Consider the following 57,671-nt stretch of genomic DNA (forward strand, 5'->3'; position numbering starts at 1 on the left):
TTCCCCTCAGCCACAAACGGCTCAAGGCAAGATGGGCCGACCAGGATTTCCTCACCCTCATTACTCATATGCGATAGCCCTACCCCAAGGGGGGAGATTGGCTGATGCCACGCTTCGCGTCCATCCTGCAACGTTGTCGATTAACTCCGAGCATTCATGAAAGCTGATCTCCCCCCTTGTGGGGGAGATGCCCGGCAGGGCAGAGGGGGGTTACTGTCCCGCCAGCATTTCCACTTGATCGTGAAATACTCTTCTCGGGAAAAGGTAGGATTCCCCGCCCGCCTGTGCTAACCCGCGCCCTATTCCTCCCATCCGACGAAGAGACTTGACCCATGGCCGTCACCTCGAAACATATTCCCGCCCCCGATCTTTATCCCGTGCGCCGCGCGCTTCTGTCGGTCTCCGACAAGACCGGACTGGTGGAATTCGCCCGCGCGCTGGCGGCTCACGGCATCGAGCTGATCTCCACCGGCGGCACGGCGAAGGCGATTGCGGCGGCGGGCATCCCTGTGCGCGATGTTTCCGAAATCACCGGCTTCCCCGAGATCATGGATGGCCGCGTCAAGACCCTGCATCCCGCCGTCCATGGCGGCCTTCTCGCCGTGCGTGACGATCCCGAGCACGCCGCGGCGATGGAAGCCCATGGCATTGGCGGCATCGATCTGGTTGTCATCAACCTCTACCCCTTCGAGGAGGTGCGCGAGCAGGGCGCCGACTATTCGACCATTGTGGAGAATATCGACATTGGCGGCCCGGCGATGATCCGCGCCGCCGCCAAGAACCACGCCTATGTCGCCATAGTCACCGATCCGGTGGATTACACGGAAGTGCTGGCCGAGCTCGACATCAACAAGGGCGCGCTGCCCTACGCCTTCCGCCAGAAACTGGCAGCGAATGCCTTCGCGCGTACTTCCGCCTACGATACCGCCATCGCCAAATGGTTCATCCGCGCGACGACGCTGGGAGCCCCAAGCTGGCGCGCGCTTATCGGCACGCTGCATTCCGAAATGCGCTATGGTGAGAACCCGCATCAACATGCGGGCTTCTACCTGACGGGCGACAAGCGCCCCGGTGTCGCCACCGCGACGCAGCTTCAGGGCAAGCAGCTTTCCTATAACAACATCAACGACACCGACGCCGCCTTCGAGCTGGTCGCCGAGTTCGACCCGGCGCGCACCTCCGCCGTCGCCATCATCAAGCACGCCAACCCCTGCGGCGTGGCGGAAGGCGAAACCCTTAAGGACGCCTATCTGAAAGCGCTGGCGTGCGACCCGGTTTCAGCTTTCGGCGGCATCGTCGCGCTCAACCGCACGCTGGATGCGGAAGCGGCGGAAGAGATCGTCAAGGTCTTCACAGAAGTCATCATCGCCCCGGACGCGACGGAGGAAGCCAAGGCCATCGTCGCCGCAAAGAAGAATCTGCGCCTCCTGGTCACCGGAGCCCTGCCCGACCCGCGCGAGCCCGGCTTCGCGGTCAAGACCGTCGCCGGCGGATTTCTCCTGCAAACCCGCGACAATGGCGTGGTCGATGATCTTGACCTGAAGGTGGTGACGAAGCGCGCCCCGACCGAGAAGGAAATGGCGGACCTCAAATTCGCCTTCCGCGTCGCCAAACATGTGAAGTCGAACGCCATTGTCTATGTCAAGGACGGCACGACTGTCGGCATCGGCGCGGGCCAGATGAGCCGGGTGGATTCCTCCCGCATCGCCGCACGCAAGGCACTGGACGCGGCCGAGGCCGCCGGTCATGCCGAGCCTCTGACCAAGGACTCCGTCGTCGCCTCCGACGCCTTTTTCCCCTTCGCCGACGGGCTGATCTCCGCCATCGAGGCGGGCGCCACGGCAGTGATCCAGCCGGGTGGTTCCATGCGCGATGAAGAGGTGATTGCCGCCGCCGATGAGCACGGCATCGCGATGGTGTTTACCGGGATGCGGCATTTCCGGCATTAAGCCTTGTTGTCTTCTGTCGCCGGATAAGGGGTTCCAGCAAGGATCACAAGCCCCGCGACGAAGAACACAATCAGTACCGCCATGCCTAAGCGCGGCGAATGGCTCAAGGCCGTCACGCTCGCCACCAGAAATGGCGCGACGAAGCTCGTCGCCCTTCCGGCCAGCGCATAGATGCCGAAATAGCGTCCCGCTTCCTGAACACTGACGCTGCGGGCAAGATAGGAGCGCGACGAGGCCTGCACCGGGCCGAAGGCAATGCCAATCAGAAGGCCGAACACCAGATAGGCCTTTTCGGCTGCGGTCGCGAACAGCCCGCCGCTATCCTCATTTGAAAACCGCAACGCACCGAACAGTGTGAAATCCTTGCCCGTCGAGACAATACCGATGGTGGCGGCGAGGAGCAGGACGAGCGACAGCATCACCACCCGCTTCGAGCCGAACAGCGTATCGAGCCGGCTCGCGGCGAGGCAGGCGAAAATCGCCACGACATTGAGGATGATGCCGAAAAGCCCGATCTCGGTGATGGACCAGCCGAACATCGCCGCTGCGAACCCGCCGCCAAGCGCCAGCAGCGCGTTGACGCCGTCCTGATAGATCATCCGCGCGATGAGAAAGCGGAAGATATTGGCGCGCTGCCGCACTTCGCTGAGCGTCGCCTTGAGCTCGGTGAGGCCGCGTGTCACCGCTTGGGCGAGCGGCAGGCCTCGGCTCACATCCGGCGTGAACAGGAACATCGGCAGGATGAAGACCAGGTACCAGAGCGCCGAGAGCGGACCGGAAGCTCGCGCATCCTCCCCCTTCGCCGGGTCGAGCCCGAACAGCGGATCGAGCCCGGCAATGGTCTTTCCGGTCTGCGGCGAGGCGGCAAGGCACGTCACCACGAAGATCAGCGCGATCATGCCGCCGAGATAGCCGAGCCCCCAGGCGACATTGGAAATCCGCCCGATCTCGTCCTTCGAGACGAGGCGCGGCATCATGGAATCGTTGAAGACGATGGAAAACTCCGCCGCCACCGCCGCCGCCGAGTAGGCAAGAAGCACTAGAACAAGGCTGGAGCCGGGCGCAGCGAACCAAAGAAGCGAAAGGCTGACGATCTGGATGACGGCGAAGAAGGCGATCCACGGCTTGCGCGCCCCGGTCTCGTCCGCAATCGCGCCCAGCACCGGCGAGAGAATGGCGATGAAGAGTCCGGCAATCGCTACCGTGTAGCCCCACGCGGCCTGCCCCATCGCGGGGTCGGCAACCAACCGCGAGATGACATAGGGACCGAAGATGAAGGTCGTGACGACAGTAAAAAAGGGCTGGGCTGCCCAGTCGAACAGCATCCAGCCCCAAATGCCGCGCCTATCCGCGCGCACGGGCAGTGTTTCGGTGATGGCCATGGCTCCCCCTCTTCCCTCGGTAAAATACTTTGCAACAATAACAAAATACCGCGGGACAGCGCCCCCTCTGCCCTGCCGAGCATCTCCCCGCAAGGGGGAGATTAGCGGTCAGTTCCGCTTTCGCCAATCGCAAAGGTAGGAGAATAGCGAGCCGTCATCGATGAAGGCCTATCTTCCCCCTTGAGGGGAGATGTCCGGCAGGACAGAGGGGGGGGCGCTGCCCCGCCGGCATTTCGATCAGCCCGCCAGGCAATTACCCCGCCAGATCGGACATCAACCCCGCCGCGACCGCAAGGCGGGAAACGGTGAGGTCGCCACCCTCCACCAGCGCGGTCATGCGCTGGCGCGTCGTCATCACATTGGCATTGCCGCTTTCGAGCCAGGCCGCTGCCGGATCCTTCTCCCCACCGAAGCGGCTGAGCGCGGCGACGGCGATGGCGCGCGTGGCTTCGGCGATGGTGTCGTTGGCCCGCGCCAGCGCCATCCCGTCATAATAATCGGTGATGGGAATGGCCCGCGCCGCCTCCTCGATGCGTCCGATACGGAATGCCTCGGTGACTGTGAAGTAAGCCTTCGCCGCCGCGATAAGGTCCGATTTCGCGCGGTTTGCGACGAGCGCGATGTCGGGCACGACGGAAGCGAACTGCAACTGGGCGAGCCGTGTCGCCAGCGCCTCCGGGGCCCCCATAACCACGAAGCCGTCCGTATCCTGGGCGATAACCCCCGTCATGAAATCGGGCATCAGCTTGGGCAGGCGCGGCTCCAGCGCGTGGCGGGCCTGGCGGATTGCTTCCACGAAGTCGCCGAGCGGGACATTGGCGTTGTGGTTGCGCAGCACCCAGGCGGTTGTCTGGTGGAGCATACGCGAGACCTGCTCGTAGAACGCGTTCTGCGTGGCTCCGGGCACCTGATTGTCGAGCTTGTCGATGGCGTCATAGATGTCGCCAAGCTCGAACCCGTCGCGCACCGCCACATAGGCGCGCAGGATTTCCGCCGGCGTCTTGCCGGTCATGTCCTGCAGGCGGCTCACAAAGGTCGGCCCGCCGCGATTGATCGCGTCATTGCCCAGCAGCGTGGCGATGATGTCCCGCCGCAGCCGGTGGCTCGCAATTTCCGCCGCATAGGGCTTGACCATGCGCTTCGGGAAATAGCTGAACAGTTCCGGCTCGAAATAGGGATCGTCGGGCAGGTCGCTCGTCACGATTTCCTGCACCAGCACCAGCTTGGCATAGGCGAGCAGCACCGCCAGTTCGGGCCGGGTGAGAGCCTGCCCGCGCGCCTCGCGTTCTTTCAACGCATGTTCGTCGGGCAGTGTCTCGATGCGACGGTCGAGCAGCCTCTGCCGCTCCGTGTCGGTCATGAACCGTGCCTGATAGGGCAGGTCGGCCAAGCCGCGCCGCTCCGCCAGCGAGAGCGCCAGAGTCTGGAGATAATTGTTGCGCAGAACCAGCGCCGCCACCTCATCGGTCATTGCCGCCAGCAGCTTGTTGCGCGCCGGGCGCTCCAGCTTGCCCGCCCGCATCGCCGCCGCGAGCGCGATCTTGATGTTGACCTCGACGTCCGACGTATTCACGCCTGCCGAATTGTCGATGGCGTCCGTGTTGCACCGCCCGCCGAGAAGCGAGAACTCGATGCGCCCGCGCTGCGTGACGGCGAGGTTCGCGCCCTCGCCGATCACCTTGGCGCGGACATCGCTGCCGGTGATGCGGATCGCGTCATTGGCGCGGTCGCCCACCTGCGCATCGCTCTCCGTGTTGCCGCGCACATAGGTGCCGATGCCGCCGAACCAAAGCAGATCGACCGGCGCTTTCAGGATGGCGCAGATCAGTTCCTGCGGCGTCACATGGGTCTTGGTGATGCCGATGGCCTGCGCCGCCTGCGGCGACAGGGTGATGGTCTTCAGCGAGCGCGAATAGACGCCGCCCCCCTCGGAGATTTTCGAGCGGTCGTAATCCTGCCAGCTCGAGCGCGGCAGGTTGAACAGGCGCTGGCGTTCCTCAATCGTGACCGTCGGATCGGGATTGGGATCGATGAAGATGTCGCGGTGATCGAAGGCGGCGACAAGCTTGGTCTGGCTGGAGAGCAGCATGCCATTGCCGAAGACGTCGCCGGACATGTCGCCCACGCCCGCCACGGTGAAGGGCGTCGTCTGGATGTCGATGTCCATCTCGCGGAAATGCCGCTTCACTGCCTCCCACGCACCGCGCGCGGTGATGCCCATCTTCTTGTGGTCATAGCCGGCGGAACCGCCCGAAGCGAAGGCGTCGTCGAGCCAGAAATCATCCGCCTGGCTGATGGCGTTCGCCGTATCGGAGAAGGTCGCGGTGCCCTTGTCTGCCGCGACGACGAAATAAGGATCGTCGCCATCATGCCTGACCACGCCATGAGGATGCGCCACCCGCTCGCCGACAATGTTGTCGGTGATGGAGAGGAGCGTCGAAATGAAGGTGACATAGGCCTGTCGCCCTGCCTCGAAGATGGCGTTGCGGTCGCCCGAAGGCAGGCGCTTGGGATAGAACCCGCCCTTGGCTCCAACAGGCACGATGACCGCATTCTTCACCTGCTGCGCCTTGACGAGGCCTAGCACCTCGGTGCGGTAATCCTGCGCCCGGTCCGACCAGCGGATGCCGCCACGCGCCACCGGGCCGAAGCGTAAGTGAACGCCTTCCACCTCAGGCCCATAGACAAAAATCTCCCGCCACGGACGCGGATCCGGCAGCCCCTCCACCTCATGCGGATCGAGCTTGAAGGCGAGCGTCTTGCGCGGGCTACCATCGGCCTCCGGCACGAAGGCGTTGGTGCGCAGCGTCGCCTCGATGAGGTTGAGGAAACGGCGCACGATCTGGTCGTCGTCGAGGCTGGGAACGGACTGCAATTCGAGGTCGATCTCGTCGCGGAATTTCTTTTCCGCGCTTGGCCGTTGGTCCTCGCCCACGCGCGCCGGATTGAACCGCAGATCGAACAGGTTGAAGAGATTGCGCGCGATGGCTGGATAACGGTTGAGTGCCGCGGCAATGAAGCCTTGCGAATAGGCGATGCCGGCCTGCTGCAGATAGCGGCCATAGGCGCGCAGGATCGTGATTTCCCGCACCGAGAGCCGCGCCGTCTGCACCAGCGCGTTATAGCCGTCATTGTCGGCGGTTCCGTTCCAAATGGCGCGGAACGCCTCTTCCAGAAGCGCGCCGTCGTCCTTCAGGTCCACCGGAACGGAGAACGCGTTGACAAGCTGCATGTCATGCACATGCACCCGGCCGCCATCCACGCCCGGCAGGTCGAAGGTCTGCTCGCTGATGACGCGGAAGCCCATATTTTCTAGGAGCGGCACACGCTGCGACAGCGCCAGCGCCGCGCCATAGTGATAGATCTTCAGCGACACGGCATCGGGCCCGTCGCTGTGATGCTTGTAGAAATCGACGTAAAGCGGATTGTTCGCCGAAAGCTCTGCGATACGCTCGGCATCGACCAGCGCCTCATCGGGCGTGAATCCTTCCCGGTAGGAATCGGGGAAGCTGGAGGCCAGCGCCACGATGCCGGCGCTTCCGCCGTCGAAGCTCTCCGCCGCTTCCTGCACCGCGTCTTCCCAGGTCCGCACGATGGCGCGGATTTCGGCTTCCAGCGTTTCGCGCGCCACCTGAGGCACGGTGCCCTCATCGCGCCGGACGATGAAATAGATGCGCGTCAGCGTCCCCTCGGGGAAGGAGGGCTGGAATTCGACGCTCTGCCCGTCATAGACGCGCATCAGATATTGGGAAATCTTCTCGCGGACGATGGAATCGTAGCGATCGCGCGGCACATAGACCAGCACCGAGACGAAACGCCCGAACGGGTCGATGCGCGGCAGGGCGCGCACGCGCGGCCGCTCGCCCAGCGCCAGGATGCGCTCGGCATTGGCCACCAACGTGTCGACATCAACCTGGAAAAGCTCGTCGCGCGGATAATCCTCCAGCACGTTGATGAGCGCCTTGCCGGAATGGTCCTGCGGGTTGAAGCCGAGCTGCTTGATGACCGCATCCACCTTGGGGCGCAGAAATGGAATCTTGGTGACCGAGCGCGTATAGGCGGTGGAGGTGAAAAGCCCCACGAACCGCAATTCGCCCGTCACCTCGCCATCCTTGTCGAACAGCTTGATGCCGACATAATCGAGATAGACGCGCCGGTGGACACGCGAGCGGGCATTTGCCTTGGTGACGATGAGCGCCTCCGGCCCATCGAGGAAGGCGAGGATCTCGCTCGTCGCCGTCGTGCCGGCCTCGCCGCGCCGCAGCACGCGCACGGCGGGATCGCTCAATATGCCAAGCTGAGGCTTGTCGGCATAGACGAGTTCGCGTGTCTTGCCCTTGCGGCGATAATCATATTCGCGCATGCCGAGGAAGATGAAATTGTCGTCGCGCAGCCATTCGAGGAACTCGATGGCCTCCGCCACATTCTTCTTCTTTCCGGGTGGATTGGCCTTGTAGGCCTTGATGGCCTGGTCGAGCCGCGCCAGCATCGGCTTCCAGTCGCGCACCGCGGCGCGCACCTGGCCGAGCACGGCTTTCAGCGCGGCGGCCAGTTCCTCCCGCGCCGCCTGGTCCAGCATCGGCAGATGAATCTGCATGACGCTGACGCGGTCCGTACCCTTGGGTTCTGGGCCGGACGCTTCGCCATGAACGCTGATGCCGTTCTTGCCATGCGTCACGTCGAGCACGGGATGCAGCACCAGATAGACCATGCTCACGCGCTCGGCGATTTCGCCCAGGACCGAGTCGAGCAGGAAGGGCATGTTGTCGTTGATGAGCGTAACGATGGTTACCGGCCGTCCGGCGCGCAGCACCTTGTTGACGCCATTGACCGAGACGATGCTGTCGCCCTTGCGATAATCGCACAATTCCGCGAAAGCCAGGCGCGCGGATTCCTCCAGGGCGGTGTTGTCATATTCGGCGAGGTCCTCCGGCGGCGCCCATTCGTAGAACAGGGCCGAGAACTCCTTCAGCGCCTCCTTGTCGCCTCCCTTATCCGTGAGCCCACCGACGTCGCGTTGCTGCCTGGATGACACTTCCAAACTCCCATGGAATGAATCTCTGCGAAAGCCTATCAGATCGGCGTGCGCTTTCGACCCAAAACTGCCCTGAAACAGTGAACTTCCCGTGACAAAGCAACAAAATGAGCCAAAATTTGCCGGGATTGAAAGAAAAAGGCGCCTCCATCGGCGAAATCGCGCCGACACCCCTCATCCGACCGCGCGAAGCAGTCGGATGAGGGGTAATTAGCGCGGCGTCAATCCCTCATAGCTCCACCAGATGATCCGCCAGCTCATTGGGATTATCCCCCGTCGCCGGGAAATGCCTGGCGAGCAGTTTGCCGGATTTTTCGATGGTCGCGACGAAGCCATCCGCCACTTCGGCTCGTGAGGCGTGCTTGGTCAGGAGGGAGACGATGTTGTTCCAGTCCTTCTGCTGCACCTTTGCATTAATGCCCGCATCGGCGATCACCTCGGCATAGCGTTCGGCAAGCGACACGAACAGAAGCACCCCCGTGCGCTGCGATGTGACATGGATGTTGCGCGCCAGGAATTGCTGCACGGCATTCAGATGCGCGCGGCGATAGCGGATGCGGTGCGGCACGAGCGCGAAGCGGATGGCCGGCACGAACCACAAGACGAGGATGACGCAAATGAAGGCCGCGAGAATGGCGAGGCCGAACAGCGGCAGCGACACCTCATACCAGTACCAATGCGCCAGAAGCGCCGCGACGATGGAGGCGATAATCACCCCGCAGGCGGCGACAAACCCGGCGGCGAAGAAATAATCGTCGCTGCGATGCGCCAGCACCGCGTAGATCTCGCCGCTGGTCTTTTCTTCCGCCGTGCGAATGGCCTGCGCGATGCGGGCGCGATCCCCGGCAGTCAGGAACTTATGGTTCGACATACTCTCTCCTACCAGCTTCCCGATGCGCCGCCGCCGCCCGACGAGCCGCCGCCGCCGGAAAATCCACCGCCGTCGAAACCTCCGCCACCGCCGAAGCCGCCTCCACCGAATCCCCCGCCTCCAAGGATCAGGCCGGTGCCGTATCCGGCGAGCGCGCCTCGCGCGGCGCTGCCGCCGGTGGTCGTGCCCAGCCATTGATATCGGCCCGGCCCGATCTTTCGTCCGAAAAGCCGCGCAAGCAGCGAAAAAATCAGGCCGCCAAAGAAGATGAAGAGCCAGAAGGCAACGAAGATCAGCGAAACCCAATCGATGCCGCCGCCCGAGGATTGCGCCTGCGCGTCCTGCTGCGCCTGAGCCTTGATGTCGGCGCCGTCGCCGCCCAGCACCGCCAGAATACCGTCCACGCCCTTCGAAATGCCGCCGGAATAATCGCCCTGCCGGAAGGCGGGGATGATTCCGTTGCGGATGATGACACTCGAAAGCGCGTCCGTCAGCGTGCCTTCCAGCCCGTAGCCCACCTCAATGCGCACCTTGCGGTCATTAGGCGCGACGACGAGGAGAACGCCGTTGTTCTCCTTCTTCTGGCCAAGGGCCCAGCTGCGGAACAGCCGGTTCGAGAAGTCGTCTATGTCGTCGCCACCGAGGCTCGGCACGGTCACGACCGCCACCTGATTGGAGGTCTTCGCCTCAAAATCGGCTAGCTTCTGGTCGAGCGCCGCCCGCGTCTGCGGGTCGATGACGTTGGCGTCATCGACGACGCGCCCTGTCAGAGCGGGAAACTGCGTGTCCGCCGCCGCCAGCGCCGTGAAGGCAAGGAATACCATCACGGCAGCCGTCAGGACATACAGCCATCGCGCGGGACTATGGCGGGCCGGCATTTCTCGGGTTCCTGTCACTACCATTCCGCCCGTCAATTATTGAACTGGACTTTCGGGGCCTGCTGGGCCTGCTCGCTTATGGTGAAGGTCGGCAGGGGCTTCTTGTCGCGGAACCAGATCAGCCGCCACAGCATCGTCGGCAGGGTCTGGAGCGAGGTATTATAGACCCGCACCGCCTCGATATAATCCCGCCGCGCCACCGCGATGCGATTCTCGGTGCCTTCGAGCTGTGATTGCAGGGCGAGGAAATTCTGGTTCGCCTTCAGGTCCGGATAGTTTTCCGCCACCGCCATGAGCCGCCCCAGCGCCCCGGTCAGATTGGCCTGGTTCTGCTCGAACTGCTTGAAAAGCTCGGGATTGCTGAGCGCGTCGGGCGGCAATTGGATCGTCGCCTGTGTCGCCTTGGCGCGCGCCTCGACCACATCGGTGAACGTCTTCTGCTCATGCGTGGCATAGCCCTGCACGGTCGCCACCAGATTGGGGATCAGGTCCGCGCGGCGCTGATATTGGTTGAGCACCTGACTCCATGCGGCCTTGACCTGCTCTTCCTGGGTCGGGATGACATTGAAGCCGCACGCCGACAGCAGCGGCGCCAGCAAGGCCAAGAGCAGCACCGGCAAAAGACGGCGACCGGCGGGCCGCGAAATGGTATCAGCTATCATGCAAATCTCTCCTGATATCGGCTCTCGAATGGTGCCATCCCCAGCACGGTAATACGAGAGTAATCATATCAGGGAAACAAAGAAACAACAAAGAATTGCTGAAAAGAACCGCAATGAAGCAACTAAAACACTTTAAATTCTTGGATGACGGAGGCTGCGATGGAAGAACGGGAGAATAATGACGAGGCGAAAGCGGAAGCCCGCCGCATCCTCAACCGGGTGGAGCGCGAATCGAATGCGGATCACGGCATGGTCGCCCGGGCGAAACGGCACCTTTCCGCCGCCGATGCCGACCAGGCCGATGCCATCGAAGTGTGGGGCACGCGCATCGGACGGGCGCTGAGCCTCATCCTCATTGCCGCCGCGATTCTCTGGCTCCTGACTTATCTTGGCAAAGCGTCTTGAGTAGAGGTCCCTCACCTGTCACCATCAGGACACAGTGACAGCATGAGTCGTATTTGCAATGTCTAATCCGCCTGACGCCAAAGCCGTTCTCGTCATATCGAGCCATGTGGTGCGCGGTTCGGTCGGCAATCGCGCCGCCGTCTTCGCGCTGGAAACGCTGGGCCACCCCGTCTGGGCGGTGCCGACGGTCGTCCTGCCATGGCACCCCGGCCACGGCCCCGCCAAGCGCATCGTACCCTCCCAGGAGGAGTTCGACGCCCTCATCGCCGATCTCGAACGCGCGCCCTGGCTCGATGAAATCGGCGCGGTGCTGACTGGCTATCTCGGGCAGGCGTCGCAGGCTGCAAGCATCGCGCGGCTTGTCGAGACCATCAAGGCCAAGAACCCGCAGGTTCTCTATCTCTGCGACCCTGTTATCGGCGACAAGGAAGGTCTTTACGTTCCCGAGGCGACGGCCATCGCCATTCGCGACCGCTTGATACCGCTTGCCGACATTGCGACGCCCAATCGTTTCGAGCTTGCCTGGCTCACCGGCGTGCCGCTGGAAGACAACAAGACCATCATGGAAGCGGCTCTCGATGCCGGCCCCGCCACCATGCTCGTCACCTCTGCCGTGCCGATGATGACGGGCAGCACCGGCAATCTCCTGCTCACCTCCACCCTGGCGATGATGGCAGAGCACCGCCATGTCGACGGCCCCAGCAACGGCTTGGGCGACCTGACCTCCGCCCTTTTCCTCGCCCGCACCATGGCCGGCCTTCCGCAGGAAAAAATCCTGCAGGCGACGACCGCCGCCGTCTTCGAGGTCCTCGCCCGCGCGGCCAAGCGCGGCGCGGACGAGCTGATGCTGGAGGCTGATGCCGCGAGCCTTTCCAACCCCATGGCGATGGTGCAGACGCGCCGCCTCATGCATCCCACCAAGGGGCTGCGGGCGTGACGGACAAGCGGGAAAAGCCGGGCGCAATTCTCCGGGCGAGACTTGCGCGTCAGCAAAGAACTGGACCGCCGCGCATATTCCATTAATACAGGAGCCACCCAAGGGGCTTGGGTACCCCCGCCTGAAACGATTTGATCTTCCTCCCAACCAGAGCTATGGCACAGGTATGAACGATCTTACCCCAAATGATCTTCCCGCCGGCAACCTCCCCGAGGCGCTTCTCGCCGGCTACCGCAACTTCATGTCCGGGCGTTTCGCCGACGAATCCCTGCGCTACAGGGAACTGGCCGAACGAGGCCAGACGCCGGAAACCATGGTTATCGCCTGCTGCGATTCCCGCTCCGCGCCGGAAACCATCTTCGATACCCACCCCGGCGAGATTTTCGTGCTGCGCAACGTCGCCAATCTCGTCCCCCCCTATGAGCCGGACGGCGAATATCACTCCACCTCCGCCGCGCTCGAATTCGCGGTGCAGAGCCTTGAGGTCAAGCATATCGTGGTGATGGGCCATGGCCGCTGCGGCGGCATCAAGGCCGCGCTCGACCACGAAAGCGCGCCCCTTTCGCCGGGCGATTTCATCGGCAAATGGATGAGCCTCGTCGCCCCCGCCGCCGAAACCGTCTCTGCCAACACGCTGATGACCTCGACCGAGCGCCAGACCGCGCTGGAGCGCATCTCCATCCGCTACTCCATCGCCAATCTGCGCAGCTTCCCCTATATCGCCTCCCGCGAAAAGGAAGGCCGCCTCACCCTGCACGGTGTCTGGTTCGATATTTCGACGGGAGAACTGTGGGTGATGGACCACCAGACGGGCGATTTTGTGCGTCCGCCTGTCGAGTAGTACCCTCCCCTCCCCTGCCGGATGGCGACGTGACGGGTTGAGCACAACCGCCGGCCCCTTGCGTCGCCGCAACCTCGCGCAGCTGTCCGGCTGGATTGAAGGAGTTTTCAACGCTTACCACTCCGCCAACAAATCGCCCTCAAACAATTCCCATCTCTCCCACCTATGCGCTATGTTTCGCGCGGAATCGGTGTGGGAGGATTGGATATGGATAAGGTTGTTGCGGTCGATGTCGGGACCGGCAGCGCGCGGGCGGGTGTTTTTTCGCTGAGCGGCGATCTATTGGCCCGCGCAGAGCATCCGATCCTGATGAACCGCCCGAAGCCCGATTTCGCCGAGCATGATTCCAACGATATCTGGCAGGCTGTCTGTCATGCGGTGAGGACAGCGCTGACCAAGGCTGATATAGCGGCCGATGAAGTGGCGGGCATCAGCTTCGACGCCACCTGCTCGCTGGTGGTGCGCGACCGCGATGGCGATCAGCTCACCGTTTCGCCATCAGGCGAAAACCGCTGGGACACCATCGTCTGGCTCGACCACCGGGCGCTGGCCGAAGCGGACGAGTGCACGGCGACGGGCCATCGCGTCCTCGACTATATCGGCGGCGTCATGTCGCCCGAGATGGAAACGCCGAAGCTGATGTGGCTGAAGCGCAACCTGCCTTCGACCTGGGAGAAGGCGGGATATTTCCTCGACCTTGCGGATTATCTCAGCTGGCGGGCATCCGGCTCGCTGGAGCGCTCGCAATGCACGCTCACCTGCAAATGGGCCTATCTCGCCCATGAGGAACCGGGCTGGAGCCGGGATTTCTTCGAGACGGTCGGTATTGCCGACATGCGGGAGAAGGGCGCGCTGCCGGACAAGGCGAGCCCCATCGGCAAGAATCTCGGCAGGCTCACCGAAAAGGTGGCGGCCGAACTGGGGCTGAGCCCGGCCTGCCAGGTTGGAGTGGGGCTTATCGATGCTCATGCCGGTGCGCTCGGTGTGCTTGGCAGCTATGCCGGGGACATCGCGCAAATCGACCGGCATCTGGCGCTGATCGCGGGGACGTCGAGTTGTGTGATGGCGCTTTCGCAGACGCCGCGCCCGACGCCGGGCGTATGGGGTCCTTATTACGGCGCGGTGCTCGATGGTTGCTGGCTCAACGAGGGTGGGCAATCGGCCACCGGCGCGCTGCTGGACCATATCATCCGCTGGCACGGCGCAGGAGGCGAACCGAACGCGGCCATGCACCAGCGCATCGTCGAGCGGGTACAGGAATTGCGCCGCCAGGAAGGGGCGGATTTCGCCAGGCGGCTGCATGTGCTGCCGGATTTCCACGGCAACCGCTCGCCGCTCGCCGATCCGCATGCGGTGGGCGTGGTCAGCGGGCTGACGCTCGACGCCTCCTTCGACAGCCTCTGCCGGCTGTACTGGCGCACCGCCGTCGGCATCGCGCTCGGCGTCCGGCATATTTTGGAGACGCTCAACGCCAAGGGCTACACCATCGACACGCTGCATGTGACCGGCGGCCACATCAAGAACGCGCTGCTGATGGAGCTTTACGCCGACGCCACCGGCTGCATGGTGATCGAGCCACAGGCGGAAGATGCGATGCTGCTCGGCACCGCCATGGTCGCCGCCACCGCCGCCGGGCTCTACCCGGACCTCGCCAGCGCCTGCACGGGGATGCAGAAGGGCGGGCTGGAGCGCAAGCCTTCAGCGGAAACGCGCGAAGCGCTCGACCGGGATTACCGCGTTTTTCTCACGATGCATGAACAGCGTGAAGCGCTGGATAAGATGGCTTGATGGCGGATGGCGATCCCTTCACCCTCGCCCTTCGAGGCTCCGCTTCGCTCCGCACCTCAGGATGAAGGTGAAGGGGCACGGCGCCTTGATGATCTTCATTTTATCTGAAGTGACGGCGGCGCTTCAGTAGTCCCTCATGGTGAGGTGCGAATGGAGCGCAGCGGAATTCGCCTCGAACCACGAGGGCGCTTAGCACGATTTGCGCCAGCGCTCCGCATAAGCTGTGAAGGTGGCAGGCATCGCCAAATCATTCGGCTCTGGCAAGCTTGCGCTGGGTTGCATCCCGGCAAGCATCGCCGCGCCGAGGCTGGTGCCGGTCGAGCCGGGGAGTGCCAGCACTTCACGTCCCGTGAGGCTGGCGAGTGCCGCGGTGTAGATGCGGTTTTTGGCGAACGGGCCTTCGACAATAACCGGCCCATGCGCGCCGACGAGGCCGAGGCTTACATCCGTCATCAGCGCGGCATAAAGCGAGGCGGCGGCGTAGCGCGCGGAAGGGCTGAGGCTTTCGGCGTTTAGCCAAGTCATGTCGCGTGCCGGGAAGGGGCCTGAGCCCTTGACGACGCTGGGGAGGACCATGGTCATGCGGGACAAAATGTCAGGCAATGCGGCGATGGCCTCGTCGAGGGTGGCAGGGCTATCCTTCGTCAGCAGCTCGAACTCACGTCCGCCCATGAAGCGGGCGGAGGGAACGGGGCGACCATAGGCATCGACATTGACGAGGGTATCGCGCTCCGGGTCGAGGCATTCCGCGTGGCCGCCGACGCCGAAGATCACTACCCATGTACCGGTCGAGACGACGGCGAAGGGCGGCTCGCGCCGAATGAGGTGCGGCAGAAGCGAGGCGTTGGAATCGTGAATGCCGCAATGAACGGGAATGGGCTTGTCGAGGCCGATTGCCTGCGCAATTTCCGGCAGGACAGGCCCGAGCGCGTCGAAGGCGGCGCGGACCGGGGCTAGCAGCGGCCTGATTTCCAGCCTGTCCACCAGCGAGGAGAAATCGCCTGCCCGCGGGTTCCAGAGATCGGTGTGGCAGCCGAGCGAAGTCGCCTCGCAAGCGGCGATGCCGGTCAGTCGCCAAGCCCAATATTGCGGATAGGTGAGGATGGTTTGTACGTTCGCGAAGAGATCGGGGAAGGCGGTTTTCTGGTAGTGCAACTGCGCGCCGAGATTGAGGCCACCGGAGAGATAGGGCGAGGCGGTTTCGCTGAAATCAGGGCGGAGGGAGGCGTAACTTTCGCGGATTTCATCCGGGTAGCTGTGCTCATAGTCGAGCACCGGCATGACGAGGCCGTGCCTGCCAAGGAGCGCAGCGGACGCGCCATGGGTGGTGATCGAGATGGCGTCGAAGCCGGGGGTGTTGGCGAATTCGGCGAGGGATTCGATGAAGAAGGTCCAGAGCGCCTCAATGTTGTAACGCGGATAGGGCGGGCCTGACAGCACGCGGTTAGGCGTGGTGCGGGCGACGACCTCCTTTGCCGTTCCCGTATCGACGATGACGGCCTTGGCGTTGGTCTTGCCTATGTCTAGAACGGCGATGCGGGCGGGCGGGATCATGGGAGTCGATCTCCCCCCTTGAGGGGGAGATGCCGCCCTTCGACAAGCTCAGGAGGGCAGAGGGGGGTATCTGGCGCTTCCATCAAAACAAATCCCTCTAAGCCAGATGAAAGACAGCGATCAGTTCCGACTGCACCGGCGAATTGTCCGGGTTGGTCTCCATGATGTCGGCCATATGCGCCCACCATTTCTTCATCACCGGATGATTTGGAAGGTCGGCCATGCGGTGATCCGCCGGGCGCGTCAGGATGCCGAAGAGGGTGTTGGTTTCGGGGTCGAGATGGATGGAATAGTCGGAGACGCCTGATACGTGCAGAAGCTCCACCAGCTCCGGCCATATCTCATCGTGACGGCGTTTGTATTCGGCTTCCATGCCGGGGTTGAGCCGCATCTTGAAGGCGTATTTTTCGCTCATGCTTTTTTCCCGGATTTAATTCGCTGGAAGAGGACCGGCAGCGAGATGGTGACGATCAGCAGCAGGCCGATGAAGATGGACATGACGATGCCCGGCACATTGAGAAGCCCGAGGCCGAAGGTGACGAGGCCCATGACGAAGGCGGCGATGACGACGCCGCCTATGGTGCCGGAGCCGCCGAGGATCGAGACGCCGCCGAGCACCACCATGGTGACCACCTCTAGCTCCCAGCCCTGCGCAATGGACGGGCGAGTGGAGCCGAGGCGCGAGGTGAGGCACACGGCGGCGATGCCGCTCATCAGGCCCGTCAGCAGAAACAGGATGAACTTGATCCGCTCCACCGGAATGCCGGAAAAGCGCGCGGCGAAGGCGTTGTTGCCGATGGCATAGACGCGGCGGCCGAAGCTGGTGGCGTGGAGCAGGATGGCGAAGACAATGGCGCAGGCGATAAAGAGCACGAACTCGAACGAGAAGACCCAGAAGACATAGCCTTGGCCGAAATAGGCGAAGCTGTCGGGATAATTGCCATAGGCCTGGTCGCCCAGCACAATATAGGAAATGCCCCGGAAGAGGCTCATCGTGCCTATCGTGACGACGATGGAAGGCAGTCCCAGCCCCGCCACCAGAAACCCGTTGAAGACGCCGCAGAGAATCCCGACGCCAACGCCGATGGCGACGAGGCCCGGCGTGCCGATGCCGATCTGCGCCGCCGCGCCCATGGCCGTTGAAGCGAGCGCGATGATCGCCGCGACCGAAAGGTCGATCTCGCCCGAGATGATCAACAGCGCCATGGCGAAGGCGATGAGCGCCTTTTCGGTGAAGTTGAAAGTGGCGTCGGAGAGGTTCCAGACATTGAGGAAATAGGGCGAGGCGAAGGAATTGGCGATGAAGATCGCAATCGCCACGCCGAGCAGCAGGACTTCCCAGCTTGACAGCGCTCGGGTGAAGGATGTGCCGAGCCGGTCGGGGATATGGCGCTTTTCAGGGACGGCGCTCATGCATTGGCCTCCTCAAAGGTCTTGGCTGCCTTGTCGCGCAGGATGATGCGGCCGCGGCGCTTTTCCGCCCGCGCGTTGAAGATGACGGCGAGGATGATGACCGCTCCTGAAATGGCCATCTGCCAGAAGGGCGAGATATCGATGACGGGCAGCGCATTCTTGATGACGCCGAGGAACAGCGCGCCCAGCACGGTGCCGGCAACGGTGCCGATGCCGCCCAGGGTAGAGATGCCGCCTATGACACAGGCGGCGACGCTGTCGAGTTCGAAGCCGGCGGCGATATCGACATAGGCGACCGCATAGCGCGACACCCAGAGATAGCCGCAGAGCCCGGCAAGCGCGCCCGACAGCACGAAGGCGAAGAAGCGGGTGCGCCCGACATCGATGCCGGCATAGATCGCGGCGGTGGGGTTGCCGCCAGAGGCATAGAGCGCGCGGCCGAAGAAGCTGCGCGTCATCATGACGTAGATGAAAATGACGATGGCGATGGCGATCCAGCCGAGGACGGGCAGGCCGAGGAAGACATGGCGCGGGGTGTTGAGGAAACCAGGCGTCATCTGGTGCGCATTGACCCAGCCGCCCCCCGAAAGCACGAAGGCCATGCCGCGATAGATGGTGAGCGTACCCAGCGTTACGACGATGGGCGGAATGCCGATCTTCCAGACGAGGAGCCCGTTGATCGCGCCCAGAAACGCGCCGATGCCGATGGCGGCGACGATGAGGAGGGCGAGCGGAAGCTCAGGATGGGCGGCGTTGAGCATGGCCACGGCCATACCTGACAAGGCGAGGTTGGCGGCGACGGAGAGGTCGATGGATTTGGTCAGGATGACCGCCATCTGGCCGAGCGCCAGGATGATGAGAATCGAAGTGTCGTTGAAGATGCCTGCAAGGTTTTTCGGCGAGGAGAAGCCGGGCGCGCGCGTGGAGAAGGCGGCGACGAGGATGGCGATGATGCCGAAGAGCAGGATTTCACGATTTTTAAGGATGCGATTCATATCAGGCGTTTCCCGTCGCGGCGCGCACCAGTGTTTCCGCGTCGGCGGATTGTCTGTCGAAAAGCCCTGCCATCAGCCCCTCGCGCATGACGAGGACGCGGTCGGACATGCCCAGAATCTCCGGCAGTTCGGATGAAACCATGATGATGCTGAGACCTTCCGCCGCCAGTTCGCTGATGAAGGCATGAACGGCAGCCTTGGAGCCGATGTCGATGCCCTTTGTCGGCTCGTCGAGAATAATGACCTTCGGCTTGATGGCGAGCCATTTGCCGATGACCACCTTCTGCTGGTTGCCGCCGGAGAGCGTACCCACGGGTACGGAGAGGGCTGCGGCGCGCAAATCCAGCCTTTCGGCATAGCGCCGCGCCAGCGCGAATTCTTCCGCTGAGCGCAAGAAGCCCGCGCGGGAGGTAGACCCAAGCGATGGTAGCGAAATGTTCTGGAAGATCGGCATTTGCAGCACGGCGCCGTGACGTCCACGTTCTTCCGGCACGTAGACGAGCCCGTGGTTAATGGCGTCACGCGGCGAGCGGATGGTGATTTGCCGGCCTTCGATTGTGAGGCTGCCGGCGGACGGGCGCGTCACGCCGAACAGCGACTGGCAGAATTCGGAGCGCCCCGCGCCGACAAGGCCGTAGAGGCCGAGGATTTCACCGCGCCTAAGCTCGAAGGAGATATCGCGGAACTCGGTCGGGTGTGAATAGTTCTCAACCTTGAGGACGGTTTCGCCCGGCGTTACATCGATTTTTGGAAAAGCCTGCTCCACAGCGCGCCCAACCATCATTCGCACGATCTCGTTCTGGCTCGTGTCCTTGAGCGCGCCATGGCTGACGGCACGTCCGTCGCGGAACACGGCATAATTCTGCGCAATCTCGTAGACCTCATCGAACTTGTGGCTGATGAACAGGATCGCCTTGCCCTGATTTTTCAGCCGCTCGATGATCTTGAAGAGGTCGTCCACCTCTTTGCGCGACAAAGCGGCGGTGGGCTCGTCCATGATGACGATGTTGCTATCCACGGAAAGCGCGCGGGCGATGGCGACGAGGTGACGCTGCGCGATGGAGAGATCTTTCAGTTTTGCGCGCACATCGACGGTCGTCTCCAGCGAGTGCAGCAGCGCCAGCGCGCGCGCATTGAGCGCCTTCCAGTTGACGAAGCCGAGACGGGTCTTCGGCGCATGGCCGAGATAGATATTCTCCGCCACCGACAATTCATCGAACAGCACGGTTTCCTGATGAATGGCGGTGACGCCATGGTCGGTCGCGGCTTGCGCGGTGGGGAAGGTGACCGGCCTGCCGTCCACGCGGATTTCACCCTCGTCCGGCTGGTATATGCCGGTGAGGATTTTCACGAGTGTCGATTTCCCCGCGCCGTTCTCGCCGATCAGCGCCGTCACCGTACCGGGGTAGAGAGCGATGTCGACATTGTCGAGCGCGCGCACGCCGGGGAATGATTTCGAGATGCCGCGCATTTCGAGGAGGGGCTGGCCCATGTCTCGAAGAGGCGTATGGACGGCGGAGTTCATTGGCTGGACCTGAACTTGTTGTTTTTACGCTGAACGCTGGGAGCGGTGTGCCTTCTGCTCCGCCGGAGGTCGGCTCGCGCCCTCCCTCCACCTTGCGGGGAGGGTGGCCCGAAGGGTCGGGTGGGGGTGGCGACGTTTACGCCATGGTTTCCAACAAAAGCGCAAACGTCACCACCCCCATTCGCCCGCTCCGCGGGCACCTTCCCCGCAAGGGGGAAGGAAAGTGCGAGCCTGTCCGATCAAAACACCTTCGAAAACTCGTCAATATTCGAGGCATTGTACACGAACGGATCAGCCATTGCCGCTTCGCCATTCTCGCCGATCTTGATCTTTCCCATGCGGCCTGCATTGACTTCGCTTCCCGGCTTGCCGTCGGCGTCGCCCTTGACGAGGCGGTAGGCGATCTGGGTGGCGGAGTAGCCGAGGTCGATCGGGTTCCAGATGGCGAATTCCTTCGTCGCACCGGACTTGATCGCGCCAGCCATTTCGGAGGGAAGACCGAGGCCGGTGACATAGACCTGGCCGATCTTGCCGGCATCCTTGACCGCCTGCGAGGCGGCGAGCACGCCCACCGTGGTCGGCGCGACGATGACCTTGACGTTCGGCTGTGAGGTAAGCAAGCCCTGCGCTTCGCGGTAGCTCTTGTCGGCCAGGTCGTCGCCATAAACGGTCGTGACGAGGTTGAGGCCGGGATATTTCGAGAGTTGCTTCTTCATCTCGTCAATCCAGATGTTCTGGTTGGTCGAGGTGGTGGTGGCTGACAGAATGGCGAAGTCGCCCTTGCCGTCGGGCAGATGATTGGCGGCAAGCTTCAGGCACATATTGCCGATCAACTCGTTGGACGAGGGGTTCAGGTGCATGATGCGGCCGGCGGGCGCGACGCCGGAATCCCACGAAATGACCTTGATGCCGCGCTGCGCCGCCTTCTTCAAAGCGGGTACGACCGCGTCGGGATCGTTGGCGGAGATGGCGATGGCGTCGACGCCCTGCGCGATCAGCGAATTGATGACTTCGATCTGGCCTTCCGCCGTCGTGGTGGTCGGGCCGGTGTAGATGATCTCCACATCGCCCAGTTCCTTCGCCGCTTCCTGTGCGCCCTTGTTGGCCGCCTCGAAGAAGCCGTTGCCCAGCGATTTGACGACGAGCGCGATCTTGACCGGATCGGCATGGGCCTGGCTGGCAATCATGGACACGGCGACCGCCAGCCCTAGCGCCAGTTTCTTCAATAGTTTCATGTGTTGATCCTCCCTTGGTTACTCTCCACGCCTCCCCGTTGCCCATTTTGGTCGCATGATCTTGTCCGAAAAGTCTGCAACTTTTTGCTGCGCTGACCTTCGGTTCGGGATCATGCTAGGCTACGGAAGAGGAATCCTCCTTCTTCGCCGCCGTGGCGGTCTGCGCCACGATCAGCTGAATACCTGCATCCTCCACCATGCGCCGCGCGGCATCCGACACCCCGTCGTCGGTGATGACAGTCGTCACCCGCGCAAGCTCGCACAGGATCAGGCTCGAGCGGCGGGTGAACTTGGTCGAATCCACCATCAGCACCAGTTCGTCCGCCTGGTTGATCAGCTTCTGCTCGCTCTGGATGATGAGCGCATCGGATTCCATCACGCCCAGCGGGCCGATGCCCTGCGACCCCATGAACATGCGGCGCGCATAGAAATTGCGCGTCACGTCATTGTCGAAGGGGGAGAGGATCAGGCTCTGCTCGCGATAGATCGCGCCGCCGGGCACGATGACCGTGCTCTTCGAATGCTTGACCAGATGCTCCGCGATGGCGAAGGAATTGGTCAGCACCTGCAGGCGCCGCGCCGCCAGATAATGCACCATCTGGAAGGTCGTCGTGCCGCCATTGATGATGACGGCGTCGCCTTCCTCGCACAGCGCCACGGCCTCGCGGGCGATGGCGCGCTTCTTGTCGATGTTCTCGGATTCCGACACGCGGAAAGGACGCCCGGCGAGGTTGGCAAGCTGCGGCGGATGCACAGCCTCCGCGCCGCCACGCACCCGGCGAAGGCGGCCTTGCACATGCAAGCTGGCAATGTCACGGCGGATCGTTGCTTCCGATGCCTCGGTCAGCTCGACAATATCCTGAATGGTTACGACCGGCTTTTCCTGGACTGCGCTCAGGATAATGCGGTGGCGTTCGCGCTCGTGCATGGTTCCTCCCTCGGTTTAGGTATCCGCAGTTCATGCGCGTTTGTCAATCATGTTCGATCATGAATTTTCATATGTGCGCTGCAACATGAGCGTTCATGATCGATTTCGATTGACAGTGAAAGTTCGCTTGCGCATATCTCGGTGCAATTAATTGCACTTGGGAGGATGAAAATGTCGGCTCGGCTTCTGGAAAACCGTTGGGATGATGCAAAGGCGGCGGCCTTGGATGAGCCGGGCAAACTGCTTTATCGCTCCAATCTGCTGGGAGCCGACAAGCGCATCACCAATTATGGCGGCGGCAACACCTCGGCCAAGGTGACGGAGACCGATCCGTTGACGGGCGAGCCCGTCGAGGTGCTGTGGGTGAAGGGCTCGGGAGGCGATGTCGGCACGATCAAGCTCGACGGCTTTGCGACGCTCTATCAGGACAAGCTCAACGCGCTGAAAGGCATTTACAAGGGCGTCGAGGATGAGGATCGCATGGTCGGCTTCCTGCCGCACTGCACCTTCAACCTCAATCCCCGCGCGGCCTCCATCGATACGCCGCTGCATGGTTTTGTGCCTTACCGCCACGTCGACCACATGCACCCCGACGCGATTATCGCCATCGCGGCCTCGAAGAACTCCAAAGAGCTGACGAAGGAAATCTTCGGCGACGAAATCGGCTGGCTGCCATGGCGGCGTCCTGGATTCCAACTGGGTCTCGACCTTGAAGCTTTCGTGAAAGCGAACCCTGAGGCCAAGGGCGTGGTGCTGGAAAGCCACGGCCTCTTCACCTGGGCGGATGACGCCAAGGCCTGCTATGAACTCACGCTCGATGTGATCAACAGGGCGATCCGCTGGCTGGCGGAAAAGACCGAAGGCAAGGCAGCGTTTGGCGGGGCGGTTGCCCAAAGCCTCGAACCGGCTGAGCGCCGCGCCATCGCCGCCCGCCTGATGCCCGTCATTCGCGGGCTCATCGGCAAGGCGGAACGCAAGCTCGGGCACTTTGACGATCAGGACGCCGTGCTTGAATTCGTCAATTCGAAGGATCTTCGTCCGCTCGCCGCGCTTGGCACCAGCTGCCCGGACCATTTCCTGCGCACCAAGATCCGCCCGCTGGTCATTGATTTCGACCCGGCTAATCCCGATGTGGACGGCGTGCTGGCGGGGCTGGAGAAAGCGCTGGAAGACTATCGCGCCGATTACACGCGCTATTACGAGACGTGCAAGCGCGACAATTCCCCTGCGATGCGCGATCCCAATCCGGTGATTTTCCTCGTGCCCGGTGTCGGCATGTTCTCCTTCGCCCGCGACAGGGCGACGGCGCGGATCGCTGGTGAGTTCTACGTCAACGCCATCAATGTGATGCGCGGCGCGTCATCCATCTCGGAATATCAGGGCCTGCCGGAGCAGGAGGCCTTCGACATCGAATATTGGCTGCTGGAGGAGGCAAAGCTCCAGCGCATGCCGAAGCCGAAGAGCATGGCGGGGCGCATTGCGCTCATCACCGGCGGTGCAGGCGGCATAGGCCGGGCGACAGCGGAGCGGCTGGCGGGCGAGGGCGCTTGCGTCGTGCTTGCCGATATCGACGCGGAGTCGCTCAAAGCCACGCATGATGAATTCGTCAAACGCTTCGGCGCGGATGTGGTACGCAGCGTGGCGCTCAACGTTACCGATGAGGCGGGTGTAATCGCCGCCTTTGCCGAGACGGCGGTGGAGTTCGGCGGGCTCGACATTCTTGTCTCGAATGCCGGCATTGCGTCTTCCGCGCCGGTGGAGGCGACGGAGCTTTCCATGTGGAACCGCAATATCGACATTCTCGCGACCGGCTATTTCCTCGTCTCGCGTGAAGCGTTCCGCCTGTTCCGCCGCCAGAAGCTGGGCGGCAACGTGGTGTTCGTCGCCTCCAAGAACGGCCTCGCCGCCTCGCCCGGCGCATCGGCCTATTGCACGGCCAAGGCAGCGGAAATTCATCTGGCACGCTGCCTGGCGCTTGAAGGCGCGGATGCGGGTATTCGGGTGAATACGGTCAATCCGGACGCTGTGCTGCGCGGCTCGAAGATCTGGAACGGCGAATGGCGCGAGCAGCGTGCCGCGTCGTCCAAGATTGAGGTGAGCGATCTGGAGGAGCACTACCGCAACCGCTCGCTGCTGAAGCTCAATGTGTTCCCGGAGGATATTGCGGAGACGGTGTATTTTCTCGCATCGGATGCTTCGGCCAAATCGACGGGGAACATCATCAATGTCGATGCGGGGAACGCGCAGAGTTTTACGCGGTGAGGATTTAACGCTTAATTGGAAATGCTGGCGGGACAGCGCCCCCCTCTGTCCTGCCGGACATCTCCCCCGCAAGGGGGAGATTGGCTGTCAGTTCCGCTTTCGTCAATCGCAAACGTAGCAGAATAGAGAGCCGTCACAAATGAAGGCCAATCTTCCCCCTTGCGGGGGAGATGTCCGGCAGGACAAAGGGGGGTGTCTCGCGATACGGTCAAATAAATATCGCTCTATGGAGGGAGGAGCATCATGTCAGAACAGAGAATTTCCAGCGACATCATCGCCGCTGAAAACGCCGCGCGTGAAAATGCGCTCAGGAGCGATTACGAGGCGCTGGGGGATCATCTCGCGCGCCGGGGCGTCGATATCGAGGCGATCACCGCCAAGGTTGCCGACTTCTTCGTCGCGCTCCCGTCATGGGGCGTGGGGACGGGCGGGACGCGTTTTGCTCGCTTTCCCGGCATTGGCGAGCCGCGCAACATCTTCGACAAGCTGGACGATTGCGCCGTCATCCATGAGCTGACGCGGGCGACGCCGACTGTCTCGCTGCATATTCCATGGGACAAGGCGGACCCGCAGGAGTTGAAGGCCAAGGCGGATGCGCTGGGGCTTGGCTTCGACGCCATGAATTCCAACACCTTCTCCGACGCGCCGGACCAGACGCATTCCTATAAATATGGCTCGCTCAGCCATGTGGACTTCGCGGTGCGGGCACAGGCGATCGAGCACAATGTCGAGTGCATCGAGATCGGCGAGGCCATCGGCTCCAAGGCTCTGACTGTGTGGATCGGCGATGGCTCCAATTTCCCCGGACAGTCGAATTTCACGCGGGCTTTCGAGCGCTATCTCGATTCGATGGGGCAGATTTACAAGAACCTGCCCGACGACTGGCGCATATTCTCCGAGCACAAGATGTATGAGCCGGCTTTCTATTCGACGGTCGTGCAGGATTGGGGCACGAATTATCTCATCGCCTCGACACTGGGCGAAAAGGCATTCTGCCTCGTCGATCTCGGGCACCATGCGCCCAATACCAATATCGAGATGATCGTGGCGCGGCTCATCCAGTTCGGCAAGCTCGGCGGCTTCCACTTCAACGATTCCAAATATGGCGACGATGATCTGGACGCGGGGGCTATCGAGCCTTACCGATTGTTCCTCGTCTTCAACGAGTTGGTGGATGCGGACTATCGCGGTGTGAAGGGTTTTCACCCCGCGCATATGATCGACCAGTCGCACAATGTCACCGACCCGATCGAAAGCCTCATCTCCAGCGCCAATGAAATCCGCCGCGCCTATGCGCAGGCGCTGCTGGTGGATCGCGAAGCGCTCTCCGGCTATCAGGACGAGAACGACGCGCTGATGGCATCCGAGACGCTAAAGCGGGCTTACCGCACCGATGTCGAGCCGATCCTCGCCGAAGCCCGCCGCCGCGCGGGCGGCGCGATCGATCCGGTCGCGGCCTATCGCGCCAGCCGGTATCGGCGGAAAATGGGCGAGGAGCGCCCGGCGGTGAAGGGCGGCAGCGGCGGGATCGTGTGATCTTTCTGCTGCGCAAACCGCCTAAGGGAACAGAGCGGGGAGCCTTACTCCCCAATCTCCTCGCGCAGCATTTCCAGTTCCAGCCATTCCTCTTCCATGGCGGATTGCGTCTCGCGCTTCTTTTCAAGCTCGGCAGCGGTCTTCGCGAAACGGTCCGGATTCTTCGCATAAAGCTGCGGATCGGCGAGCTTCTTTTCCAGTTCCGTGATCTCGGCGGCAATCGCCTCCAGCTTTCCCGGAAGCGTTTCCAGCGCGAATTTCTGCTTGTAGGAAAGCTTGCGCTTGTCGTCGCGCTTCGGCGCTGACGTTGCGGCATCGGACGACGCCGCGCGCGATGCAGCCGTCTTGACCTCCCGCTTCGCCAAAGCCATTTCGCGCCGCTGCGCCATCATGTCGGCATAGCCGCCGGCATATTCGAGCCAGCGCCCGTCGCCCTCGGGCGCGATCACCGAGGTGACCGTGCGGTCGAGGAAATCGCGGTCGTGGCTCACGAGAATCACCGTTCCGGCAAAGCCCGTCACCAGTTCCTGCAGGAGATCGAGCGTCTCCATGTCGAGATCGTTGGTCGGCTCGTCGAGGATCAAGAGGTTGGCCGGGCGCGCCAGCACGCGGGCGAGCATGAGCCGGGCCCGCTCGCCGCCCGACAATTCGCGAATCGGCGTGCGCGCCTGTTCCGGCTGGAACAGAAAGTCCTTCATGTAGGAGACGACGTGGCGCTGCTCGCCATTGACGACGACATTCTCGCCGCGCCCGTCGGTCAGGTAATGCGCCAGCGTCTCGTTGAGGTCGAGGCTGTCGCGCTTCTGGTCGAGCACCGCCATTTCGAGGTTTACGCCGAGGCGGATGCTTCCTTCGTCCGGCTGGAGCTGCCCGGTCAGCATGGAAAGCAGCGTCGTCTTGCCCGCGCCATTGGAGCCGACAAGGCCGACGCGGTCGCCGCGCATAATGCGGGTGGAGAAATCCTTGACCAGCGCGCGGTCGTCATAGGCTTTGCCGATCCCCTTCGCCTCGATGATCAGCTTGCCGGATTCCTTGCTGTCGCTCGCCTGCAAAACAGCCGATCCTTGCGCCCGGCGATGGGTGCGGAACTCATGCCGCATCGTCTGCAACTCGCCAAGGCGGCGCATGTTGCGCTTGCGCCGGGCGGTCACGCCATAGCGCAGCCAGTGCTCCTCGCGCTGGATCTGGCGGCCGAGCTTGTGGAGGTCGCGCTCTTCCTCCTCCAGGATTTTGTCGCGCCATTCCTCGAAATGGCCGAAGCCCTGCTCGATCCGGCGCGTCACGCCCCGGTCGAGCCAGATGGTCGAGCGGCTGACATTTTCCAGAAAGCGGCGGTCGTGCGAGATGACGATCAGGCTGGAGCGGATCTGGCGCAGTTCGTCTTCGAGCCATTCGATGGTGGTCAGGTCGAGATGGTTGGTCGGCTCGTCCAGCAGCAGGATATCGGGCTGCGGCGCGATCACCCGCGCCAGCGCGGCGCGCCGCGCTTCGCCGCCGGAGAGATGGCCCGGCGTCTCATTGCCGGTCAAGCCCAGATGCTCGAGCAGATAGGTGACGCGGTAGGGATCGTCGGCGGGCCCTAACCCCGCTTCCACATAGGCTTGCACATTGGCGAAGCCCTCCATGTCAGGCGCCTGCGGCAGATAGCGGATGGTCGCGCCGGGATGGCGGAACAGTTCACCAGACGTCGGCTCGACAAGGCCGGCAGCGATTTTCAGCAGGGTGGATTTGCCAGAGCCATTGCGCCCGACAAGCGCGATCCGTTCGCCTTCGCCCACCGAAAGCGCGGCGTCCTCCAGAAGCGGCGTGCCGCCGAAGGTGAGCTTGATCTGGTCGAGACGAAGAAGCGGAGGGGCCATGGAATCTTACGAAATTGCTGTTGAAACACGGCCTCGCTTGTCCGCGAGAATGGCGCTGATGTCAATGAAAGCACTAAAAACAAACAGGCCGGGTTTCCCCGGCCTGTCCGAAAATTCATGCAAGCGGTGCTTACTGGCACCGGTCTTCATAAACGCGGCCATACTGGTCGCGATAGCGGCAGTAGCCCTGGCGGGACTGCGAAGCGCCGATCAGCGTACCGGCGAGGCCGCCGATTGCGGCACCGGCGAGAGCACCGCGGGTGTTGCCGCCGATGGCGCCACCGGCGAGAGCGCCGAGAGCCGCGCCACCCACGCCGTACCCGGCGGTGCGCTGGTCCGCGGTGGTGCAGGCAGCGGTGGACAGCGCGAGGAGCCCGCTGACGATGATCATGGATAGACGTTTATTCATGGAGATCTCTCCCGTTCAAAGAATCAATGCGGCCAACGTTGCGTCCCCAATGCGGCACGGTAAATTGGCATCATCTTGTTGAATTGACAATAGGCCCGGTATTTTCACTCCTCCAAGGTGGCGATGAGGACGCCGCATCCTGAACGCAAACCAAGCGCCAGAGTTCCGCGCACAACGTTGGAAACCGTGAGGGAAGAGCCGAAAGGAACCTTCACATTATTTAACGGCCACTCGGCACTTGTGATCGTCAGGCCTTCAAGCTCGGTGAAGCCGATGAGGCTGAAGAGCGTACCGTCAGGCAGATCGGGCGCATGGGCGCCGGGCAGGATTGGCCAGGCTTCCTCCGTGCCGCTGGAGAGGAAAATGTCGCGGCCCTTCTCGACCAGCGCCGTCGCCAGGGTGAGATGCAGCATGGTGTGGTCGGTGCGCTCGCCCCCGAACGCGCCCACGAGAATGATGCTCGTGGCGCCGAGCGCGAAGGCTTGCTCGAGCGCAAGTTCACCATCTGTCATGTCCTTGGCGGCGGGAAAGGTGCGGCGCGGCACATGCTTGTAGCGCCGGGCAAGCGCCTGGGATGTGGAGTCGAAATCGCCCAGCCATAGCTCCGGCTCCAGCCCAAGCGCCGCCGCGTGACGAATGCCGCTGTCGGCAGCCAGAACCCGCGCGCCTTCGATCTGGCGCTTCAGCCGGTCCGTGACGGTGAGGTGGCCGCCGAGAAGAATGAGAAATTTGCTCATGTGCGGCTCTTATCATGTGGCTGGACGGGCGGGAAAGCCCCTGATCGCTTGCGGTCCTAACTTGCCTCAATTATTGTTGATTCCGCTCTAACGGGGTGCCGGGAAACCGGCTGAGAGACCTTTTGACGGTCAACCCGCGGAACCTGATCCGGTTAACACCGGCGGAGGGATTAGACGCTGCCTTTCCACGGCGCTCGATCCTAGCCACAACGAGAAAGGAAAGGCCCGATGAAATCCCTACGTTATCTCGCCCTCAGCGCCGCCATGTTGCTCGGCCTCGCTGCGCCCGCTGCGGCGAAGGATACGCTCACCATTTACACCTATGACAGCTTTGTCAGCGACTGGGGGCCTGGGCCGAAGGTGAAGGCCAGTTTCGAGAAGGAGTGCAACTGCACAGTCGAATGGGTCTCCGCCGCCGATGGCGTGGCGCTCCTCAATCGCCTGAAGCTGGAAGGCGCCGATAGCAAAGCCGATATCGTGCTCGGCCTCGACAACAATCTGACGGCCGAGGCGCGGGAAAGCGGCCTTTTCGCCCCGCATGGCATCGACACATCCGATATCCATGTGCCGGGCGGGTATGAGAACAATATGTTCGTGCCCTATGACTATGGCTATTTCGCCGTGGTCTACGACAGCAAAGCCCTGCCCAACCCACCGCAAAGCATGAAGGAACTGGTCGAAGGCGATCCCAAGCAGAAGATCGTGATCGAGGACCCGCGCACTTCCACGCCGGGGCTCGGCTTGCTGCTCTGGGTCAAGGCCATCTATGGCGACAAGGCCGGTGACGCCTGGGCGAAGCTTGGGGGTCGCGTGCTGACGGTCACACCTGGCTGGTCGGAGGCCTATGGCCTGTTCACCAAGGGCGAAGCGCCTATGGTGCTTTCCTACACGACCTCGCCCGCCTATCACATCATCGTGGACAAGGAAGAGCGCTACAAGGCGGCTTCGTTCTCGGAAGGGCACTATCTCCAGGTCGAGCTTGCCGCGCAGACGAAGAAGGGCGCGAAGAACCCGCTTGCGGCGAAGTTTCTGCAATTCATGACCGGGCCGGGTTTTCAAGATGTGATCCCTGAAACCAACTGGATGTTTCCTGCCGGGAAAATGTCGAAGCCGCTCGATCCGGTGTTCGATACGCTGGTGAAGCCGGTGAAGACGCTGGAACTGCCCTCGGACGAGGTGGCGAAGAATCGGAAAGCGTGGATCGATGAATGGCTTGCGGCGATGAGCCGGTGATGATGGCAACGGTTTCGATGTCGGATACCGGCTCGCGCCCTCCTTCCCCCTTGCGGGGAAGGTGCCCGCGCAGCGGGCGGATGGGGGTGGTGACGTTTGCGTCGACGATGATGGCCGTCGCGCACGCGTCACCACCCCCACCCGACCCTTCGGGCCACCCTCCCCTCAAGGGGGAGGGAGGTGCGAGCCGATCCGGCAGGGCAGCCCGCATCACATGTTGCTGATATTCCCACGCCTTCCCGCCAAACCCCTCGCCGGCGTCCTCGCGCTCGCCTTCCTCACCCTGCTGGCCGGAGGGGCGCTGTTCTCGCTCGCCCTGGAAGCGTCCCGCGAAACCGGCAACACGCTTGCCGCTTTCAATCCTTATCTCTGGCGGGTGGCGCGGTTCACTCTGTTGCAGGCGCTGCTTTCGACGGTCCTGTCCGTCGGGCTCGCCATTCCCGTTGCGCGCGCGCTTCATGCGCACCAGCACTTTCCCGGACGGGCTTTTATCATCAGGCTTTTCGCGCTGCCGCTGGCGCTGCCTGCACTCGTCGCGGTGCTTGCCATTACCAGCATTTACGGCCGCGCCGGACTGATCGCCGAAGCGGCGCATTCTCTCGGCCTCGATGTCACCCCCGACATTTACGGCCTCACCGGTATTCTCCTCGCCCATGTCTTCTTCAACCTGCCGCTCGCCGTGCGCCTCCTTCTTGCCGGGCTCGATTCCATTCCCGCCGATTACTGGAAACTCTCGGCGCAGCTCGGCATGGGCAATTGGGCGCGGTTTCGCCTGATCGAATGGCCGGCCATGATCCGCAATCTGCCCGGCATCATGGGGCTGATTTTCATGCTCTGCGTCACCTCCTTCACCATCGTGCTGACGCTGGGCGGTGGCCCGCGCGCGACGACGCTGGAGGTGGCGATCTATCAGGCGCTCCATTTCGATTTCGACATCGGCCAGGCGGTCGCCCTGACGCTCACCCAGCTTGCCCTCACCGTTGCCATCCTCTCCCTCTTTCGCCTGACCGGCAGACCCACGGAGGAAGGCTTTTCGCTGGCGGTTAGAGTCAGGCGCTACGAGCGGCCGACGGTGGCCGAGAAGGTGGCAGACATGGCGATGATCCTGTTTGCCTTCCTCTTCGTCGCCCTGCCCATCGCCGGTATGGTCGTCTCCGGCCTATCCGCCGATTTCGGCAGGCTCTTTACCGAATGGGCCGTCTGGCGGGCGATTCAGACCAGCTTCACCCTCGGCGCCGCTGCCGCATTCCTCTCCGTGCTCGTCTCCCTCGCCCTCGTCGTTGCGCGCCAGGCGGTGGCGAAGGAGGGCGGACGCTCTTTGTTCGAGCGCGCGCTCGATACCGGCGCGAGCCTCATTCTCGTCGTGCCGCCCATCGTCATCGGCGCGGGCTGGTTCATCCTGCTGCGCCATTTCGCCGACCCGTTCGATTTCGCCGCTCCCATGGTCATCACCGTCAACGCCGCCATGGCGACGCCCTTTGCGGTGCGAATCCTGCGTCCGGTCTGGGACACGATGAGCACCCGGCACGACCGGCTTTGCGCACAGCTCGGCATCACCGGCTGGGCGCGGCTCAGGCTGATCGACTGGCCGGTGCTGCGCCGCCCCCTGGGCGTGGCCTTCGCCTTCGCCATGGCGCTGTCGCTCGGCGATCTCGGAACCATCGCCCTCTTCGGCAGCGACGCAGTCGAGACCTTGCCCTATCTCCTGTTGCAGCGCATGGGGAGCTACCGCACAGTGGACGCTGCGGGGCTGGCGCTGATTCTGGGTGCCCTGAGCCTCGGGCTGATGATGCTGGCCGACCGCGGCTCGGCGCGAAAAGAAGAAACGTCATGACGGCCAGAAAGAAAGGCGCGGAAGTCGCGTTGAAAAATGTTCGCTTCAGCTATGGCGAGATGCGGATGAATTTCCATCTGACCGTTCCGCCTGCGAAGATCGGCGCAATCATCGGCCCCAGCGGCTCCGGCAAATCGACGCTGCTCAATCTCATTGCCGGTTTCGAGACGCCGGAATCAGGCCAAATTCTTGTCGGGGGCATCGATGTCACCGGCACTCCGCCTGCCGAGCGGCCCGTTTCGATGGTGTTTCAGGAAAACAATCTCTTCGCCCATCTCGATGTCGAGGCAAATGTGGCGCTAGGCCGCTCCCCGAAGCTGAAACTGACCGATGCGGATCGCGCCGACGTGGCAAGCGCCATCGCCCGCGTCGGCCTTGCGGGCAAGGAGAAGCGCAAGCCGCAGGCGCTTTCCGGCGGCGAGAGGCAGCGCGTGGCGATTGCCAGAGCATTGGTGCGCAATCGCCCTGTGCTGATTCTGGATGAAGCCTTCGCCTCACTGGGTCCCGCGCTGCGGATACAAATGCTCGATCTGGTGCGGGAGCTTCACAAGGAAACGGCGATGACGATCCTGATGGTCACGCATCATCCGGAAGACGCGCTCCACCTCGACAGCCTCTTGTTTTTCTTGGAAAACGGCACGGTCACGGCGACCGGCACGGCTCGCAAGCTGCTCTCGGATAGTGGTCCGGCGGCGCTGAAGCGCTATATGGGGACGGAGCCGCGGGAATAATGACCCCCGTATCCATTTGGACGCATATGCGGCGGAATTGACATATTTTGCCCCCAATCGGCGGCAAGAAGCGGCGACGACAGGAGATGCGCTCTTCATGCGCCGCGTGCTCTCTGCTAAGCAGGTGCGGAAAAGTGCGAAGCGTTTTCCGATGCCGGGCAAGGAATGCGCGGCGCGGTGAACGGCAGATTCACGGACGAGGACAAGAGACTGAATTCGCAGTCGGAACCATGCGCGCCAATGCGCCAGACGAGACGATTGTTGCCGCCGGGGACCCTTGTTCCCGGCATCTATATGCTCGCCTTTTTGTCCGGCTGCCAGGCGCTTGATCTCAGCAAGGAGGATGCCGCGCTAGGGCCCTCCGCCAATCCGATCACGGTCGACACCGTCACGCGCAACGACCGGCTGGCCAAGATCGGCGCCGAGCAGCATCCGCGCATCCTCGCCACCTATGGCGGCCAGTATAACGATCCGAAGCTGGAGCGCATGGTCGCCAAGATCGTGGGCAATTTGTCGACGGTTTCGGACAACCCGAACCAGGCCTACCGCATCACGATCCTGAACTCGCCCAACATCAACGCCTTCGCCCTGCCGGGCGGGTGGGTCTATGTCACGCGCGGGCTTCTGGGGCTCGCCAACGATTCGGCGGAGGTTGCCGCCGTCATCGCGCATGAGATGGCGCATGTCACGTCCAATCATGGCGTCGAGCGCCAGCAGAAGGAGGCGGAAGCCGCCATTGCGGGGCGCGTCGTCTCCGAGGTGCTGCAGGACGACATGGCGGGGCGCGAGGCGCTGCTGCGCGGCAAGTTGCGGCTCGCGCAATTCTCGCGCAATCAGGAACTGCAGGCCGATGCGGTCGGCATCAAATCCATCGGCGAGGCGGGCTACGACCCCTTCGCTTCTGCCCGGTTTCTGCAATCCATGGAAGCCTATCAGAGCTTCCGCTCCGTTTCCGGCGCGACCGATGCCAGCCTCGACTTCCTGGCCTCGCACCCGGCGACGCCGCAGCGCGTCGAGCTTGCAATGGGGCATGCGCGCCGGATTGGCGCGCCCGGGGTCGGCACGACGGACCGCGACGCCTTTCTCAACGGCATAGACGGGCTGCTCTACGGCGATACGCCTGATGAAGGCTATGTGCGCGGGCGCACCTTCGTGCATCCCAAGCTCGGCGTCGCCTTCACCGTGCCCGATGGTTTCACCATCGACAATTCGGCGGATGCGGTCATGGCCACCGGTCCGGGCGAGGTCGCGGTGCGGTTCGACGGCGCGCAACTTGCCGCCGGGTCGAGCCTCACCGACTATATCAAGAGCGGCTGGGTGTCCGGTCTCGACGAATCGACCGTCCGCGCGACCACGCTGAACGGCCTGCCCGCCGCAACCGCCAAGGCCAGCGCCGACCGCTGGCAGTTCGACATCGTCGTCATCAGCGCCGGGGGGAAGGTCTATCGCTTCCTGACCGCCGCGCCCAAGGGCAGCGCGGCCCTCGTGCCGACCTCGCAGGCGGTCACAAGTAGCTTCAAGCTGCTGACGCCGGCCGAGAAAGAGGCGGTGAAGCCGCTTCGGATTCGGGTCGTGACGGTGAAGCCGGGCGAAACTATCGGCACTCTAGCAGGCAGGATGCAGGGGACCGACCGCAAGCTCGATCTCTTCCGCCTACTCAATGCCATTCCGCCGGGCGGGACGGTTTCTGTGGGCGACCGGGTTAAGATAATCAGCGAGTAGAGGTTAGGCCTGATAGGCCGAAAGCTCGTGTTTGTTCAAAAGCGCGGTTTTGAGCTTTTCCAGCGCGCGGCTTTCGATCTGGCGCACGCGCTCCTTCGAAATGCCGAGGCGTTCACCCAGGGCTTCCAGCGTCACGCCCTCATCCTCCAGGCGGCGCGTGCGGATGATATGGAGCTCGCGCTCGCTGAGCACGGAAAGCGCCTGCCGGAGCCATGAGGAACGGCGTTCCGAATCGATCGTCTCCTCGGCGATCTCATCGGGCAACGGGTTGTCGTCCATGAGGAAATCTATGCCTTCGGCATTGCCGCTCTCGTCGCCGGCGATCGGCGCGCTCAGCGAGGTGTCGGGGCCGGAAAACCGCGAATCCATCATCTCCACATCGGCTATGGGGACGCCGAGGCGGGCGGAAATACGGCTGTAGATATCCGCCGGGGAAAGCTCCTCGCCGCCATGGGCCAGCCGCGCGCGCAACCGTCGCAGGTTGAAGAAGAGCGCCTTCTGGGCCGAGCTCGTGCCGCCGCGCACGATGGACCAGTTGCGGAGGATATAATCCTGCATGGCGGCGCGCACCCACCATGTCGCATAGGTGGAGAACCGCACCTCGCGTTCCGGATCGAAGCGAAGCGCCGCCTCGAGCAATCCGACATATCCTTCCTGGATCAGGTCGCTCATCGGGAGGTTGAACTTGCGAAACCGCGCGGCCATGGCGATCACCAGCCGCATATGGGCGCAGGTAATGCGCTGCAGCGCCTCCTGGTCCCGGCTTTCCTTCCAGCGGACGGCAAGCTCCCTTTCCTCGTCGCGCCCGAGATAGGGCGCGGCCATGGCTCTGCGCATCATCGACTGGTCGAGGGAAACCATCCGGGATTGCCCGGAGAGGGGGGAACGGCTTTCGGCAAGCTGCTGCATGAAACGTTCTCCTGAACGCATTTGGCTGAGGCTCTGATGCGCTTGTACTGAAACAGAAGGCTTGGTCCAAACGCGCGAATAACCGTATGGTTCCAGCCGCCGCTCTCCTGACGTCACTGCAATGAAGAGGTGCGGAAAACAAAAACGGCAGCCCAGGGCTGCCGTTCGATATATGGATATGAGGGGGCGAATTATTCGCCGGCGGACTCGGCGGCAGCAGCGGCGGCCTTGGCGGCGGCTTCTTCCTCGGCCTGCTTGGCCAGAGCGATACGCTCCTGAGCTTTCTTGCCCGGAACAGCCTTTTCCGGGTTGCTGCGGGCCGGGCGCTTGGCAAGGCCGGCCTGGTCGAGGAAGCGCAGCACGCGGTCGGTCGGCTGTGCGCCGTGGGAGAGCCAATGCTTCACGCGGTCGGCGTCGATGGTGATGCGCTCGGCATCCTTCGGCAGCGTCGGGTTCCAGGCGCCGATCTTTTCGATGAAGCGGCCATCGCGCGGGGCGCGCACGTCGGCGATGACGATGTGGTAGTAAGGACGCTTCTTCGAGCCCGCGCGGGCCAGACGGATTTTCAACGACATTTCATTCTCCTGTTCGTTTGTTTAGCGGCCGTTCGCATTTGTTTTCCGCATAGTCTTGTCCGAAAAGTCTATCAACTTTTCGGGATTATGCGGGCGGCAGCGGTGTTTTCGTGATGCCTGATCACTTCCTTGATGATGAAGTTCAGGAACTTCTCGGCGAAATCGGGGTCGAGGCTCGCGTCTTGAGCCAGACGGCGCAGCCGCTCGACCTGGGTTTTCTCCCGCGCAGGATCTGCGGGGGGGAGATTATGCTCGGCCTTCAACACGCCCACCGCCTTGGTGCAACGGAAGCGCTCGGCGAGCATATGGATGAGCGCAGCGTCGATATTGTCGATCGAGGCGCGCAAGGCGGCGAGTTCGGCGGGCACTGTCTTGTCGTTCATGGCCGTCACTTCTTCTTCGGCAGGCCGGGAAGGCCGCTCAGTCCAGCACCTCGGCCACCCAGGCCCGGCAACTTCGGTCCGCCAAGACCGGGGAGGCCGCCGCCGGGCAGGCCCGGAAAGCCGCCGCCCTTGGTGAGGCCCGCCGCTTCCGCCTGCTTGGCGAGCGCTTCAAGCTGCTTGGGGTCCATATTCGAAAGGTCGGGCATTCCGCCCATGCCGCCCATGCCGCCAAGGCCCATCTTGCCGGCAAGGCCGCCCATCATCTGCTTCATGATGCCGCCCTTGCCCTTGCCGCCCATGGCTTTCATCATGTCGGCCATCTGGCGGTGCATCTTCAGCAGCTTGTTGATGTCGGCGGCGCTGGTGCCGGAGCCCTTGGCGATGCGCTGCTTGCGGCTGTGCTTCAAGATGTCCGGGTTGGTGCGCTCCGCCGCCGTCATCGAGCCGATGATGGCGAGCTGCCGCTTGAACAGCGAATCGTCGAGCCCCGCGGCGGCGACCTGATCCTTCATCTTGGCCATGCCGGGCATCATGCCCATGATGCCGCCCATGCCGCCCAATTTCTGCATCTGGCGCAGCTGGTCGGCAAGGTCGTTCAGGTCGAACTTGCCCGACTGCATCTTCTTCGCCATCGCCGCCGCCTGTTCGGCGTCGATGTTTTCGGCGGCCTTCTCGACCAGCGAGACGATGTCGCCCATGCCGAGGATGCGGTCGGCGATGCGGCGTGGGTAGAATTCCTCCAGCGCATCCATCTTTTCGCCGGTGCCGATGAGCTTGATAGGCTTGCCGGTGACGGCGCGCATGGAGAGGGCCGCGCCGCCGCGCCCGTCCCCGTCCATGCGGGTGAGCACGATGCCTGATATGCCGACGCGCTCGTCGAAGGAACGGGCGAGGTTGACGGCGTCCTGGCCGGTCAGGCTGTCCGCGACGAGCAGGATTTCATGCGGATTGGCCGTCTTCCTGATGTCGGCCATCTCGACCATCAGGGGCTCGTCGATATGGGTGCGGCCGGCGGTGTCGAGGATAACCACATCATGCGCGCCGAGCTTTGCCGCCTGCACGGCGCGCGCCGCAATCTCCACCGGCGACTGGCCGTTTATTATGGGCAGCGTGTCGATGCCTGTCTGGATGCCGAGCTGGCGCAGCTGCTCCTGCGCGGCGGGCCTGCGCGTATCGAGCGAGGCCATCAGCACCTTTTTCTTCTGCCGCTCGGAAAGGCGCTTGGCGATCTTGCCCGTGGTGGTGGTCTTGCCGGAGCCCTGCAGGCCAACCATCATGATGACAACAGGGGCGGAGGCGTTGAGGTCAATCGTGACGCCTTCGGCGCCCAGCATCTCGACCAGCTCGTCATGGACGATCTTGACGACCATCTGGCCGGGCTTGATGCTTTTGAGGATCGCCGCGCCGACGGCCTTTTCGCGGACGCGGTCGGTGAAGGAACGCACCACGTCGAGCGCGACGTCAGCCTCGATCAGCGCGCGGCGCACTTCACGCAGCGCCGCCGAAACGTCCTGCTCGGACAGGGCGCCGCGGCCGGTGAGGCCGTTCAATATCGCGCCCAAGCGCTCCTGTAGCGTTTCAAACATCCGTTTTCCCTTTTACCTTCGCGAATTATCGCACAAGGTAGGCTATTCCCCGCAAAAGCCCAAGGGCCTGAACCAGCCCAAAGCAGAACGGCACCCGAGGGCGCATTGCGCTGTCGGGTGTGGACCTCCGGGATCTGTTTACACCAAATGGGTCCCGGTCGGCTGCTCGAGTCTTGGGCTCGTCGCGGAGTTCTCGCGCTTAAAAAGCAAAATGAACGAAAAGTCAATTGTTTCGGTGACAGAACATGGGCCATGCGAAGTGTTGCGCGAAAACCGCTAGGCGGCAAAAGCTTGAGAATGGGGCCGTTTCCGGCTCCATCCGCTGCCCGTTCCGGCTTGGATTGCGCAATTTCCTCGTGTATTTCCCGCTTTCAGCCGGACTTGAAGCAACAGAATCGACCAATCGAGGAGAATATGATGGCACGCTTGTTCCGCAAGGGCAGCATGGGCTTGGGTTTAGCTGGGCTTTTGACCGCTTTCATGGCGCCGGTTGCCGCTGCTCAGGCAGCGCAATGCGGAAACACCGCCGCGGGCTATCCGGCCTGGGTGCAGCAGTTCAAGCAGGAAGCGGCGGCGCAGGGCGTCAGCCGCAATGCGCTGGGTGCGCTCGACGGCACGCAATACGCCACCAAGACGATCTATGCCGACCGTAACCAGAAGAGCTTCAAGCTTTCGCTCGACGAGTTCATGAGGAAACGGGGCGCGGATACGATCGTCAATCGCGGGCGGAAGCTGAAGCAGCAGAACGCCGCCCTCTTCGCCAGCATCGAAAAGCGCTATGGCGTACCCGCCGGGCCGCTGATCGCGATCTGGGGCATGGAAACCGGCTTCGGCGCCTTCATGGGCAACCAGAACACGCTTTCCGCCGTGGCGACGCTCGCCTATGACTGCCGCCGCTCCGATTACTTCACCAACCAGCTCTATGCGGCGCTGAAGCTCATCGACCGGGGCGATTTAAGCCCCTCGGCGGTCGGCGCGGCGCATGGCGAGATCGGCCAGACGCAGTTCCTGCCCGCCAATGTGCTCAAATTCGGCGTTGATGGCGACGGCAGCGGCCATATCGACATGGCGCGTTCCAAGGCCGATGCCCTTGCATCGACGGCGAATTTCCTCGTTGGCCATGGCTGGCAGCGCGGCGCAGGCTACCAGCCGGGCGAGCCCAATTTCACCGCTCTCCAGGGCTGGAACGACGCCAGCGTCTACCAACGGGCGATTGCGATCATCGGGAAGAAGATCGACGGGTAGATAAATAACAGGTCAGCCTCATAAGTTCGGCGGGACGCAGCAGCGCGGTCCCGCCAACGCTTCTTACATAATCTCCCGGCTCACCAGCACGTATACCCCCCATCAGCCAGCACGATCGACCCCGTCAGCAGGCTCGCAGCATCCGATGCAAGGAAATGCACGACCGAGGCGATCTCATCCGGCTGGCCGACGCGGCCCATCGGGGTCATCTCCAGCCATGTCTTGTACATGTCCGGATTCTCCTTGATTCCGAAGGCGGTGAGCGGCGTTTCGATATAGGTTGGCGCGACGGCATTGACGCGCACGCCGCGGGCGGCCCATTCGGCGGCGAGCGACTTGGTCAAATGATGCACCGCCGCCTTGGAGGCATTGTAGAAGGCTTGCGGCTGCGGCTTGTTGACGATGAAGCCAGACATCGAGCCGATATTGACGATCGCACCCTTGCCCTGACCAAGCATTTGCCGCCCGAAGGCGCGGCAGCACCAGAACAGGCCATCGACATTCACATCCATATGGAAGCGCCAATGCTCGTCGGTCGTGTCCTCGGCGCGCACATCGCTCACCGCCACACCGGCATTGTTGACCAGAATATCGACGCGGCCATGCTGCTTGACGACATCAGCGGCGACCGCGTCCACATCCCCGGACTTCGTCACGTCAAGCGTCACGCCATGCGCCTTCAGCCCGAGCTTCTGCAATTCCGCGATGCTCGCCTCCACGCGGTCGGGCAGCATTTCGGCGACGATGACGGTCGCGCCCGCCTCTCCCAGCGCCCGCGCGCAGGCCGCGCCGATGCCCTGCCCGCCTCCGGTCACCACCGCCACGCGTCCGTCGAGTTTCAGCTTGTCCATATACATGTCGTCTGCTCTTTCATTCCATGAAGACTGTTGCAGCCGGCCTTGGGATACCGGCATCATTTCCACGCAATTCCGGGCAGAATTGCTTTGCTCACAGCGCCGCTCCGTTTTCTCCGAAGCGGTGCATCTTGCTTGCATCCGGCGTGAGGAACACCTCTTCGCCATGCCGGATGGTGAATTCGCCAGGCGCGCGCGCCGTCACCGTGCCGACCTCGCCAGCATCGACATGCACGAACGTATCGGAGCCCAGATGCTCGACCACGGTGACCTTGCCGCCCCACGCGCCGTCCGTCTTCGACACGCCGATATGCTCCGGCCTCACCCCGAGCGTCACCGCATTCTCCTTCGCCGCCGCCGCGCCTTTCAGCAGGTTCATCTTCGGCGAGCCGATGAAGCCTGCGACGAACAGGTTTTTTGGGTTGTGGTAGAGCTCGAGCGGCGAGCCCACCTGCTCGATCCGCCCCGCATTCAGCACCACGATCTTGTCGGCCATGGTCATGGCTTCCACCTGGTCGTGGGTGACGTAGATCATGGTGGTCTTGAGCTGATGGTGCAGTTCGCTGATCTCCAGCCGCATGTTGACGCGCAGCGCGGCGTCGAGATTGGAGAGCGGCTCGTCGAACAGGAACGCCTTGGGCTGGCGCACGATGGCCCGCCCGATCGCCACGCGCTGCCGCTGGCCGCCCGAAAGCTGGCGCGGCTTGCGGTCGAGATAGTCGGTGAGGTTCAACACCTTCGCGGCGCCGCGCACCTTTTCATCGATGGTGGCCTTCTCCTCCCCCGCCATCTTCAACGGGAAGGCGATGTTGCCGTAGACGCTCATATGCGGATAAAGCGCGTAGGACTGGAACACCATGGAAAGCCCGCGCTTGGCCGGGGCCTCGCGCGTGACATCCGTGCCATCGATGCGGATCGTGCCGCTGGTCACGTCCTCCAGCCCGGCGATGATGCGCAGCAGCGTCGATTTCCCGCAGCCCGAAGGCCCGACGAACACCACGAACTCCCCGTCGGCGATTTCCAGATCGATCTGCGGAATCACATTCGTATTGCCGAAGGATTTCGAGACCTTTTCGAGTGTTATGCTTCCCATGAAACCCTCCCTTTATTTTACAGCGCCAAACGTCAAACCGCGCACCAATTGCCGCTGCGAGAACCAGCCGAGCACGAGGATCGGCGCGATGGCGAGCGTCGAAGCGGCTGATAGCTTGGCCCAGAACAGCCCCTCCGGGCTCGAATAGGAGGCGATGAAGGCGCTGAGCGGCGCGGCGTTGGCGGCGGAAAGGTTCAGCGTCCAGAACGCCTCGTTCCACGCCAGTATGATGTTGAGCAGCAGCGTCGAGGCGATGCCCGGCACCGCCATCGGCGTCAGCACATGGACGATCTCTTTCATGAGCGACGCGCCATCCATGCGCGCGGCTTCCAGTATCTCGCCCGGTATTTCCTTGAAATAGGTGTAGAGCATCCAGACGATGATCGGCAGGTTGATCATGGTCAGCACGATGACAAGGCCGAGCCGCGTATCGAGCAGCCCCCAATCACGGAAGACGAGATAGATCGGCACCAGCACGCCCACCGGCGGCAGCATCTTGGTGGAGAGCATCCACATCAGGATGTCCTTGGTGCGCTTGGTCGGCGAGAAAGCCATCGCCCAGGCGGCGGGAATGGCGATTGCAAGGCCGATCAGCGTCGAGCCGAAGGAGACGATCACCGAGTTCATCACATGCTTGAAATAGTCGGAGCGGCTCTGCACCTCGGCATAGGAATGCAGCGTCCAGTCGAAGAACAGAAAATGCGGCGGCGAGGCGATGGCCTCGCCCTCCGTCTTGAAGCTGGTCAGCACCGTCCAGAGGATCGGGAAGAAGATCACGAAGCCGACGACCCAGCCGATGACGGTGAAGACAATCTTGCGGCGGGGGGATATTGCGCGGGCCATGGGTCACGCCTCCAGATTCTTGCCGATGAGGCGGATGAGGAAGATGGCGACGATATTGGCGAGCACCACCGCCACGATGCCGCCCGCGGACGCCCCGCCCACATCGAACTGCAACAGCGCCTGCGCATAGACGAGATAGGTGATGTTGGTGCTCGCATTGCCCGGCCCGCCATTGGTGGTGACGAGGATTTCGGCGAAGACACTGAGCAGGAAGATCGTCTCGATCAGCACCACCACCGTCATGGCGCGGGAGAGATGCGGCAGCACGATATAGATGAAGCGCGAGACCGGCCCTGCCCCATCCATCTCCGCAGCCTCTTTCTGCTCCTCATCGAGCGATTGCAGCGCGGTCAAGAGGATGAGCGTGGCGAAGGGCAGCCATTGCCAGGCGACAATCATCGTCACCGAAAATAGCGGCCAATTGTTGAGCCAGTCCACCGGCTGCAAGCCCAGCGCCCGCGCGATCTCAGCGAAGATGCCATAGACCGGGTGCATCAGCATGTTCTTCCAGACGAGCGCCGAAACGGTCGGCATGACGAAGAACGGCGCGATGACAAGCAGCCGCACGATGCCCTGCCCGAAGAATGGCTGGTCGAGCAGCAGCGCCAGCAGCGTCCCGCCGACGATGGTGATAAGCAGGACTCCGCCCACCAGCAGCAGCGTGTTGATAAGCGCCGTGCCGAAAGCCGGATCGGTGAGGAAATAGGTATAATTGAGCGTCCCCGCCCATTCCTCCATCCCCGGCATCAGCAGATTATACCGCAGGAACGAGAAATAGAGTGTCATGACCAGCGGCACGATCATCCACAGGAAGAGCAGGACGACGGCCGGTGTCATCATCAGGCGCGCGGCGGACCGCGTTTGCAGCGTTGCCATGGGTGTGGTCCCATTCTTTTCAGCAAAACAAAACGGTGGACTGACGGGCTTCCACCAAGCGCCCTCGTCCTTCGAGGCTCGCTCTCCACTGACCATTCGCCAAGCTCACGGTCAGTGGAGAGCGAGCACCTCAGGATGAGGGCTACTGGGGCGCTGCGGCCCTTCACCCTCATGGTGAGGTGTGAATGGAGCGCAGCGGAATAAGCCTCGAACCACGAGGGTGAAGGGCCGCAGCGCTCCAGCTTCAGCTACTTAATATACCCGCCCTTCGTCATCTCGCGCTCGCTCAGCTGCTGCGAATTCTTCAGCGCCTGGTCGACCGTGACCTGCCCCGCGAGCGCCGCCGAGAATTGCTGGCCGACCGCCGTGCCAAGTCCCTGGAACTCGGGAATGGCGACGAACTGCACGCCAACATAAGGCACCGGCTTCACCGTCGGCTTGGTCGGATCGGCGGCGTTGATCGATTCGAGCGTCATCTTGGCAAAGGGCGCGACCTTCAAATAGTCCGCGTTCCCATAGAGCGAGGTCCGGGTGCCGGGAGGCACGTTGAGCCAGCCATCCTTGGACGCGACGAGGTTGAGATAATCCTTGCTCGTCGCCCAGTTGATGAATTTCTCCGCCGCTTCGGTTTTCTGCGAACCCGACGGGATCGCCAGCGTCCACGCCCACAGCCAGTTGCCCCGCTTGCCCAGGCCCTTGTCCGGGGCGAGCGCGAAGGCAACCTTGTCCGCGACTTTCGATTCCTTGGGGTCGCTCACGAAGGACGCCGCCACGGTCGCGTCGATCCACATGGCGCATTTGCCGGTCTGGAACAGCGCCAGATTCTCATTAAAGCCGTTGGAGGAGGCTCCCGGAGGGCCGGCATCCTTCATCAGATTGACGTAATAATCGAGCGTCGCCTTCCATTCCGGCTGGTCGAATTGAGGCTTCCAGTTTTCATCGAACCAGCGCGCGCCGAAGGAATTGGACATGGCGGTGAGCAGCGCCATGTTCTCGCCCCAGCCCGCCTTGCCGCGCAAGCAGATGCCGTACTGCTCTTTGCTCTTGTCGGTCAGCTTGCGGGCGGCTTCGCCCACGAAATCCCAGGTCGGCGCATCGGGCATCTTCAGCCCCGCCGCATCGAACAGATCCTTGCGATACATGACGAACGAGCTCTCGCCATAGAACGGCGCGGCATAGAGCTTGCCATCCTGCGTCAGGCCGCCGCGAATGTGGGGCAGGATATCGTCGGCGTCGTAATTTTTGTCCGCCACCAGCTTGTCGAGCGGCAGAAGCCAGCCCTGCTTGGCCCAAATCGGCACTTCGTAGGTGCCGATGGTCATGATGTCGTACTGGCCGCCCTTGGTGGCGATGTCGGTGGTGACGCGCTGGCGCAGCACATTCTCCTCCAGCACCACCCATTGCAGGTCGATGCCGGGGTTCTTCGCCTTGAAGTCGTCGCTGAGCTTCTGCATGCGCACCATGTCGCCATTGTTGACCGTGGCGATCGTCAGCGTCTCGGCCTTGGCGAAGCCTGCCATCGCAATAACCGAACAGGCTCCCAGCATCAGGGATTTCAATCTCATGTGTCCCTCCCAAAACAGTAGAGAATTGTGCGCCCCGAGGCGGAGCGCACCAGGGCATTTGCCCTCGATATGAGCAATTACTCATTAAATGGCGAAAACTGTCAAGCCCCATTCGTCGCGGCAATGCAGCATAAAAGTCTGGCTTATTCCCTCAGAAGCGCCTCGGCCGTCGCCTCGTCGGTGATGAGCCCGTTCACGAGCCTGCCCTTCACCGCAGCCGCAATAGCCGGCTGTTTTTTCCGGCCCTTGGCGATGGCGATGACGAGCGCCTCGCTGCCGCCTGGAATGGGCGCGCTGGCGACGCGCTCATTGGTCAGCCCTTCGATGAGGCGCCCCTCGCCGTCGAACGTCCAGCCGAGAATTTCCCCCACCCCGCCCGCCTTGCGCAGCGCCTTCAGCTCATCTTCCGTGACGAACCCGTCGACATAGAGTGGCGCGTCGTCGCCAAGCTCGCCGATGCCGAGGAAGGTCACATCCGCCTTCGCCCCCAGTTCCAGCGCGGCGCAGATCATCGGCTGCGCGTGGAGCAGCGCGCGCTCCTCCCGCGAGGAGGCAATGACCGGCACGGGCATCGGGAAGCTGCGCGCCTGGATCGAATCGGCGATGTTGAAGATGACGTTGTAGAACGCCGCCGACCCGTCAGGCGCTATGCTACCCGCCAGCGACACGATCCGGTGCTGCGGGCATTGCATGGGCGACAATTGCTCGATGGCCGCCTTCAGCGTGCGCCCGGTGCCGATTGCCATAACGATGGGACTGGCCGATTTCAGCCACCGCGCCATCTCCTCCGCCCCCGCTTCCGCCACGCCCAGCGTGGTGGAGGAGGAAGCCGGATCGGTCGGGACCACCTCGGCGAAACGAAGGCCGAAGCGCTGTTTCAATCGCGAAGCAAGGTCGAGGCAATTGGCGATGGGATGCTCCAGCCGCACCTTGACCAGCCCCTCGGTGACGGCGAGCGACACCAGCCGCTGCGCCGACTGGCGCGAAACGCCCAGCTTCGCGGCGATCTCGTCCTGCGTGTTGCCGGCGATGTAATAAAGCCATCCCGCGCGCGCCGCGTCGTCGAGCTTGGTATTGTTGTTGTCGCGTCGTGAGCTCACAGGCTTCCTCTCCAGCTATAGCGCCGGAAGATGCGACAGGCCGATGACGGACGCAACTCCCCTTGCCTCACGCCCTCCTTCCCCCCTTGCGGGGAAGGGTGCCGCGTAATCTTGACTTCCACCCCCATCTTTTGTTTCCTCCTCCCATGACGTTCCACCCCCAGATGAAGAGCAAGGTCGAAGGCGTGTCCATCGTGGACGGCCTTCGCTGGCGCGCGTGGAATGGCGTCCTTGCCGATGTCTGGTCCGTGATGTGCGCCGAGGGCGCAAGCGGGGAATATGTCTCCCGCGCGCCGCGCCTGTTCGTCGTGCTGGACAATCAGGGCGTTGGCCGCTTCGCGCTGCGCCAGAGCGAGCGGCAGCAGCCCGTGCCGAAAAGCGCCGCGCCCTACCGGATGAGCTATATCCCCGCGGGAATGCCGATCTGGAGCGAGGCGGAGAACACCGGCTTCCTGCGCCATCTCGACCTGCATTTCGACATCGACACGCTGTCCCGCCGCTTTGCAGGCGCGCTCGACATGGAAAAGCTGGAAATCCCGCGCCTCATGTTTTCCGACGAGCGCATCGCGGCCCTGGCCAGCCTCATCGCCGCCGAATGCCTGACCGGCGGCCCGCTGCATGATCTCTACGGTGATGGGCTGGTGACGGCGCTCTTCGCCGATTTGTTCAAGATCGGGCCGAAGCCGGAGCGCAAACGCAGCCAGCTTTCGCCGCGCCAGCTACGCCGGGTGATCGATTTCATCGAGGAGAACTGCCTGCGCTCCATCCGGCTGAGGGAATTGGCCGATCTCGCCGGCCTGTCGGAAACCCATTTCAGCCACGCCTTCAAGGCTTCCACGGGCCTGCCGCCGCATCAATGGCAGATGCAGGCGCGCATCCGCAAGGCCTGCGAACTGATGAACCGCTCGGCCCTTTCGCTCACCGCAATCGCCTCGGCCACCGGCTTTTCCGACCAGGCCCATTTCACCCGCGTTTTCAAGCGTTGCCTCGGCGTCACACCGGCTGTCTGGCTGCAATCCCGCAAAGGATAAGCCCAAATCCATTCAACGAATCGCAAAAAGCGACAATCCATGCAAGGATTCTTGAGGTAAAGGCTCATCTTATTTTCGACAGGGTTGACGGATTTCTCGAGGGCGTCTCGCCGATGGAAAATCCGGACAGAAGGGGTTCACAATCATGGTCACATCGCGCCGGAAGGCCACGCTCCGCATTCTCCTGAGTGGCGCAGCCGCGCTTCCCGTTTTCCTCTCATCGGCCGCTCAGGCGCAGGAAAATGGCGGGACCATCGAACTCAAACAGATCACCGTCGAAACCGGCAATGCCAAGGCGGGGAGCGCCACCGGCCCGGTCAAGGGCTTCGTCCCCGAGAATACCGCTACCGGCTCCAAGACCGACACCCCCATCGAGCAGATCCCGCAATCCGTCTCCGTCGTCGGGCGCGAGGAGATGGACGATATTGGCGCGCAGAAGCCTGACGAGGCGCTGCGCTACACCGCCGGCGTCTTCGCGCAGCCCTTCGGCCCGGATTTCGACACCAACTGGCTCTACATTCGCGGCTTCGACGCCACCCAGACCGGCACCTATCTCGATGGGCTGCAGAATTTCAGCTACGGGTTTGGCGGCTTCCTGATCGACAGCTTCGGCCTCGAGCGCATCGAGGTGCTGAAAGGCCCCGCCTCGGCTCTTTATGGCGGCGGCAATCCGGGCGGCATCGTCAACTATGTCAGCAAGCGCCCAACCGGCGAGCGCATCCGCTATCTCGAAGCAGGCATCAACTCCTTCGGCAATGGCTATACGGGCTTCGACATCGGCGATAAGGCGTCCGACGTGGTCAATTACCGCGTCAACGGCGTCATCGGCGGCGGCGACGGCTATACCGACTTCGAGGAGAATTTCCGCGGAGTCATCTCGCCCAGCATCTCCTGGAGCCCGGACGAGGCGACCAAGCTGACTGTGCTCGCCAACTACACCCATCTCGACGGCACCCACAATGGCGGCGCCTTCCTGCCCTATTTCGGCACGGTGGTGGACGCTCCCTTCGGCAAGATCTCCCGCAAGCGCAACTTCACCGAGCCGTCCATCGATAGCTATGACCGCGAGCAGGCCTCGATCGGCTACGAGCTGGAGCATACGTTCGACAATGATTGGACCGTGCGCCAGAACCTGCGCTATGGGTTCTCGCATGTGAAGGAGCATAGCCTCTACGCCTATGGCTACGGCTGGGCCGAGCAGCCATCGGGAACCGATTACGATCTCTCGCGCATCAATTTCCGCCACGATACAACGGTTAACACCTTCCTGGTGGACAACCAGCTGCAAGGCAAGGTGACGACGGGCGCTATCGAGCACACGCTGCTCTTCGGCGTCGAGTACAAATATTTCGACATCGACCAGATGCAGCAGACCGGCGGGGCCACTCCGATCAATCCCGTCCATCCGGTCTATGGCCTTCCGCAAGGGCCGATGTGGGATCCCTATATCGACCAGAACCTGAAGCGTAATCAGGTTGGCATTTACGCGCAGGATCAACTCCGCTTCGGCGATGGCTGGATCATGACGCTCAACGGTCGCTATGACTATGTATCGGACAAATCGGAGGGGCTGCCCTCCTACCGCGATCACGAAGGCAAGGCGAGCGGCCGCTTCGGCATCGGTTATGAGTTCGAGAACGGCCTGACCCCCTACGCCAGCGTCGCCAGCTTCTTCAACCCGGTCATCGAGGCGCTCGGCAACGGCGCCCAAGCCCAACCCGAAACGGGGCAGCAATATGAGGTTGGTGTCAAATACCGGCCTCAGGCATTCGACGGCCTCGTCACCGCCTCGTTCTTTGACCTGACCAAGCAGAATGTCGTGACGGGCCCGAACACCAACAGGGAGCAGATCGGCGAGGTCAACTCGCGCGGTTTCGAACTCGAAGCGCAGGCGAACATCACCGATGCATGGCGCGTGACGGCAGCGTTCACCACTTACAAGCTCGAGGTGACGGAAGACGCCAACGCAGCCCTCATCGGCAACCAGCCTTACCTCGTTCCGGAGACGCAGGCTTCCGTCTTCGCGCAGTATACCGTCCTCGACGGCGCGCTCGAAGGGCTGCAACTCGGCGCGGGCGTTCGCTATATCGGCTCGTCCTATGCCGATGCGGAGAACAAGTACAAGGTGCCGGATGTGGCGCTGGTCGATCTGAAGCTCGGCTACGAAAAGGACAATTGGGGCGTCGACCTCAATGTCACCAACCTCTTCGACAAGAACTATGTGGCCGGCTGCCAGACGACCCTCTCCTGCGGGTATGGCGAAGGCCGCAAGGCGCTGCTCAAGGCGCATGTGAAGTGGTGAGGATGGCGCTGTCCGTGTAAAATGGAAATGCTGGATGACGCTGCCCTCTGGCCCGCTTGGCTCCATCCTTCCCCCTTGCGGGGAAGGTGCCCGCATAGCGGGCGGATGGGGGTGGTGACGCTTGTGCCACGGTCTTCAGCAGAGGCGCGTACGTCACCACCCCCACCCGACCCTTCGGGCCACCCTCCCCGCAAGGGGGAGGGAAGGAGCCAAGCCATCACCCGGCGCACCATGCTCGCCCTCGCTGCGGGCATATTTGCATCCTCCGGCAGCCTTCGCGCCGCGCCTCTCCCCCGCATCGCGGCCATCGACTGGGCGATGTTCGAGACAGCGCTTGCCATCGGCGCGGTACCCGTCGCCGCGACCGAGCTCATCCAGTTCCGCCAAATTGCCATCGAACCGAACGTGCCGGGAAGCGTCGTGGATATCGGCCTGCGCGGCGCGCCCAATATGGAGCTGCTGCGCATCATCGCGCCGGACCTGATCCTGAGTTCCAATTTCTACGAATACCGCCGCCCCGCCTTCGAGCGCATCGCGCCCGTCTTTTCCCGCACGATCTACGAGACCGGCACGCCACCCTTCGACCCCGCGCGAGACGCCATGCTCGCCCTAGGGCAAAAGCTCGGGTTGGAAAACGCCGCGCAAGACTACATCGCCGCAACGGAAGCCGACATCGCCACCTTGCGCGACCGCGTCAAAACCCGCGGCCGTCCGGTTTTCCTTATCAGCATCGGCGATAGCAGGCATTTCCGCGCTTTCGGCGACGATAGCATGTTCGGCGACGTGCTCTCCCGCCTGGGGCTTGCCAATGCCTGGAAAGGCACGACCAGCTATTCCGCCACCGCACCTGTTGGCATCGAGGCGCTGGCGGATGTTCCCGAAGCCGATATCGTGGTGATCGGCCCGGTCCCGCCAGAGGCACGCAACATCCTGCCCGCCAGCCCGATATGGAATGCGCTTCCGGCTGTCAGCGAAGGCCGCGTGGCGATGCTCGACCCCATCGATCATTTCGGCGCCCTCCCCGCCGCCCGGCGATTCGTTCGGCTGCTAGGGGAGGCTGGACCATTCGTGCAGGCAAGCCAGTGAAAGCGTACTTTTCGATGGAAGCGCCAGACACCCCCCTCTTCCCTCCTGAGCTTGTCGAAGGGCGGGCATCTCCCCTTCCACTCTTGTCGTTCGAAGCCCTCGGATTAAATCCGAGGGTCACCGGAGGATGCACGGCTAGAGCATTTTGTTTTTATAAGGAAGCGTCGGCGGGACAGCGCCCCCCTCTGCCCTCCCGGTCATCTCCCCCGCAAGGGGGGAGATCACACCTTCATCGCTGCATTCGCCAATCGCCAACGTTGCAAGGCAAACGCTGTGGGTCGCGCCAGCCAATCTCCCCCCTCGCGGGGGAGATGTCCGGCAGGACAGAGGGGGGCCCGGTTCCGCCAGCATTTCCAGATGAGATGTTCCAATGAGCAACATCACACGCGCTCATCGCCCCATCCTCCTCTGGTCGCTCCTCGCACTCGCCGCCGCCGTGCTCTGCGCCATCATCATCGCCCAGCACCTTACCCCCGGCGCGGCAACCCCAGCCCTCCAGCGCATCATCCTGTTCCAGGCCACCCTCCCCCGCGCTACAATGGCTATTCTCTGCGGCGCGGCGCTTGGCCTTTCCGGCCTCCTTCTCCAACGCGTGCTGCGCAATCCGCTGGCGGAGCCTTCGACGCTCGGCATATCGGCGGGGGCGCAACTGGCCATGGCCGCCGCGGCCATCTATGCCCCCACGCTCCTGGAAGCAGGGCGCGAGGGTGTGGCGCTGGCGGGCGGGCTGGCGGCGGTTGCCTTCGTGCTGGCGCTCAACTGGCGGCGCGATCTGGAGCCGGTTTCGGTCGTGCTGGCGGGCATGATGATATCTCTGACGGCCACCACCGCCAGCGCTGCGCTCATTCTCGCCAATGGCGAATATATGTTCTCGCTCTTCATCTGGGGCAGCGGCACGCTCAACCAGCAGGGCTGGGAACCCACGATGGCCATCGCGCTACGGCTGGCATTGGTGACGGGCGGCGCGCTGCTGCTCCTGCGCCCGCTCACCATTCTCGGCCTCGACGAACGCAACGCCCGCAGCCTCGGCGTCGCGCTCTATGCCACCCGCCTGATGGTGATTGCGCTTGCCGTCTGGCTGGCGGCGAGCGTGACGGCGGAAGTCGGCATCATCGGCTTCATCGGCCTTGCCGCACCTGCCCTTGCGACTTTAAGCGGCGCGCGCACCCCGCGCCAGAAGCTCATCGCCGCACCGCTCATCGGCGCAATCCTGCTTCTCCTCGCCGATGGGCTGGTGCAATTATTTGCCGGCTCCGGCGGCGAGCGCATCCCCACCGGCGCGGCGACGGCGCTGCTCGGCGGCCCGCTGCTCCTCTGGCTGCTGCCGCGCCTGCGCATGCTCGAATGGCCATCGCTCAACGCGAAACCACCCGCCACCCTCCGCGCGTCTCGCCCGCTCCTTCTGCTCTTCCTCCTCGTCGTCCTCACGCTCGCCATCGGGGCGCTCTCCCTCGTTCTGGGACGCGGGCCGCATGGCTGGAACCTCGCCCACGGCGCTATTCTCCATGACCTCGCCGCCTTCCGCGCGCCCCGCATCGCCATCGCCGCCGCCGCGGGCGCGATGCTTGCCGCGGCAGGCACGATCATGCAGCGGCTGACCGGCAATCCGCTCGCGAGCCCGGAGATTCTCGGCATCGGCACCGGCGCGGGCGTCGGCCTCGCCGCTGTCCTCTATTTCAGCGCCATGCCCGGCCAGGGCCTGCAGCTCATCGGCGCAAGCGCCGGGGCGCTCGTCACCCTCCTCGTCATGCTCGCGCTCGCCGCGCGGGGCGGCTTTGGGCCGGAGCGCCTGCTGCTCGCAGGCATCGGCATGGGCGCGCTGTGCAGCGCGGTGCTGACCGCCATCATCGCCACGGGCAACCGCCAGGCCTTCCGGCTATTGGAATGGCTAAGCGGCACCATCAGCGAAGCCTCCGCCGGGGAAGCGCGCATCGCCTGCCTCGCCGCCATCCTCCTCATCGCGCCGCTGTTCCTCACCCCGCGCTGGCTGGATATTCTCCCGCTGGGCAAGACCACCGCTCGGTCGCTCGGCCTGCCCTTGGCGGGAATCCGCCTGTTGCTCGTCCTCCTCTGCGCCGGGCTCACCGCCTGCGCCTCGCTGCTCGTCGGGCCGCTGAGCTTCATCGGCCTCATTGCCCCGCATCTGGCCCGGCTCATCGGCCTTCACCGGCCCCTGCCCGCGCTCACGGGAGCGATTTTCATCGGCAGCGGCCTCATGATTCTCTCCGACTGGCTGTCTCGCATGGTGGCGTTTCCCTACCAGCTTCCGCTCGGCCTGTTCGCGTCGCTGATCGGCGGAGCCTACTTGATCTTTATGCTAGGCCGGGGCCATAGCCGCGAAACCACCTGAAATTCTGCGTGTTTCTTCCTATATGTCGCCAAAACAAGCGGGTATGGAGAATGGGCATGAACATCGGAGAAGCCGCCAGCGCATCGGGCGTCTCGGCCAAAATGATCCGCCACTACGAAGCGATCGGGCTGATCAGGCCGGCGGAGCGCACCGCCTCGGGCTATCGCGTCTATTCGGCAAATGAGATCGAAACCCTGCGCTTCATCCGCCGCAGCCGCGATCTGGGCTTCTCTATTGAGCATATCCGCACGCTGCTGGCGCTCTGGCAGGACCGTGAGCGCGCTTCGGCGGATGTGAAGCGCATCGCACTCCAGCATGTGGCGGAACTGGAGGCGAAACAGCGGGAGTTGCGCGAAATGGCCGACACGCTGCGGCATCTGGCCGACCATTGCCATGGCGATGCCAGGCCCGATTGCCCGATCATCCAGGATCTGGCCCATGCGGAAGCGCCGCCGGCGATGCACCGCCGGTCCGGTGCGCTCAAGGGTGCGCTCGCGGGTTGAACACGGGGCGTATTCACCGGAAATTTATCCGATTGCACCCTGACGGCGATCTGCTCTACCACTATCTCGTTTGGTCAAACGGAGGAATGATCATTGCCTGTTCGTACGGTTGTGTGGGGTGAGAACATCCACGAGAATACCAATGCTCTCGTCCGCGAGATTTATCCTGATGGCATGCATGCGACAATCGCCGCGGCGCTGAACCGCGACCCTGATATCCATGCCACCACCGCCACGCTGCAGGAACCGGAGCATGGACTGCCCGAAGACCGGCTGGCCGAAACGGACGTGCTCGTCTGGTGGGGCCATCAGGCGCATGGCGAGGTCTCGGACAAGGTCGTCGAGCGCGTCGCTCAGCGCGTCTGGGAGGGCATGGGGCTGATCGTGCTCCATTCCGGCCATTTCTCCAAGATCTTCAAGCGCCTGATGGGCACGCCCTGCGCGCTCAAATGGCGCGAGGCGGGCGAGCGCGAGCGCGTATGGGTGATCAACCCGCGCCATCCCATCGCGGCGGGCCTGGGCGAAAACTTCGTCCTCGAAAACGAGGAGATGTATGGCGAGCAATTCTCTGTCCCCGAGCCGTTGGAAACGGTGTTCATCTCCTGGTTCCAGGGCGGCGAGGTCTTCCGTTCCGGCATGACCTGGCGGCGCGGCGCGGGCAATATCTTCTACTTCCGTCCCGGCCACGAGACATATCCGACCTATCACGACGCCAATGTGCAGAAGGTGCTGATCAACGCGGTGAAATGGGCGCACAATCCCAAAGGCGCGCAGAAGAACATCGCCGACGCACCGAATGTCCCGGTCGAAAAGGCGCTCGAACCCATCGTCGAGCGCGGGCCGAAACTGCATCAGCCCGGCGAAGCCGGTTACAGGTGAGAGGCGTAATCCCCGAAGAGATCCTCGAACTTGAGGTAATATCATGAGATTGATCGTTGTTGGCACAGGTTCGATGGCGGCAAACCAGGCGAGCCATTTCAAGGCGATCGACGGCGTGGACATCGTCGCCGCCGTCGATCCCGATCCGGGCCGCCTGACCGAGTTCGCCGACCAGTTCGGCATCGAGAAGCGCTTCCTCTCGCTGGAGGAGGCCATCGCCTGGGGCGAGTTCGACGCCGCCACCAATGTCACGCCCGACCGGATGCATCACGCGACATCGCTCGCGCTGGTCGCCGCGGGCAAGCATGTTCTTTGCGAGAAGCCGCTTGCGGAAAATTATGCCGACGCCCTGGAGATGACCGAGGCGGCGGAACGCGCGGGAATCATCAACATGGTGAACCTCACCTACCGCAGCGTGCCGCAGCTGCAATATGCCCGCGGCATGGTGCTGGCGGGAGAGCTCGGCACCATCCGCCATGTCGAGGCCTCCTACCTGCAAAGCTGGCTCGTCTCCCGCGCCTGGGGCGACTGGAAGACCGAGTCGCGCTGGCTCTGGCGGCTTTCGACGGGACATGGCTCGAACGGCGTGCTGGGCGATGTCGGCATCCACATTCTCGACTTCGCCTCCTATGGCGCGGCGACGGATATCGACCATGTGTTCTCGCGGATGAAAGCCTTCGACAAGGCGCCGGAAGGGCGCATCGGCGAATATGTGCTCGACGCCAATGACAGCTTCACCATGTCGGTGGGCTTTTCCAATGGCGCGCTCGGCGTCATCCATGCCAGCCGCTGGGCGACGGGCCACCTGAACGAGCTGAAACTGCGCATCTATGGCGAGCGGGGCAGCCTCGAAGTCATCCACCGCCCGGACGAGTCCGAACTGCGCGGCTGCCTCGGAAACGACGTCGAAACCGCGACGTGGCGGGTGATCGACGTTCCCCCGGTGCCGACCAATTACGAGCGGTTCGCCGAAGCGGTACGGACGGGCCGGCAGGGTGACCCGAACTTCCGCCACGCCGCCGACCTGCAAGAGATCATCGACCGCGCCATGGATTCCGAAAGGGAGCGGCGCGAGTTTACCCTGCTCCCGCCGGTGGAGATGGTGCCCGTGCCGGAAATGCAGGCTGTCGAACTTGCAGTCGCCCCCGCAAGCGCGGAAAGGCCCCGCAAGCCCCGCCGCAGACGCTGGGGCACGCGGGCCGTGGGGGAATAGCGGCCTGTTTTGATGGCATCGCCTGATCCCGGTTTGGTGCCGTTGCTGTCATGGAGAGGTAGAGGAATGGATCCCAGTGACAAGCACTGGGATGACGGGCTGCTTTGCTGTTAGCAAGCCAAACTTCCAACCTCTCCGCTTGGCAGAAGCATATCCGGCAGTGGAAAACATCTCCACCCCGTCATCCCAGTGCTTGTCACTGGGATCCATGCCTCACCCGTTCCGCTGCCCCAACGGCATAAATGGTTCAAGCGGTTCCATCCTCGCCACACGGGCGAGGATGACGTGCATAACTACCCCCGCCACTCATACTCCTTAATCGACTCCGGCTTCATCTCGATGGAGAAACCCGGGCGTGAGGGCGGCATATAGGCCGCATCCCTGATCACGCACGGATCGACGAAATGCTCGTGCAGATGGTCGACATATTCGATGACGCGGCCGTCCTTGGTGCCGGACACGGCGATGTAGTCGATCATCGAGAGATGCTGCACATATTCGCAAAGGCCGACGCCGCCCGCATGCGGCCAGACCGGCAGGCCGTATTTGGCGGCGATAAGCAGCACCGCCAGCACCTCGTTCAAACCGCCCATGCGGCATGAATCGATCTGCACGATGTCGATAGCGCCTTCGGCGATGAACTGCTTGAACATGATGCGGTTCTGGCACATCTCGCCGGTGGCGACTTTCACCGGGCCGATAGCCTCGCGAATCTTGCGGTGTCCCGCCACATCGTCGGGGCTGGTCGGCTCCTCGATAAAGTAAGGATTGCAGAAGGAAAGCTTCTTCACCCAGTCGATAGCCTGATCGACTTCCCACACCTGGTTGGCGTCGATCATGAGATAGCGGTCCGGGCCTATTGCCTCGCGCGCGATGGTGAGTCGGCGGATATCGTCTTCCAGATCGCGCCCGACCTTCATCTTGATATGATTGAACCCAGCGTCGACGGCCTCCTGGCAAAGCCGTTTCAGCTTCTCGTCGGAATAGCCAAGCCAGCCGGCGGATGTGGTGTAGCAGGCATAGCCCTCGCGCTCGAGCGTGGCGACGCGGTCCGCCTTGCCTACCTCGGCCTTTTTCAGGATCGCGAGCGCCTCTTCAGGCGTCAGCACATCGGTCAGGTAACGGAAATCGACGATGCGGACGATCTCCTCCGGCGTCATCTCGCCGACAAGCCGCCACACCGGCTTGCCCGCCTGCTTGGCGAGCAAATCCCACACGGCATTGACCACCGCGCCCGTCGCCAGATGCATCGCGCCCTTGTCCGGCCCGATCCAGCGCAGCTGGCTGTCGCTGGTCAGATGCCGCCAGAACGCGCCCGGATTCTCGCGGATTTTATCAAGCTCCTGCCCGACGACGAGATGCTTCATCGCTGTAATGGCATGGCAGCAGATGTCATTGCCGCGCCCGATGGTGAAGGTCAGCCCATGGCCCTTCAGCCCGTCCTGGTCGGTATCGAGAATGACATAGGCGGCGGAATAATCCGGATCCGGATTCATCGCGTCCGACCCGTCGAGACTTTGCGACGTCGGGAAACGTAAGTCGAAAACGCGAAGATCTGTAATGCGGGCCACGGGGAACCTCTTTTTTATGCTGCTTGGAGCTTTTCTTGTCTGATCGAATTGCTAGGCGCCCCCTCTGTCCTGCCGGACATCTCCCCCGCGAGGGGGGAGATTGGCCGATACGGATTGTACCGCTCAACCGTCAACGTCTACGATTGATGCCGACGTTGATGAAGGCGCAATCTCCCCCCTTGCGGGGGAGATGTCCGGCAGGACAGAGGGGGCGCTGCCCCGCCAGCATTTCCAGCTACAGTTGAGCCGCTCTTGAATCCGGCTAAATATCCGCCTTCACATTCTGCCTCTGCTGACCCAGCCCTTCGATACCCAGTTCGACCACATCACCGGCCTTCAGATAGCGCGGCGGCTTTAGGCCCATGCCGACGCCGGGAGGCGTGCCGGTGGAGATGATGTCGCCCGGATGCAGCGACATGAACTGGGAGAGATACGAGACCAGATAGCGCACGCCATAGACCATGGTCCTGGTCGAGCCGTCCTGCATCGTCTGGCCGTTGACTTTCAGCCACATCGACAAGTTCTGCGGGTCGGCCACTTCGTCCTTTGTGACGAGCCACGGGCCGGTCGGGCCGAACGTGTCGCAGGACTTGCCCTTGGTCCACTGGCCGGAGCGCTCCACCTGGAAGGCGCGCTCGCTGACATCGTGCAGCGTGCAATAGCCGGCTACATAATCGAGCGCATCTTCCTCGCTCACATATTTTGCGGTCTTGCCGATGACGATGCCGAGCTCCACTTCCCAGTCGGTCTTTTCCGAGCCGCGCGGGATGACGAGATCGTCATTCGGGCCGACAATGGCCGAAGTCGCCTTCATGAAAATGACCGGCTCCGGCGGCACGGCCATGCCGGATTCAGCGGCGTGGTCGGCATAGTTCAAGCCGATGCAGATGAACTTGCCCGTCCCGGCGACGCAGGGGCCAAGGCGCGGATTGCCAGAAACAAGCGGCAGGCTCTGAACGTCGATTTCGCCCAGCTTCGCCAGCGCT

At 62.9% G+C, this 57,671-nt stretch carries 46 protein-coding genes and 1 riboswitch (1 of these 47 running past the window's edge); of the genes, 19 read left to right on the forward strand and 27 right to left on the reverse strand.

The window, feature by feature from the left end:
* Nucleotides 1-332: 332 nt before the first annotated feature.
* A complete protein-coding gene (gene purH, locus IEX53_RS17030) occupies nucleotides 333-1,949 on the forward strand; it encodes a bifunctional phosphoribosylaminoimidazolecarboxamide formyltransferase/IMP cyclohydrolase (protein ID WP_188825390.1) in 1,617 nt (538 codons plus the stop codon).
* On the opposite strand, the gene IEX53_RS17035 is transcribed toward purH, so the two are convergent.
* The 5 genes from IEX53_RS17035 to IEX53_RS17055 form a co-directional block, all read right to left on the reverse strand.
* The gene (locus IEX53_RS17035) at nucleotides 1,946-3,331 is read right to left on the reverse strand and encodes an MFS transporter (RefSeq protein ID WP_188825391.1); all 1,386 of its coding nucleotides are present in this window, start codon (nucleotides 3,329-3,331) and stop codon (nucleotides 1,946-1,948) included. The two genes, purH and IEX53_RS17035, sit on opposite strands and share 4 nt — an antisense overlap.
* Nucleotides 3,332-3,584: 253 nt before the next feature.
* Nucleotides 3,585-8,366 (reverse strand): NAD-glutamate dehydrogenase, encoded by a 4,782-nt coding sequence (locus IEX53_RS17040; RefSeq protein ID WP_236016246.1) that lies wholly within the window; start codon nucleotides 8,364-8,366, stop codon nucleotides 3,585-3,587.
* Between the two features lie 229 nt (nucleotides 8,367-8,595).
* Nucleotides 8,596-9,237, reverse strand: a complete 642-nt coding sequence (locus IEX53_RS17045; protein WP_188825393.1) for a TPM domain-containing protein — start codon at nucleotides 9,235-9,237, stop codon at nucleotides 8,596-8,598.
* Between the two features lie 8 nt (nucleotides 9,238-9,245).
* On the reverse strand, nucleotides 9,246-10,115 hold the full coding sequence (locus IEX53_RS17050; protein WP_373288683.1) for a TPM domain-containing protein: 870 nt from the start codon (nucleotides 10,113-10,115) through the stop codon (nucleotides 9,246-9,248).
* Nucleotides 10,116-10,147: 32 nt separating this feature from the next.
* Entirely contained in the window at nucleotides 10,148-10,777 is a 630-nt protein-coding gene (locus tag IEX53_RS17055; protein WP_188825394.1) for a LemA family protein, read from the reverse strand.
* Nucleotides 10,778-10,936: 159 nt separating this feature from the next.
* Between IEX53_RS17055 and IEX53_RS17060 the strand changes: the two genes are divergently transcribed.
* From IEX53_RS17060 to IEX53_RS17075, 4 genes are all read left to right on the forward strand, one after another.
* Nucleotides 10,937-11,182, forward strand: coding sequence for a hypothetical protein (locus tag IEX53_RS17060; RefSeq protein ID WP_188825395.1), 246 nt, complete (start codon nucleotides 10,937-10,939; stop codon nucleotides 11,180-11,182).
* Nucleotides 11,183-11,240: 58 nt separating this feature from the next.
* A complete protein-coding gene (gene pdxY, locus IEX53_RS17065; RefSeq protein ID WP_188825396.1) occupies nucleotides 11,241-12,119 on the forward strand; it encodes a pyridoxal kinase PdxY in 879 nt (292 codons plus the stop codon).
* Nucleotides 12,120-12,285: 166 nt separating this feature from the next.
* Nucleotides 12,286-12,960 carry a carbonic anhydrase gene (locus IEX53_RS17070; RefSeq protein WP_188825397.1) on the forward strand — a complete coding sequence of 225 codons (675 nt, stop codon included), beginning with the start codon at nucleotides 12,286-12,288 and terminating at the stop codon, nucleotides 12,958-12,960.
* Nucleotides 12,961-13,167: 207 nt separating this feature from the next.
* Nucleotides 13,168-14,748 (forward strand): FGGY-family carbohydrate kinase, encoded by a 1,581-nt coding sequence (locus IEX53_RS17075; protein ID WP_188825398.1) that lies wholly within the window; start codon nucleotides 13,168-13,170, stop codon nucleotides 14,746-14,748.
* A 189-nt stretch (nucleotides 14,749-14,937) separates the two neighbouring features.
* Here IEX53_RS17075 and IEX53_RS17080 read toward each other — a convergent pair whose 3' ends face one another.
* From IEX53_RS17080 to IEX53_RS17110, 7 genes are all read right to left on the reverse strand, one after another.
* The gene (locus tag IEX53_RS17080; RefSeq protein ID WP_188825399.1) at nucleotides 14,938-16,302 is read right to left on the reverse strand and encodes an FGGY-family carbohydrate kinase; all 1,365 of its coding nucleotides are present in this window, start codon (nucleotides 16,300-16,302) and stop codon (nucleotides 14,938-14,940) included.
* A gap of 97 nt (nucleotides 16,303-16,399) precedes the next feature.
* Nucleotides 16,400-16,717: an L-rhamnose mutarotase gene (gene rhaM, locus IEX53_RS17085; protein WP_188825400.1), complete on the reverse strand. Its 318-nt coding sequence runs from the start codon at nucleotides 16,715-16,717 to the stop codon at nucleotides 16,400-16,402.
* Nucleotides 16,714-17,715 carry an ABC transporter permease gene (locus IEX53_RS17090; RefSeq protein ID WP_188825401.1) on the reverse strand — a complete coding sequence of 334 codons (1,002 nt, stop codon included), beginning with the start codon at nucleotides 17,713-17,715 and terminating at the stop codon, nucleotides 16,714-16,716. The genes rhaM and IEX53_RS17090 overlap by 4 nt, the downstream gene beginning before the upstream one ends.
* A complete protein-coding gene (locus IEX53_RS17095) occupies nucleotides 17,712-18,710 on the reverse strand; it encodes an ABC transporter permease (protein ID WP_188825402.1) in 999 nt (332 codons plus the stop codon). Before IEX53_RS17095 ends, IEX53_RS17090 begins: the two co-directional genes overlap by 4 nt.
* Nucleotide 18,711: 1 nt before the next feature.
* Nucleotides 18,712-20,235, reverse strand: a complete 1,524-nt coding sequence (locus IEX53_RS17100) for a sugar ABC transporter ATP-binding protein (RefSeq protein WP_188825403.1) — start codon at nucleotides 20,233-20,235, stop codon at nucleotides 18,712-18,714.
* Nucleotides 20,236-20,474: 239 nt separating this feature from the next.
* Nucleotides 20,475-21,470, reverse strand: coding sequence for a rhamnose ABC transporter substrate-binding protein (gene rhaS, locus IEX53_RS17105; protein ID WP_188825404.1), 996 nt, complete (start codon nucleotides 21,468-21,470; stop codon nucleotides 20,475-20,477).
* Between the two features lie 115 nt (nucleotides 21,471-21,585).
* Entirely contained in the window at nucleotides 21,586-22,398 is an 813-nt protein-coding gene (locus IEX53_RS17110) for a DeoR/GlpR family DNA-binding transcription regulator (protein WP_188825405.1), read from the reverse strand.
* Between the two features lie 165 nt (nucleotides 22,399-22,563).
* On the opposite strand from IEX53_RS17110, the gene IEX53_RS17115 reads away from it, so the two are divergent.
* Entirely contained in the window at nucleotides 22,564-24,660 is a 2,097-nt protein-coding gene (locus IEX53_RS17115; RefSeq protein ID WP_188825406.1) for a bifunctional rhamnulose-1-phosphate aldolase/short-chain dehydrogenase, read from the forward strand.
* Nucleotides 24,661-24,903: 243 nt separating this feature from the next.
* Entirely contained in the window at nucleotides 24,904-26,196 is a 1,293-nt protein-coding gene (gene rhaI / locus IEX53_RS17120; protein WP_188825407.1) for an L-rhamnose catabolism isomerase, read from the forward strand.
* A 44-nt stretch (nucleotides 26,197-26,240) separates the two neighbouring features.
* On the opposite strand, the gene IEX53_RS17125 is transcribed toward rhaI, so the two are convergent.
* From IEX53_RS17125 to IEX53_RS17135, 3 genes are all read right to left on the reverse strand, one after another.
* Nucleotides 26,241-28,055, reverse strand: a complete 1,815-nt coding sequence (locus tag IEX53_RS17125; RefSeq protein WP_188825408.1) for an ABC-F family ATP-binding cassette domain-containing protein — start codon at nucleotides 28,053-28,055, stop codon at nucleotides 26,241-26,243.
* 130 nt (nucleotides 28,056-28,185) lie between these two features.
* Nucleotides 28,186-28,464: a YMGG-like glycine zipper-containing protein gene (locus IEX53_RS17130; RefSeq protein ID WP_188825409.1), complete on the reverse strand. Its 279-nt coding sequence runs from the start codon at nucleotides 28,462-28,464 to the stop codon at nucleotides 28,186-28,188.
* Nucleotides 28,465-28,568: 104 nt separating this feature from the next.
* Nucleotides 28,569-29,201: a thiamine diphosphokinase gene (locus tag IEX53_RS17135; protein ID WP_188825410.1), complete on the reverse strand. Its 633-nt coding sequence runs from the start codon at nucleotides 29,199-29,201 to the stop codon at nucleotides 28,569-28,571.
* An 81-nt stretch (nucleotides 29,202-29,282) separates the two neighbouring features.
* Nucleotides 29,283-29,388: riboswitch (TPP riboswitch) on the forward strand.
* Nucleotides 29,389-29,429: 41 nt separating this feature from the next.
* Here IEX53_RS17135 and thiB point away from each other — a divergent pair.
* The 4 genes from thiB (at nucleotide 29,430) to IEX53_RS17155 (ending at nucleotide 34,721) form a co-directional block, all read left to right on the forward strand.
* The gene (gene thiB / locus IEX53_RS17140; protein ID WP_188825411.1) at nucleotides 29,430-30,434 is read left to right on the forward strand and encodes a thiamine ABC transporter substrate binding subunit; all 1,005 of its coding nucleotides are present in this window, start codon (nucleotides 29,430-29,432) and stop codon (nucleotides 30,432-30,434) included.
* A 214-nt stretch (nucleotides 30,435-30,648) separates the two neighbouring features.
* The gene (gene thiP, locus IEX53_RS17145) at nucleotides 30,649-32,268 is read left to right on the forward strand and encodes a thiamine/thiamine pyrophosphate ABC transporter permease (RefSeq protein WP_188825412.1); all 1,620 of its coding nucleotides are present in this window, start codon (nucleotides 30,649-30,651) and stop codon (nucleotides 32,266-32,268) included.
* On the forward strand, nucleotides 32,265-32,999 hold the full coding sequence (locus tag IEX53_RS17150; protein WP_188825413.1) for a thiamine ABC transporter ATP-binding protein: 735 nt from the start codon (nucleotides 32,265-32,267) through the stop codon (nucleotides 32,997-32,999). The genes thiP and IEX53_RS17150 overlap by 4 nt, the downstream gene beginning before the upstream one ends.
* 240 nt (nucleotides 33,000-33,239) lie before the next feature.
* Nucleotides 33,240-34,721, forward strand: coding sequence for a M48 family metalloprotease (locus IEX53_RS17155; RefSeq protein ID WP_188825414.1), 1,482 nt, complete (start codon nucleotides 33,240-33,242; stop codon nucleotides 34,719-34,721).
* 3 nt (nucleotides 34,722-34,724) lie between these two features.
* Here IEX53_RS17155 and IEX53_RS17160 read toward each other — a convergent pair whose 3' ends face one another.
* The 4 genes from IEX53_RS17160 to ffh form a co-directional block, all read right to left on the reverse strand.
* A complete protein-coding gene (locus IEX53_RS17160; protein WP_236016251.1) occupies nucleotides 34,725-35,582 on the reverse strand; it encodes an RNA polymerase factor sigma-32 in 858 nt (285 codons plus the stop codon).
* A 239-nt stretch (nucleotides 35,583-35,821) separates the two neighbouring features.
* Nucleotides 35,822-36,205, reverse strand: a complete 384-nt coding sequence (gene rpsP / locus IEX53_RS17165; RefSeq protein ID WP_188825415.1) for a 30S ribosomal protein S16 — start codon at nucleotides 36,203-36,205, stop codon at nucleotides 35,822-35,824.
* 71 nt (nucleotides 36,206-36,276) lie between these two features.
* Complete coding sequence (locus tag IEX53_RS17170) at nucleotides 36,277-36,588, reverse strand: chorismate mutase (protein WP_188825416.1); 312 nt, start codon at nucleotides 36,586-36,588, stop codon at nucleotides 36,277-36,279.
* Nucleotides 36,589-36,593: 5 nt separating this feature from the next.
* Nucleotides 36,594-38,174, reverse strand: a complete 1,581-nt coding sequence (gene ffh, locus IEX53_RS17175) for a signal recognition particle protein (protein WP_188825417.1) — start codon at nucleotides 38,172-38,174, stop codon at nucleotides 36,594-36,596.
* Between the two features lie 444 nt (nucleotides 38,175-38,618).
* Between ffh and IEX53_RS17180 the strand changes: the two genes are divergently transcribed.
* On the forward strand, nucleotides 38,619-39,419 hold the full coding sequence (locus IEX53_RS17180) for a lytic murein transglycosylase (RefSeq protein ID WP_188825484.1): 801 nt from the start codon (nucleotides 38,619-38,621) through the stop codon (nucleotides 39,417-39,419).
* Nucleotides 39,420-39,499: 80 nt separating this feature from the next.
* On the opposite strand, the gene IEX53_RS17185 is transcribed toward IEX53_RS17180, so the two are convergent.
* From IEX53_RS17185 to IEX53_RS17210, 6 genes are all read right to left on the reverse strand, one after another.
* The gene (locus tag IEX53_RS17185) at nucleotides 39,500-40,276 is read right to left on the reverse strand and encodes an SDR family NAD(P)-dependent oxidoreductase (RefSeq protein ID WP_188825418.1); all 777 of its coding nucleotides are present in this window, start codon (nucleotides 40,274-40,276) and stop codon (nucleotides 39,500-39,502) included.
* 91 nt (nucleotides 40,277-40,367) lie between these two features.
* Entirely contained in the window at nucleotides 40,368-41,366 is a 999-nt protein-coding gene (locus tag IEX53_RS17190) for an ABC transporter ATP-binding protein (protein WP_188825419.1), read from the reverse strand.
* 12 nt (nucleotides 41,367-41,378) lie between these two features.
* Entirely contained in the window at nucleotides 41,379-42,209 is an 831-nt protein-coding gene (locus IEX53_RS17195; protein ID WP_188825420.1) for a carbohydrate ABC transporter permease, read from the reverse strand.
* A gap of 3 nt (nucleotides 42,210-42,212) precedes the next feature.
* The gene (locus IEX53_RS17200; protein ID WP_188825421.1) at nucleotides 42,213-43,085 is read right to left on the reverse strand and encodes a carbohydrate ABC transporter permease; all 873 of its coding nucleotides are present in this window, start codon (nucleotides 43,083-43,085) and stop codon (nucleotides 42,213-42,215) included.
* 248 nt (nucleotides 43,086-43,333) lie between these two features.
* Nucleotides 43,334-44,650 carry an ABC transporter substrate-binding protein gene (locus IEX53_RS17205; RefSeq protein ID WP_188825422.1) on the reverse strand — a complete coding sequence of 439 codons (1,317 nt, stop codon included), beginning with the start codon at nucleotides 44,648-44,650 and terminating at the stop codon, nucleotides 43,334-43,336.
* Nucleotides 44,651-44,793: 143 nt separating this feature from the next.
* Nucleotides 44,794-45,750 carry a sugar-binding transcriptional regulator gene (locus tag IEX53_RS17210; RefSeq protein ID WP_188825423.1) on the reverse strand — a complete coding sequence of 319 codons (957 nt, stop codon included), beginning with the start codon at nucleotides 45,748-45,750 and terminating at the stop codon, nucleotides 44,794-44,796.
* A gap of 146 nt (nucleotides 45,751-45,896) precedes the next feature.
* Between IEX53_RS17210 and IEX53_RS17215 the strand changes: the two genes are divergently transcribed.
* The 7 genes from IEX53_RS17215 (at nucleotide 45,897) to IEX53_RS17245 (ending at nucleotide 55,114) form a co-directional block, all read left to right on the forward strand.
* The gene (locus IEX53_RS17215; protein WP_188825424.1) at nucleotides 45,897-46,781 is read left to right on the forward strand and encodes a helix-turn-helix domain-containing protein; all 885 of its coding nucleotides are present in this window, start codon (nucleotides 45,897-45,899) and stop codon (nucleotides 46,779-46,781) included.
* A 145-nt stretch (nucleotides 46,782-46,926) separates the two neighbouring features.
* Entirely contained in the window at nucleotides 46,927-49,083 is a 2,157-nt protein-coding gene (locus IEX53_RS17220; RefSeq protein ID WP_188825425.1) for a TonB-dependent siderophore receptor, read from the forward strand.
* Between the two features lie 231 nt (nucleotides 49,084-49,314).
* Nucleotides 49,315-50,169: an ABC transporter substrate-binding protein gene (locus IEX53_RS17225; RefSeq protein WP_188825426.1), complete on the forward strand. Its 855-nt coding sequence runs from the start codon at nucleotides 49,315-49,317 to the stop codon at nucleotides 50,167-50,169.
* Between the two features lie 370 nt (nucleotides 50,170-50,539).
* The gene (gene fhuB / locus IEX53_RS17230; protein WP_188825427.1) at nucleotides 50,540-52,519 is read left to right on the forward strand and encodes a Fe(3+)-hydroxamate ABC transporter permease FhuB; all 1,980 of its coding nucleotides are present in this window, start codon (nucleotides 50,540-50,542) and stop codon (nucleotides 52,517-52,519) included.
* Between the two features lie 56 nt (nucleotides 52,520-52,575).
* Nucleotides 52,576-53,022, forward strand: a complete 447-nt coding sequence (gene cueR / locus IEX53_RS17235; RefSeq protein WP_188825428.1) for a Cu(I)-responsive transcriptional regulator — start codon at nucleotides 52,576-52,578, stop codon at nucleotides 53,020-53,022.
* A gap of 93 nt (nucleotides 53,023-53,115) precedes the next feature.
* Nucleotides 53,116-53,901 (forward strand): ThuA domain-containing protein, encoded by a 786-nt coding sequence (locus IEX53_RS17240; protein ID WP_188825429.1) that lies wholly within the window; start codon nucleotides 53,116-53,118, stop codon nucleotides 53,899-53,901.
* A gap of 43 nt (nucleotides 53,902-53,944) precedes the next feature.
* Entirely contained in the window at nucleotides 53,945-55,114 is a 1,170-nt protein-coding gene (locus tag IEX53_RS17245; RefSeq protein ID WP_188825430.1) for a Gfo/Idh/MocA family protein, read from the forward strand.
* Nucleotides 55,115-55,407: 293 nt separating this feature from the next.
* Here IEX53_RS17245 and IEX53_RS17250 read toward each other — a convergent pair whose 3' ends face one another.
* A complete protein-coding gene (locus IEX53_RS17250; protein WP_188825431.1) occupies nucleotides 55,408-56,685 on the reverse strand; it encodes an L-fuconate dehydratase in 1,278 nt (425 codons plus the stop codon).
* Between the two features lie 262 nt (nucleotides 56,686-56,947).
* Nucleotides 56,948-57,671, reverse strand: the 3' portion of a protein-coding gene (locus IEX53_RS17255) for a fumarylacetoacetate hydrolase family protein (RefSeq protein ID WP_188825432.1). Its footprint extends 122 nt past the window's final position; only the last 724 of its 846 coding nucleotides appear in the window; its start codon lies beyond the right edge, outside the window; it ends in the stop codon at nucleotides 56,948-56,950.

Source organism: Paramesorhizobium endophyticum, from assembly GCF_014640615.1.
GTDB lineage: Bacteria > Pseudomonadota > Alphaproteobacteria > Rhizobiales > Rhizobiaceae > Paramesorhizobium > Paramesorhizobium endophyticum.

Bases quoted from the DNA above. Each gene is read 5' to 3' on its own strand.
- thiB (WP_188825411.1), top strand. From the start codon at position 29,430: ATGAAATCCCTACGTTATCTCGCCCTCAGCGCCGCCATGTTGCTCGGC.
- IEX53_RS17195 (WP_188825420.1), bottom strand. From the start codon at position 42,209: ATGGCCCGCGCAATATCCCCCCGCCGCAAGATTGTCTTCACCGTCATC.
- IEX53_RS17245 (WP_188825430.1), top strand. From the start codon at position 53,945: ATGAGATTGATCGTTGTTGGCACAGGTTCGATGGCGGCAAACCAGGCG.
- IEX53_RS17110 (WP_188825405.1), bottom strand. From the start codon at position 22,398: ATGCACGAGCGCGAACGCCACCGCATTATCCTGAGCGCAGTCCAGGAA.
- IEX53_RS17180 (WP_188825484.1), top strand. From the start codon at position 38,619: ATGGGCTTGGGTTTAGCTGGGCTTTTGACCGCTTTCATGGCGCCGGTT.
- rpsP (WP_188825415.1), bottom strand. From the start codon at position 36,205: ATGTCGTTGAAAATCCGTCTGGCCCGCGCGGGCTCGAAGAAGCGTCCT.
- rhaM (WP_188825400.1), bottom strand. From the start codon at position 16,717: ATGAGCGAAAAATACGCCTTCAAGATGCGGCTCAACCCCGGCATGGAA.
- IEX53_RS17205 (WP_188825422.1), bottom strand. From the start codon at position 44,650: ATGAGATTGAAATCCCTGATGCTGGGAGCCTGTTCGGTTATTGCGATG.
- IEX53_RS17185 (WP_188825418.1), bottom strand. From the start codon at position 40,276: ATGTATATGGACAAGCTGAAACTCGACGGACGCGTGGCGGTGGTGACC.
- IEX53_RS17130 (WP_188825409.1), bottom strand. From the start codon at position 28,464: ATGAATAAACGTCTATCCATGATCATCGTCAGCGGGCTCCTCGCGCTG.
- IEX53_RS17100 (WP_188825403.1), bottom strand. From the start codon at position 20,235: ATGAACTCCGCCGTCCATACGCCTCTTCGAGACATGGGCCAGCCCCTC.
- IEX53_RS17115 (WP_188825406.1), top strand. From the start codon at position 22,564: ATGAAAATGTCGGCTCGGCTTCTGGAAAACCGTTGGGATGATGCAAAG.
- IEX53_RS17080 (WP_188825399.1), bottom strand. From the start codon at position 16,302: ATGATCCCGCCCGCCCGCATCGCCGTTCTAGACATAGGCAAGACCAAC.
- IEX53_RS17160 (WP_236016251.1), bottom strand. From the start codon at position 35,582: ATGGTTTCCCTCGACCAGTCGATGATGCGCAGAGCCATGGCCGCGCCC.
- IEX53_RS17090 (WP_188825401.1), bottom strand. From the start codon at position 17,715: ATGAGCGCCGTCCCTGAAAAGCGCCATATCCCCGACCGGCTCGGCACA.
- IEX53_RS17190 (WP_188825419.1), bottom strand. From the start codon at position 41,366: ATGGGAAGCATAACACTCGAAAAGGTCTCGAAATCCTTCGGCAATACG.
- thiP (WP_188825412.1), top strand. From the start codon at position 30,649: ATGTTGCTGATATTCCCACGCCTTCCCGCCAAACCCCTCGCCGGCGTC.
- pdxY (WP_188825396.1), top strand. From the start codon at position 11,241: ATGTCTAATCCGCCTGACGCCAAAGCCGTTCTCGTCATATCGAGCCAT.
- purH (WP_188825390.1), top strand. From the start codon at position 333: ATGGCCGTCACCTCGAAACATATTCCCGCCCCCGATCTTTATCCCGTG.
- ffh (WP_188825417.1), bottom strand. From the start codon at position 38,174: ATGTTTGAAACGCTACAGGAGCGCTTGGGCGCGATATTGAACGGCCTC.
- IEX53_RS17055 (WP_188825394.1), bottom strand. From the start codon at position 10,777: ATGATAGCTGATACCATTTCGCGGCCCGCCGGTCGCCGTCTTTTGCCG.
- IEX53_RS17070 (WP_188825397.1), top strand. From the start codon at position 12,286: ATGAACGATCTTACCCCAAATGATCTTCCCGCCGGCAACCTCCCCGAG.
- IEX53_RS17150 (WP_188825413.1), top strand. From the start codon at position 32,265: ATGACGGCCAGAAAGAAAGGCGCGGAAGTCGCGTTGAAAAATGTTCGC.
- IEX53_RS17050 (WP_373288683.1), bottom strand. From the start codon at position 10,115: ATGCCGGCCCGCCATAGTCCCGCGCGATGGCTGTATGTCCTGACGGCT.
- IEX53_RS17225 (WP_188825426.1), top strand. From the start codon at position 49,315: ATGCTCGCCCTCGCTGCGGGCATATTTGCATCCTCCGGCAGCCTTCGC.
- IEX53_RS17220 (WP_188825425.1), top strand. From the start codon at position 46,927: ATGGTCACATCGCGCCGGAAGGCCACGCTCCGCATTCTCCTGAGTGGC.
- IEX53_RS17060 (WP_188825395.1), top strand. From the start codon at position 10,937: ATGGAAGAACGGGAGAATAATGACGAGGCGAAAGCGGAAGCCCGCCGC.
- IEX53_RS17135 (WP_188825410.1), bottom strand. From the start codon at position 29,201: ATGAGCAAATTTCTCATTCTTCTCGGCGGCCACCTCACCGTCACGGAC.
- IEX53_RS17200 (WP_188825421.1), bottom strand. From the start codon at position 43,085: ATGGCAACGCTGCAAACGCGGTCCGCCGCGCGCCTGATGATGACACCG.
- IEX53_RS17155 (WP_188825414.1), top strand. From the start codon at position 33,240: ATGCGCCAGACGAGACGATTGTTGCCGCCGGGGACCCTTGTTCCCGGC.
- IEX53_RS17035 (WP_188825391.1), bottom strand. From the start codon at position 3,331: ATGGCCATCACCGAAACACTGCCCGTGCGCGCGGATAGGCGCGGCATT.
- IEX53_RS17045 (WP_188825393.1), bottom strand. From the start codon at position 9,237: ATGTCGAACCATAAGTTCCTGACTGCCGGGGATCGCGCCCGCATCGCG.
- IEX53_RS17170 (WP_188825416.1), bottom strand. From the start codon at position 36,588: ATGAACGACAAGACAGTGCCCGCCGAACTCGCCGCCTTGCGCGCCTCG.
- IEX53_RS17125 (WP_188825408.1), bottom strand. From the start codon at position 28,055: ATGGCCCCTCCGCTTCTTCGTCTCGACCAGATCAAGCTCACCTTCGGC.
- cueR (WP_188825428.1), top strand. From the start codon at position 52,576: ATGAACATCGGAGAAGCCGCCAGCGCATCGGGCGTCTCGGCCAAAATG.
- fhuB (WP_188825427.1), top strand. From the start codon at position 50,540: ATGAGCAACATCACACGCGCTCATCGCCCCATCCTCCTCTGGTCGCTC.
- IEX53_RS17075 (WP_188825398.1), top strand. From the start codon at position 13,168: ATGGATAAGGTTGTTGCGGTCGATGTCGGGACCGGCAGCGCGCGGGCG.
- IEX53_RS17095 (WP_188825402.1), bottom strand. From the start codon at position 18,710: ATGAATCGCATCCTTAAAAATCGTGAAATCCTGCTCTTCGGCATCATC.
- rhaI (WP_188825407.1), top strand. From the start codon at position 24,904: ATGTCAGAACAGAGAATTTCCAGCGACATCATCGCCGCTGAAAACGCC.
- IEX53_RS17215 (WP_188825424.1), top strand. From the start codon at position 45,897: ATGACGTTCCACCCCCAGATGAAGAGCAAGGTCGAAGGCGTGTCCATC.
- rhaS (WP_188825404.1), bottom strand. From the start codon at position 21,470: ATGAAACTATTGAAGAAACTGGCGCTAGGGCTGGCGGTCGCCGTGTCC.